The sequence below is a fragment of the Hominisplanchenecus sp. genome, from assembly GCF_046967715.1.
Lineage (GTDB): Bacteria > Bacillota > Clostridia > Lachnospirales > Lachnospiraceae > Hominisplanchenecus > Hominisplanchenecus faecis.
The window spans coordinates 1-57,671 of sequence record NZ_JBKVNQ010000006.1 but is presented as its reverse complement, the minus strand read 5'-3'; the positions used below and the strand labels follow the sequence as shown (position 1 = coordinate 57,671).

Below are 57,671 nucleotides of genomic sequence, written 5' to 3'. Positions count from 1 at the left end.
ATGAGATCACATTTGAAGAATTCGGCAAAATGCAGTTCCAGGTAGGCGAGATCATTTCCTGCGAGGCAGTGAAAAAATCCAAAAAACTGCTCTGTTCTCAGGTTAAGATCGGCAGCCAGGTAAAACAGATCGTATCCGGAATTAAGGCACATTACACACCGGAAGAGATGGTCGGCAAAAAAGTCATGGTACTGGTAAACTTAAAACCTGCAAAACTTGCCGGAGTTCTTTCGGAAGGTATGCTGCTGTGTGCAGAGGATGAGAACGGAGAACTTTCCCTGATGGTACCGGAAAAGAAAATGCCGTCCGGAGCAGAGATCTGCTAAGAGGAAAAGAATGTATGATTTTTGACAGTCACGCTCATTATGATGATGAGGCATTTGACAAAGACAGAGACCGCCTGCTCTCCACGCTGGAAGAGCAGGGTGTCGGCTGTATTGTAAACGTAGGTGCAAGTTTTCGGGGGGCAAAGGACAGTGTGGAGCTTTCTATGCGTTATCCGCATGTCTATGCGGCAGTCGGCGTGCATCCGGATCATGTCGGTGAACTGGATGAGGTGAAGATGCAGCATCTCAAAGAAATGTGCACCATGGAAAAAACAGTCGCAGTCGGCGAGATCGGTCTTGATTATTACTGGGATAAAGAGTCCCACGAGCTTCAGAAGGAATGGTTCAAAAAGCAGATGGAGCTTGCAAAAGAGGTAGATCTTCCGGTCATTGTGCACAGCCGCGAGGCCGCACAGGATACGTTTGATTTGATCAAAAGTGAGCACGCCGGAACGACCGGAGGTGTGATACATTGTTTTTCCGGCTCGAAAGAGATGGCAAAAGAGTATATCAAGATGGGCTATTACATCGGGGTCGGCGGTGTTGTCACGTTTAAAAATGCAAGAGTTTTAAAAGAAGTGGTGGAGAGTATTCCACTTGAGCGGATTCTGACGGAAACAGACTGCCCATATCTGGCACCGGTGCCGTTTCGCGGAAAACGCAACTGTTCTGCCTATATTTCCTATGTGCTCGACATGATCGCAGAGTTAAAGGGCATTTCCAGAGAAGAGGCAGAGCAGGTTACTTACGAAAATGCAAGAAATATGTACCGCATCACAGACTGAAAGGCAGGAAAAAATGGAGAAATTATCAAATCCACAGAAAACCATAGAAGTAATTAAAAAATATGATTTTGCCTTTCAGAAGAAATTCGGGCAGAATTTTCTGATCGATGCCCATGTGCTGAACAAGATCATTGCTTCAGCAGATATCACAAAGGATGACTGTGTACTGGAAATCGGACCTGGTATCGGAACGATGACGCAGTATCTGGCAGAGGCAGCCGGAAAAGTTGTGGCAGTGGAGATCGACCGCAACTTGATTCCGATCCTCTCTGAGACGCTGGCAGATTACGAAAATGTAACCGTGATCAATGAAGATGTCCTGAAACTGGACATTGCGAAACTTGCGGATGAATACAATCAGGGCAGACCAATCAAAGTAGTGGCAAATCTTCCGTATTATATTACGACACCGATCATCATGGGACTTTTCGAGAGCCATGTGCCGGTAAAGAGCATTACTGTTATGGTTCAGAAAGAAGTTGCCCTGCGTATGCAGGCAGGACCGGGCACCAAAGATTACGGGGCACTGTCTCTGGCTGTGCAGTTTTATGCAGAGCCATATATCGTGGCAAATGTACCGCCAAACTGCTTTATGCCGCGTCCGAATGTCGGAAGTGCGGTCATCCGACTGACCCTGCATGAAAATCCGCCTACCACGGTAAAGGATGAAAGTCTGATGTTCCGGATCATCCGAGCTTCTTTTAACCAGAGAAGAAAAACGCTGCTCAACGGCCTGAATAATTCACCGGAGATTGCAGCAACGAAAGAACAGATCCAGACAGCTTTTGAAAAGCTTGGTTTTCCGGCAAATGTACGTGGGGAGACATTGACCTTAAAAGAATTTGCGGCACTTGCAGATGAGTTTGCCGAATTTTAGAATAAGAGAGCGGACGTTTTACGGCGTTCGCTTTTTTACTAAATCAAGCAGTAAAGCAGATTGCGAATATCCGCTTGACGAATGGTAAGAATTACTTTGTAACGGAGTAATTCTCGCGTGCGTTCGACTTGAATCAGACAGAAAGGGGAGAATATATGAGAAAAAAACTTACAGCAGTACTTCTGGCAGCGACAATGCTGCTTACTTCCGGTGTCACGGTCTTTGCAGACCGCGTGGATGCAGTCATCGACAAGCCATATCTTGCACTGGGAGCGGATTTAAGCCCACAGGAACAGATGACAGTTTTATCATTGCTCGGACTTAGTGACATCAACGTGGATGATTATGATATCATCAGCATCACCAATGCGGATGAACATGAATATCTGGATAAGTATCTGGATGCTTCGATCATCGGCACCAGGGCGTTGTCATCGGTTCTGGTCGTTGGAAAAGAAGCCGGAAACGGCATCCATGTAACAACGAAAAATATTTCCTACTGTACCGAAGGTATGTATCGCAATGCACTTTTGACGGCCGGCATCGAAGATGCGGATATCACGGTGGCAGGACCGTTTTCGATTTCCGGAACGGCGGCACTGGTCGGTGCGATCAAGGCGTATGAGACCATGACCGGGGAAGAGATTGACGATGAGAATCTCGATGCGGCAAACGATGAACTGGTGCTGACCGGCAAACTGGTGGAGGATATCGGAGATTCTGAAAAAGCAGAAGATCTGATGGCACTGGTAAAACAGGAAGTGGCAGAGAACAAACTGACCAGTGCAGAGGATATTCAAAATGTGGTGGATCAAGCATGCGATCAGCTGGATATTCAGCTTTCCGAAGAAAATCAGAAGCAGATCGCAGAACTGATGAAAAAGATAGAGGGACTGGATCTGGATGTGGATAAACTGAAGGATCAGGCAAAAGATTTGTATCAGAAACTGGAAGATTTGGATTTCCATGTGGATAAAGAGAGCGTTGGGAATTTCTTTACACGGATCATTGATGCGATCGTAAATTTCTTCCAGGGACTGTTTGGAAAATAAAAGAGGGTAACTGAAAATAAAACAAAAGATGGAGGGACTTTATGAAAGGAAAAAAAGTTTTAAGTGTTCTGCTTGCTTCTGTAATGATGTTCACGGCAGTTCCGGTAGGAAGCATTGGGGCAATGGCTGCACCAGTCCAGAATGCACAGGTGCAGGAGCAGAAAGTGAAGACACAGGCAGAGAGTGGTCTTTCCAATATCGCAGCCGACTGTGAAATCAGCGTTCCAAGCGAGGAAGGAGCCAACGTCAAGGAAAATATGGTGGATGGAAATCCGTCTAGTTTGTGGGTGAACAATGGGGCGAACTGGCCGTGTACAGTAACATTTGCACTGCCAAAGGCAAACACGAAATGTGTGAAAAAAATAGTGCTGAAATTCGAATCCGGCCATACACCGTGGAGCGTGGATGTATCACTGAAGTATGCACTGAACAACGTAACGAGCGATCTGGTCAGTGTACCTGGATCTGCAAAGACTGCAAAATTTGACGATGGCTATACGTTTGAATTTGAAAATGCCCAGGCGATGACTCATCTGTATGTGGAACTTTCCAATCCGAAGAACAACGGTGCAACCGGTGCTTTCTGGCCGGCGATCGCAGAGGCAGAAGTTTATATTGATAACGGTGCGGAAGAAACAGTTGAACTGGAAAACATCGCTGCTACCAGAAAGCAGAGTCTGACACTGAAAAGCGAAGTCAATGCATCCGCAGACAAAGCAAAAATCACCGACAACGATGAGACAACGGCATCTCCTCTTCAGGAGAAAACCTTTGCAGCCGGCAGCAGTGAGACCTTTGCAGAAGTTGGTTTTGGCGTAGAGCAGAAGATGCGTCAGATTATTCTGGCACTGCCAAAGGACAATCAAAATGCATCCTATACCTATAAGCTTTACGGAAAAGCAACAAAAAACGGCTCTTATGAAACACAGCCGTTTGCGACCGGAAACATCAATACCGGTGATGCAAACAAAGTAAAGATCAACGCAGCCGATGTGGATTCTGCTGTCAAAGATCTAGAATACGAATCCGTAAAGGCTGTTTTTGAGGCAGCAAACGATGCCGGAAAAAATAACATCCTGTCTCTGGCAGAGTTCCAGATCTTTGCAAACAAAGCAACGATCGCAGAGGCGGATACTGAAAATATCGTATGGAAAAGCACCGCACTGCACAGCAACTACAGTCAGGACACCCTGAACCGCATTGTTGACGGAAATTTAAGCAATACCTGGAGTGCAGACCAGTATCCGGCATATGTGGATTTTGATCTCGGAGCAGAGTATGATCTGTCAAGGATTGAAGTTTACACCCCGAAAAACGGCTATTCCCAGTATTCTCTGTACTACAGCAACGATGGTCAGAATTACAGCAAACTTGCGGAAAAAACCGGCACCGATGCCTGTCCGGATGGAGGAGAGGTTTATCAGGCAGAAGGAAAGAAAGCAAGCAGTGTGCGTATCCTGCTTTCCTACAATTCTGCAAGTTCCAAAGCCGTGCTGAATGAAGTTCGTATCCTCGGAACAAAGAGCGGGGAAGCAAAAAAAGCCGCATTTCAGGCACCGGTTTCCTATGTAGAATCCGCATACAATACAGAAGTTACCACGCAGGATACGATCGATGAAGTTTATGGTGTTGTCAGCCGTAACCTTGGTAAGCAGTACAAAAACTGGTTTACCTTTGAAGTAAAAGACAAGGCAGAAGGTGCAGCCGATTATTATGAGATCGAAGATGTGAACGGTAAAGTGAAGATCACCGGCAACAGCGGTGTGACGATCGCAAACGGCCTGAACTATTATCTGAAATATTACTGCAAGGTGAGCATCACCCAGGTCGGTGATCAGGTAACGATGCCAAAAAGTATTGTAAAAGTCGGATCAAAAGTACATAAAGAGTGCAAAGTGGCACTGCGTTATGCGTACAACTACTGTACGATGTCCTACTCGATGGCATTCTGGGGCGAGGATGAGTGGAGAAAAGAACTTGACTGGCTGGCACTCAATGGTGTCAACATCGTTCTGGATATCACCGGACAGGAAGAAGTCTGGAGAGAATTTTTAAGTGCACTTGGCTATACGCATGAAGAGATCAAAGATTATATCGCAGGACCTGCCTACTATGCATGGGCATATATGGCAAACCTTTCCGGATACGGCGGACCGGTCCATGACTCCTGGTTTACCAAGAGAACGGAGCTTGCAAGAAAGAACCAGCTGATCATGCGGAAACTCGGCATGCAGCCGATCCTTCAGGGATACAGCGGCATGATTCCGGTTGATGTGCAGAGCAAGGCAAAAGGAGCGTATGCACTGACAGGCAACGATGTGATCCCACAGGGAACCTGGTGCTCCTTCCAGCGTCCGTACATGCTGCGTACCACCACAGCGGCATACGATAAATATGCAAAATTATTTTATGAGTGTCAGAAAAATGTCTATGGAGATGTAACACATTATTATGCGACGGATCCATTCCATGAGGGCGGAGATACCGGTGACATGTCCACAAGTGATGTAAGTTCAGAAGTGTTAAATTCCATGCTGGAGTTTGACAAGGATGCAGTCTGGGTGATCCAGGCATGGCAGGGCAACCCGAGTGCCGGACTGATAAACGGACTGAACGGAAGAAAAGAGCACGCACTTGTGCTGGATCTTTATGCAGAGAAGGACACACACTGGAACGACAGTAGTTACTCCGGCGGAAAAGAGTTTCAGAAGACACCGTGGGTTTACTGTATGCTGAACAACTTCGGCGGACGTATGGGACTGCATGGACATATGGACAATATTGTCAGCGGCGTTGTCGATGCGGCAAACAACAGTGAAATGCTGACCGGTATCGGTATTACACCGGAAGGTTCTCAGAACAACCCGGTCCTTTATGATTTATTATTTGAAACTGTATGGTGTGACGATGCAACAAAAACGCTGACAGAGATCGACACCGACCAGTGGCTCAAAGATTATGTGACAAGACGTTACGGAGCCAAGAGTGAATCTGCGTATGAGGCAATGAAGATCCTCGAAAACACCGTTTACAAGGCATCTCTGAACATGCGTGGTCAGGGTGCACCGGAGTCCTACATCAATGCACGCCCGGCAGAGAGTATCGGTGCGGCATCAACCTGGGGAAATGCAGTGATCGGCTACGATATGGAAGAGCTGGAAAAAGCAGCAGAGCTGCTGCTTGAAGATTACGATACCCTGAAAAAGAGCGACGGTTATCTCTATGATCTGGCAGATGTTCTCAAACAGGTACTGTCAAACTCTTCCCAGAAATATCACAGAGAGATGGTAAGTGCTTATCGGTCCGCTGATATTGCGAAATTTAACGAGGCATCCGATCAGTTTTTAAGCCTGATCGACAAAGTGGAAGAAGTGCTCGGAACCAGAAAAGAATTCCTGTTCGGAACCTGGACAGAACAGGCGAAGAAACTGGCAGAGGGTGACGATGACTTCACAAAAGATATCTACGAACTGAATGCGAAATCGCTGGTAACTACCTGGGCTTCTTATCCGCAGGCAGAGAGTGGTGGACTGAAAGACTACTCCAACCGTCAGTGGGCAGGTCTTACACAGGACTTCTACAAACAGCGTTGGACGATGTGGATCAATCAGAAAAAGGCAGAAATGAAAGGCGAAAGCACACAGAACATCAACTGGTTTGCTTTTGAGTGGGCATTTGCAAGAAGTCACAAAGAATACACGACAGAGGCATCCGGCAAAAACTTAAAAGAACTCGGGGAAGATATCCTGAAAAATTACAGTTCCAAAGATCCGGCAGCAAATGGTGCAAACGATTACACAGGAAAAGTGACTGTAACAGCAGGTTCGGAAGAGACAAGCCAGGAGAACGGTGCAGCAGCCAATGTCCTGGATGGAAGTTCCGATACAATCTGGCATACCAACTACACAAATGCAGCCGACATGGCTTCCTACGAGAAACATTATCTGATTTTTACAATGGAAGAGGCAGTCAAACTTGGCGGACTTCGTTATCAGCCAAGACAGGGCGGAGGTCTTAACGGTATCATCAAAGCTTACGAGATCTACACCAGTATGGACGGCGAGAATTATACAAAAGCGGCAGAAGGAAACTGGACGGCAGACACTTCCTGGAAACTGGCTTCTTTTGACAAACCAGTTACCGCAAAATATGTGAAATTTGTCGTAAAGGATGCAACTTCCGAACAGGCAGGAAAATGTTTCAGCAGTGCGGCACAGATCAGACTGACCGTTCCGGAAAAAACAGGAGAAGACAAGCCGACTGAAACAGAAAAACCGACTGAGACGGAAAAACCGACTGAGACAGAAAAACCGAACCAGACCGAAAAGCCGACTGAAACGGAAAAACCGGACCAGACGGAGAAACCGGATCAGACCGAAAAACCAAAGGACAATAAATCCGACCAGAACACTTCTGGTTCTGCCGGAAAGATCGGAGATGTGATCGCAGATGCAGCCGGAGTGTTCAACTACACGATCACCGGAAATGACACCGTGGAAGTAAAGAGCATGGCAGCAAAGGGCAAAACAAAGAAAGCCGTAAAAATTTCTGCATCGATCAAAGCAAATGGTAAGACTTACAAAGTGACCGGTATTGCGGCAAACGCCTTTAAGGGCAATAAAAAGATGACTTCCGTGCTCATCGGAGGCAATGTGAAAAAGATTGGCAGAAGTGCATTTAAAAACTGCAAAAACTTGACGAAAGTTACCGTGAACGGCAGCAAACTGCAGACCATCAGCAAAAATGCATTCAAAGGCGATAAAAAGTTAAAGAACATCAGCCTGAAGAAAGTAAAATCTCTGAAGAAAGTAGAAAAGGCGGCATTTAAGGGCATTTCGAAAAAAGTAACCGTAAAAGTGCCGAAGAACAAAAAGAAAGCTTACAGCAAGCTGCTGGCAAAAGGAAGCATTGCGGCAGGCAAAGTAAGATCATAAAACATAGCATAGAAGGATTCCGGCAGACATAGGATAGCATGAAAGAAACGGAAAGGGCGAAATTCCGGTGAAAGGATTTTTATACAGAAACTGGAAAAACATGCTTTTTCACATCTATCTGTTTGTACTGTTTGCCGGAATCGGAATCGGCAGTGTGGAATATATCCGCTGGTGTGAAAGATCACTTCCGGCATCAGCGGATATTCCGCCTGAGATTGCCCTGACTTTCGACGACGGACCACATCCGGTCTATACGAAAAAGTTGCTGGACGGTCTGCGAAAACGAGGCGTAAAGGCAACCTTTTTTCTGATCGGGGAAAATATCGAAGGAAATGAAGAATTGGTAAAGCAGATGGCAGAAGATGGACATCTGATCGGAAACCATACCTGGTCCCATGTGGACGTTACAAAAATGTCGGATAAACAGGCATGTGAAGAGATTACAAAAACGAGCGAGCTGGTCAGAAGCATTGTCGGCTATGACACCGAATATATCAGACCTCCTTTTGGGGCATGGAACAAAAACCTGGAGTGCGGTTTTCAGATGTTTCCGGTGCTCTGGACCATCGATCCGCTGGACTGGAAAACAGAAAATGCGGATCAGATCGTAGAAAAAGTGATGTCTGAGGCAAAAGAAAATGCCATTATCCTGCTGCATGACCGCTATGAAGCTTCGGTGGAAGCGGCACTTCGGATCGTGGATCTGTTAAAGGAGCAGGGCTATACATTTGTAACAGCAGATAAGCTTGTACTGGAATGACAGGATGTTATAGAAAGTTACTTTGTGACGGAGTTACTTGTGCGGTATCTTTCAAACGAAAAAGAAACACAGGAGGGGAGGAAGAACTTTGGATTTATTTGATTATATGAGAGAAACGAAAATGGAGAGTGAAGCACCGCTTGCTTCTAGGATACGGCCCAGGACATTGGATGAGATTGTCGGACAACAGCATATTCTGGCAAAAGATAAACTGCTTTACCGGGCGATCAAAGCAGATAAACTCAGTTCCGTTATTTTTTACGGACCGCCGGGAACCGGAAAGACAACGATCGCAAAAGTGATCGCCGGCACAACGAGTGCGGCTTTTACGCAGATCAATGCTACGGTGGCAGGTAAAAAAGATATGGAAGAAGTCGTTGCCGAGGCAAAACAGAGGATGGGCATGTATGGAAAGAGGACGATTCTGTTTGTAGATGAGATCCATCGTTTTAACAAAGGGCAGCAGGACTATTTACTTCCGTTTGTTGAGGACGGGACAGTGGTGCTGATCGGGGCGACAACGGAGAATCCTTATTTTGAAGTCAACGGTGCTTTGCTTTCCAGATCCAAAGTTTTTGAACTGAAACCGCTTGAAAAAGAAGATATCAAAAAACTGATTTTGCGTGCGGTCACGGACAGCGAACGCGGTATGGGGGCATATGATGTCTGCATGGATGAGGAAGCGGCAGATTTTCTGGCAGAAGCGGCAGACGGCGATGCCAGGTCTGCACTCAATGCTGTAGAGCTTGGTGTGCTGACAACGGAGCGTTCTGCAGACGGGAAAATCCACTTTACGATCGACGTGGCATCAGAGTGTATCCAGAAACGTGTGATCCGCTACGATAAGGCGGGAGATAATCACTACGATACGATCTCTGCTTTTATCAAGAGTATGCGGGGATCAGATCCGGATGCGGCAGTTTATTATCTGGCAAGAATGCTCTATGCCGGAGAAAGTGTGACCTTTATCGCCAGAAGGATCATGATCTGTGCATCCGAAGATGTCGGCAATGCAGATCCGCAGGCACTTCAGGTGGCAGTTGCGGCGGCACAGGCTGTCGAGCGTGTCGGTATGCCGGAGTCGCAGCTGATCCTTTCTCAGGCAGCAATCTATGTGGCATGTGCTCCGAAGAGCAATGCAGCAACGAATGCAATCTTTTCGGCAATGGAATCGGTGAAAAATAAAAAAGCTTCCGTGCCGCCGTATCTGCAGGATGCACATTATGGCGGAGCAGGGAAGCTGGGGAGGGGCATTGGTTATGAATATGCCCACGATTTCCCGAAACATTTCTCAAAGCAGCGTTATCTGCCGTATGAACTCGGCGAAGTGAAGTTTTATGAGCCAAGTGACAGCGGATATGAGCAGCAGATCAGGAAGCATCTGGACTGGCTGCATGAAGAATAAAATGCAGGGCAGAATGGTTCTGTACTTCGAACTTCAATTCTGCCAGGTGTTCAGGAGAGCTGTGTCATCAGAAACTGGTAGACCATTTCGCATTTGTTTTTCCAGGACTTGCACATAGCTTCTGCCTGTTTTTTGTCCGGAACCGTAAGAGTCAGGTCGATCAGATCGGACTCTTTTTCTTTTATGACACAGTGTACGGCATATTCTTTTGCCGTGGTACGGTAATAATCCGCCGTGACCGAAACCTCATTTCGCAGCTCAATCTTGTGTTCCTGAAGATACTGATCGGCTTCCTCTTGGATTGCATTCGGGATGCGGTCACAGAAATAGCCAAGTGCCTCGCGTCCGCTCTTTGTCAGCTGAAACTGTGTGGTATTGCGGATGGTCTGTGGCTTAACAAGATTGGCTTCTTCCAGTTCTGAAAAAGCTTGCTGCAGCGTGAAATAGTTTGTGTAGCCGCGGTCAAGCAGAAAACTGGAAATCTGGCTGTTTGTAAGCGGAAAATCCACGCGGTCAAGCATATATAAGATAATTAATTTATAAAGCGTAAATGGTTCAGCCATAAAATGCCTCCTTATGTAAAAAATCTCTGCAAAAGCGTGTCAGGTCTCAACTGTGTCCGCTTTACTTTCATTCGGTAAACAGACGTCCCTGCCAGGTATCACGAACTTTCAGTTCGTGGTGGATATGGTTGAGGACGCTGCGTTTTTTCAGGCTCCAGAGCGGTGCGATCAGCAGATCGCTCGGACCGTCCCCGGTCAGGCGGTGGATCGTGATATCCGGCGAGAGCACTTCCAGACAGCGGATCACAAGATCAACGTATTCATCTTCCGATAAAATGTGAAATCCGGTCTGCCCATAATAAGCTGCCAGATCGGTGTGTTTCAGCACATGGAGCAGCTGCAGCTTGATGCCGTCAATGTGGTGTGCATTTAAGTAACGCATGGTCTCTAGGATATTTTCCGTATTTTCGCCCGGAAGACCAAGAATCGTATGAACGACCGTCTCTAATTTACGTTCCTGCAGTTTTTCAAGTGCATCTTCAAAACAGGAAAGTTTATAGCCTCTGCGGATAAAAGCGGCTGTTCGTTCATGGATCGTCTGAAGCCCAAGCTCTACCGTGACCGGTTTCTTTTTATTCAGCTCCGATAACAGATCCAGCGTCTCGTCCGGCAGGCAGTCCGGTCTTGTGCCGATCGAAAGTCCGACGATGTCTTCGTGTTCAATCGCCTCTGTAAAAATACGCTCCAGATATGAAAGCGGAGCGTAAGTATTGGTGTAAGCCTGAAAATAGGCGATAAAATGCGTTGCCGGAAATTTCGGGGAAAGGCGGGCCTTCTGTTCCTCAATCTGCTGATGGATCGGGTGTGTCCTGTCACCGGCAAAATCACCGCTTCCGCCCTCACTGCAGAAAATACAGCCGCACTTTCCGAGCGTGCCGTCGCGGTTCGGACAGGTCATGCCGCCGTCTAAAGAGACTTTGTAAATCTTTTCACCGTAGCGGTCCCGCAGATGATAATCCAGCGAGCGGTACGGTTTTCCACCAAAATCTGGCGGTTTTACAGTCATAAAGCTACCTCCGTGGTATCTGCCGGCAAAATCCGGCAGCTGTTCTTTAAAACTTATCATAGCATCTGCATTTGTAAAAATCAAGGAGACGAAAAAAGGTTTGCGGCATTTCCTCTGGTATGGTAGAATGATAGAAGAAAATGCTGGGTGTGCATGGCATGCCTTGGGATGTTTTACAGAAAGGAATCCAAAAGATGAGTATACTGATAAAAAACGGCAGAGTGATTGATCCGGACACCAGAAAAGATGGCCGGTATGATATCCTGATCGAGGAGGATAAGATTGTAAAGGTAGACCAGGAGATCAAGGAAGAGGCAGAAGAAGTGATCGATGCAGAAGGCTGCTACGTTATGCCGGGCCTGATCGACCTGCATGTTCACTTGAGGGATCCGGGACAGACGTACAAGGAGACGGTTGAGACAGGAGCAGCTGCAGCGGCACACGGAGGATTTACCACCGTGCTGGCGATGCCGAATACAAAGCCGGTAACAGATGATAGACTTAATATCCGTTATGTACACAACAAGGCAAAAGCGATGGCACCGATTCACGTACTGCAGGCCGGTGCGATCACAAAAGGACAGAAGGGAAAAGAACTTGCCGATATCGAATCCATGGTAGCGGAAGGAGCTCCGGCAATCAGTGAGGACGGTAAATCCGTTATGGATTCCCTGCTCTGCAAAGAAGCAATGAAGATCGCAGCAGAGTGCGGCGTTCCGGTCATGGCACACTGCGAGGACATCGACCTGGTGGACGGCGGTGTGGCAAATGACGATGAATCGATCCGCAAACAGGGACTTCGCGGCATCAGCAATGCAGTCGAGGACATCATCGCCGTGCGTGATGTGATGCTGGCAGGAGAGACAGGAGCACACCTACATCTGTGCCACTGCTCTACTTATGGAAGCGTGGAGATCGTCAAACAGGCAAAAAAACAGGACATCCATGTAACGGCAGAAGTATGCCCGCATCATTTTACGCTGACCTCCAAAGATGTCGATGCCAGCGATGCAAACTATAAAATGAACCCGCCGCTGCGTACCAAAAAGGACGTAGAGGCATTAAAACGAGGTCTGCGAGATGACATTATGGATGTGATCGCAACCGACCATGCACCGCACAGCGAAGAGGAAAAGAGACGTTCCTTTACGGCAGCACCGTTTGGTATTGTCGGACTTGAGACAGCCGTTCCGCTTACCATCAGCGAGCTGGTAGAAAAAGAGTACCTTACACCGATGCAGATGGCAGAAAAGATGAGCTACAATCCGGCAAAAATCCTGGGACTGGACAAAGGTTCCCTTGCAGAAGGCAAGATCGCCGATGTGGTCATCATTGATCCGAACGAAGAGTATGTGATCGATAAAAATACCTTCGCATCCAAAGGACGCAACACACCGTTCCACGGCAGAACCGTACGAGGCAAAGTCAAAGTGACGATCTGCGACGGAAAGGTCGTTTATAAAGATAAATAGAATGATAAATGCCGTTCCACACAGCAAATGTGTGGATCCACAGAAGAAAGGATAAGATTATGATTCAGAAATTGATCCAGAAGATCCAGAAAACACATGCACCGATCGTAGTAGGACTCGATCCGATGCTTTCCTATGTACCGGCTCATATCCAGAAACGTGCATTTGAAGAACACGGTGAGACACTGGAAGGAGCAGCAGAAGCCATCTGGCAGTATAACAAAGAGATCGTAGACCATGTGTATGACCTGATCCCGGCAGTAAAACCACAGATCGCCATGTACGAACAGTTCGGTATTCCTGGTCTTATGGCCTTTAAAAAGACCGTAGATTACTGTAAATCCAAAGATCTTGTTGTGATCGGCGATATCAAACGAGGCGATATCGGATCGACATCCGCAGCTTATGCAGTCGGACATCTTGGAAAAGTCAAAGTCGGAAACAACAGCTTTGCAGGATTTGACGAAGATTTTGTTACCGTAAATCCATATCTTGGAACCGACGGTGTGAAACCGTTTGTAGATGTCTGCAAAGAGGAGAAAAAAGGTCTGTTCATCCTTGTCAAGACTTCCAACCCGTCAAGCGGTGAGTTTCAGGATCGTCTGATCGACGGCCGTCCGCTCTACGAGCTGGTTGGTGAGCAGGTTGCAAAATGGGGCGAGGACTGCATGGGTGATGATTACAGCTATGTGGGAGCCGTTGTCGGAGCAACTTACCCGGAACAGGGCAAAGTGCTGCGTAAGATCATGCCGAAGTCCTTTATCCTGGTACCGGGTTATGGTGCACAGGGCGGAAAAGGTGCAGACCTGGTACACTTCTTCAACGAAGACGGACTTGGTGCGATCGTAAACTCATCCAGAGGAATCATTGCTGCTTACAAACAGGAGCAGTATGCAAAATACGGTGAAGAACATTTTGCGGAGGCATCCAGAGCAGCTGTTGAGGCAATGATCGCAGATATCGGAACTGCTCTTGAGAGGGCAAAATAAGCAGCCGTTTTCAAAATGTGGGGATTGGCATTTGCAGATTTCATACAGCCGCCTGGTTTGACAGGACAAAAAGAAAAGAAATGAGGATTTTAATATGGCTGGCAAATATAAAGAACTTGCAGAAGTTTTAAAGCAGGAGTGCATTGCTCCTGATATTTACAGTATGTGGCTTCAGACAGACAAGATCGCAGAGCAGGCTGTACCGGGACAGTTTATTTCCGTGTACAGCAACGATGGCAGCAGACTTCTGCCGCGTCCGATCAGTCTGTGTGAGATTGATAAGGATAAAAAGGCACTTCGTATCGTTTATCGTGTGGCAGGAAAAGGAACGGCGGAGTTTGCACAGTGTCAGAAAGGTGATAAGCTTGAAATTTTAGGACCGCTCGGAAATGGATTTCCGATGGAACGTGCCGAAGGCAAAAAGGTATTTCTGATCGGCGGAGGCATCGGTATTCCGCCTATGGTTGAGCTTTCCAGGCAGCTTCCGGGTGAAAAGACAGCGATCGCCGGATACCGTGATGACAAACTGTTTTTAAAAGAAGAACTTGAGCGAAATGCAGTATTTTATGCGGCAACAGAGGATGGAAGTGTCGGCACAAAGGGCAATGTCCTTGATGCGATCCGTGAGAATAAACTTACCGCAGATGTGATCTATGCCTGCGGACCGACTCCGATGCTCCGTGCACTGAAAGCTTATGCACAGGAACAGGATATCGAGTGCTGGATTTCCATGGAAGAGCGTATGGCATGCGGCATCGGTGCCTGCCTTGCCTGCGTCTGCCAGTCAAAAGAGGTGGACGATCATTCTCATGTACATAACAAACGTGTCTGCAAAGACGGACCGGTATTTCTGGCAACGGAGGTGGAACTGTGAGTACAAAGATAAGTACAAGCGTAAATATTGCCGGAGTTGAACTGAAAAATCCGGTTATGACAGCATCCGGAACTTTTGGCTCCGGAGCAGAATACAGTGAATTTGTGGACCTGTCAAAGCTTGGTGCAGTGGTCACAAAGGGCGTGGCAAACGTACCGTGGCCGGGCAATCCGACTCCGCGTGTGGCAGAAGTCTACGGCGGCATGTTAAATGCTATCGGACTGCAGAATCCGGGCATTGATGTATTTGTAAAACGTGATATTCCGTTTTTGAAACAGTATGATACCAAGATCGTGGTCAATGTCTGTGGAAGAAGTACGAAGGACTACTGTGAAGTGGTAGAACGTCTGGCAGACGAACCAGTGGATCTTCTGGAGATCAACATTTCCTGCCCGAACGTCAAAGAAGGCGGCATTGCTTTCGGACAGAATCCAAAGTCTGTCGAGGACATCACAAAAGAGATCAAACGTGTGGCAAAACAGCCGGTTATCATGAAGCTCAGCCCAAATGTGACCGATATCACGGAAACAGCAAGGGCAGCAGAAGCAGGCGGTGCAGATGCACTTTCTCTGATCAATACACTGACCGGTATGAAGATTGATATTAATCGCAGGAAATTTGTCCTGGCAAACAAGACCGGCGGTATGTCCGGTCCGGCAGTCAAACCGGTTGCCGTGCGTATGGTATATCAGACCGCACAGGCAGTAAAACTTCCGATCATCGGCATGGGCGGCATCATGAATGCAGAGGATGCCCTGGAGTTCATTTTGGCAGGAGCAACTGCCGTTTCTGTAGGAACCGCAAACTTTATCGATCCGATGACCACCCTCAAAGTAGCAGAAGGGATCGAAGCATATATGAGAGCACAGAATGTATCCGACATCAGAGAACTGGTCGGTGCCGTGCAGTAAGGAGATAAGAAATGGAACAGTATAAACAGGAATTTATTGAATTTATGGTAGATTGTGATGTGCTGAAATTCGGCGAATTCACACTGAAAAGCGGAAGAAAATCTCCGTTCTTTATGAATGCCGGAGCTTATGTGACCGGTTCTCAGTTAAAGAAACTGGGTGAATATTATGCAAAAGCGATCCATGACCGATACGGCGATGATTTTGACGTACTGTTCGGACCGGCTTACAAAGGAATCCCGCTTAGTGTTGTGACTGCAATCGCATACAGTGAACTTTACGGAAAAGAAGTGCGTTACTGCTCCGACCGCAAAGAAGAAAAAGATCACGGTGCAGACAAGGGAAGCTTTCTTGGAAGCAAATTAAAAGACGGTGACCGTGTGATCATGATCGAAGACGTTACTACTTCCGGCAAATCCATGGAAGAAACGGTTCCGAAGGTAAAAGGTGCCGCAGATGTGACGATCGTCGGACTGATGGTTTCTCTTGACCGTATGGAAGTCGGAAAAGGCGGCGTAAAGTGTGCTCTGGATGAAGTGAAAGATCTTTACGGTTTTGAGACCGCAGCAATCGTAAATATGCAGGATGTCGTAGAGCATCTCTATAACAGAGAATGTGACGGAAAAGTTGTGATCGATGATACATTAAAAGCAGCGATCGATGCATATTATGAGAAATACGGGGCAAAATAATTCGGTAAAATGGAGGCTTTTCATGAACGAAAAAATTTTTAAGACAATAAGAGGTACCGGTGCGGCAAGTCTCGCAGTCGGGATCGTGGTTCTGGTGACCGGAATTTCAGCCGGCGTGATGATGATCGTAAACGGTGCAAGACTTCTGAAGTGTAAAAGTCAGGTATTGATTTAGTTTTATGAGGAAGGAAACAAAAAAGAAGGTGCGGATACTAGGAGCGGTGCTGTTTTTTCTTTATCTGCTGGCACTGACGTATTTTCTGTTTTTTGCGGAAGGATACGGAAGATCCGTGGAAGGAAGAATGTATGCCTACAACCTTCAGCCCTTTCGGGAAATCAAAAGATTCTGGGTTCACCGGGAGATGCTGGGGACATTCGCAGTATTCTGCAATCTGGCGGGGAATGTGATCGGCTTCATTCCGTTTGGGATGATCCTGCCGGTCATATGGCCGAAAACGGGGAAAGTTTTACGGATCCTGCTTCTTAGCTTCGAGTTCAGTCTGTGCGTGGAGACGATACAGCTTGTCTGGAAGGTGGGAAGCTTTGATGTGGATGACCTGATCCTCAACACCCTGGGCGGTGTGATCGGGTATCTGCTGTTTTGGATATGTAATAAGATAAGGAGAAAGATATATGGCTAAAAAGCGTATGTATTCTTTTGCAAAAGAGAAACATTCCGGCAAAGGTATTCTTTCAACGATACTTGGTACACTCTCACTTGTCATTTTTGCCGTTCTGGCATGGCTGGCATATTATCTGGACGGACAGGGCGGCGTTTACCTGGGCAGCATCGGGCTACTTGGCATGGTATTTGCCGTCAGCAGTGTCGTGTTCGGACTGATGGGATTTGGCGAAAACAATGTGCGCTACCTGTTTCCGAAGATTGGGTCGATCCTTGGCGGCATCATGGTGGCATTGTGGGTATTTGTAGTTTTAATTGGGATTTAAGGAAATGCCAGGGACGAATTGCGGGAGTACGAAGTACGGAACAACTCGTATGGCATCACTTTACTGTAACCTTTAAAAGATTGGCGGTGGAAAGATGGAGAGAACAGTACTGGAAGAGAGAGACGCTCTCTCAATGGAACGACTTGCATCCATAACAAAAGAGCATACCGCACAGGAGCCGTTTGGGGATTATTTCAGAAAAACGGCTTCTTTTGTTATAAAAATGGATGAAGTTTACCGAAAAATAAAAGATGGAAAAACGGAAAGCTATACGCTTGAGCAGTGGCAGGCATTTAATCAGAGCCTTTATGAGGATATTCTTCCGGAGAACTATGAGCACAGCTATGGAAATCCAAAGTATGCGGTGGAAAAACTCGGAGAAGTGCACGGACGCATCTTAAGTTTTCTGTATGCCGAATTGTATGCCCTGATCGGCTATACCTTTGAGCAGCGGCTGCATGAAAAGGTGATCCTTCAGGAACTTCTGATCGAAGTGTATAACTGCTTTGAAGAGGAAGAGCTTCCGGGATACCGAAGGATCCAGCAGATCATCTACTGGTTTGAGAGTGATTACAGTGAGATCACGGTGGCACACCGCATTCGGGAAGCTGTTGATCCAAAGCTTGATTTTGCAGCGAAGATCGTGATGGAGTCGGATCTGAAAGACCTTCGCTATCTGTATCGCTATGGTGAGTATATCACCGAAAACGAGCGGAAGATGGCAGAATTTATGAACAGCCTGGATGAAGAGACTGTAGAAAAGATGGCATCTACGTTTACCGAAGGATACCGGATCGGATTTGTGCTTGGCGGCAAGGATCTTTCGAAAAAACAGACGGTCAACATCCGCTATATGGTCGGATTTGAGCGGATGGTGCGTCTGGCAATACGAAATTTTGAAAAAATGGGATTAAAGCCGGTCATCTATCGTGCGGCACTGGAGCGTATCAATAAAAAAGGTGTGCACCGCATCGGCTATTACGGGGCAATCCCGAACCGCCAGTTTGACTATGATCACCGGGCAGACCAGGCAATCTATCTGGACAAGGCCTTTATGGAGCGACGCCTGGGTGTTATGCGTTCGGCGTACGAAAATTATAAAACACTGGCAAACGGTCATGCAGGCCCGGCCTGCATTGATACCTTCGGGGAGCCGGAGTTTTATCCGCAGACAAAACCGGAAGCCTATTATTTGTCGGATAAGCAGAAAAAACTGCAGACACAGATGGATAACGAATCCGTACAGATCACAAACCGCTATATCATCGGTAAAGAACGCAGTTTTACGATCATCGCCTTTCCGGTCCCGGAAATCGGGGCATACTTCCCGGAGATTTTTAAAGAGACGATCCGCATCAATACGCTTGACTATCAGCTCTATGCAGATATCCAGCAGAAACTGATCGATGCCCTGGATCAGGGTGAGAGTGTACATGTGCTCGGAAAAGGAGAAAATCACACCGATATGCACATTGTCCTGCACAAACTGAATGATCCAAAGAAGCAGACTAATTTCGAAAATTGTGTGGCAGATGTCAACATTCCGGTCGGAGAAGTCTTTACTTCCCCGATATTGAAGGGAACAAGCGGCATTCTTGAGGCATGTACGGTTTATCTGGAAGGCTTAAAGTATGAAAAACTGCATCTGGAATTTGAAGATGGTATGGTAAAAGCATATACCTGCAAGAATTTTGAGCAGGAAGAGTACAATCAGAACTATGTCCGGGAAAATGTGCTGGCGAATCATGAGACTCTGCCAATCGGCGAATTTGCGATCGGAACAAACACAGCAGCCTATGCTATGGCAATGGAATATCATATTGAAGGAAAACTGCCGATCCTGATCGCTGAGAAGACCGGACCGCATTTTGCCGTAGGAGATACCTGCTACAGCTGGGCAGAAGATACACCGGTATACAATCCGGACAAAAAGGAAATCATCGCAAGAGACAATGAGATTTCCATTCGCAGAAAAGAAGATCCAGGAGAGGCATATTTTGGACATCATCTTGATATCACGATACCATATGACGAGCTTGGCAGCATCGAAGTACAGTGTGCTGACGGCAGAAGAATCCTGATCTTTGCGGACGGAAAGTTCGTACTTCCGGGCACGGAGGAGCTGAATCGCTTCCTCAATTAAGGTTTGCAGGTTGACAATAAAAGAAAGTATTAGTAAAATTAAAAAGATGTTAAACACTTACAATGATGCGAAAAGGAGATTGAACCATGGCAAAGGTTGGAATTGTAATGGGAAGCGACTCAGATATGCCGGTTATGGCAAAAGCTGCAGACGTTTTAGAGAAACTGGGCATTGATTATGAGATGACGATCATCTCGGCACATCGCGAACCGGATGTTTTCTTTGAATATGCAAAGACAGCAGAGAGCAAAGGCTTTAAAGTGATTATTGCCGGAGCAGGTATGGCAGCTCATCTGCCGGGCATGTGTGCAGCAATCTTCCCAATGCCGGTCATCGGCATTCCGATGCATACAACATCTCTTGGCGGCAGAGATTCTCTGTACTCGATCGTACAGATGCCGACAGGTATTCCGGTAGCAACCGTAGCGATCAACGGCGGGGCGAACGCAGGTATTTTAGCTGCGAAGATCCTGGCTACTTCTGATGAAGAACTGCTCTCCAGACTGAAAGCATATTCAGAAGAAATGAAAGAACAGGTTGTGGAAAAAGACGCAAAACTTCAGAAAGTTGGTTACAAAAACTATAAAAAATAAAAGCAAACCCCAAGGGAGGACAAAAGCATGGATTACAAGAAAGCCGGAGTGGATATCGAGGCAGGATACAAATCAGTTGAATTAATGAAAGAGCACATCAAGAAGACCATGAGAAGTGAAGTACTGACCAATATCGGCGGATTTTCCGGTGCATTTTCCATGGAAAAATTCAAAGACATGGAAAAACCGACACTGGTTTCCGGTACGGACGGAGTTGGTACGAAACTGAAACTGGCATTTATTCTTGATAAACATGATACCGTCGGCATCGACTGCGTTGCCATGTGTGTAAATGATATAGCCTGTGCAGGCGGAGAACCGCTGTTTTTCCTGGATTACATTGCCTGCGGCAAGAACTATCCGGAAAAGATCGCTCAGATCGTAAGCGGTGTAGCAGAAGGCTGCGTACAGTCTGATGCGGCACTGATCGGCGGAGAGACTGCTGAGATGCCGGGATTCTATCCGGTAGATGAGTACGACCTGGCTGGTTTTGCAGTTGGTGTAGTAGATGAAAAAGACCTGATTACAGGAAAAGATTTAAAAGAGAAAGACGTTCTGATCGGTATTGCTTCTTCCGGTGTACACAGCAACGGATTTTCACTGGTAAGAAAAGTATTCAGCATGGATGAAAAAACACTGAACACTTACCACGAAGAGCTTGGAAAGACTCTGGGTGAGGCTCTGATCGCACCGACCAAGATTTATGTGAAAGCACTTCGCAGCATCAAAGAAGCAGGCGTTCGTGTGAAAGGATGCAGCCATATCACAGGAGGCGGATTTTATGAGAACGTTCCGCGTATGCTTCCGGAAGGAGTACGTGCCGTGATCCGCAAAGACAGCTATGAGGTTCCGGCAATCTTCAAGATGCTGGCAAGAGAAGGCCAGATCGAAGAGCAGATGATGTACAATACATACAACATGGGTATCGGTATGGTTGTTGCAGTTGATCCGACAGACGTTGACAAGACTATGAAAGCGATCGAAGCAGCAGGAGAAACCGCTTACGTGATCGGTGAGATTGAGAACGGTGAGAAGGGTGTGACCTTATGCTAAAGCTGGTAGTACTGGTGTCCGGAGGCGGAACCAATCTTCAGGCGATCATTGACGGCATTGCGGACGGAAGCATTCCAAATACCGAGATCAAAGCCGTGATCAGCAACAATAAAAATGCCTATGCCCTGCAAAGAGCAAAGGATCATAACATTGCAGCTGCATGTGTCTCACCGAAAGATTTTGCAGACCGGGCAGCATTTAACCAGGCACTTCTGGAGAAAATCCAGTCCTGCGAGCCGGATCTCATTGTTCTGGCAGGATGTCTGGTCGTGATCCCGGAGATCATGGTGGATGCTTATCCAAACAAGATCATCAACATCCATCCATCGCTGATTCCGGCATTTTGCGGAACTGGATATTACGGGCTGAAAGTACACGAAGGCGTGCTTAAGCGCGGTGTAAAAGTGACCGGTGCAACGGTGCATTTTGTGGACAAAGGAACAGATACCGGTCCGATCATCATTCAGAAGGCAGTGGAAGTACAGCAGGACGATACCCCGGAAATTCTGCAGCGGCGTGTCATGGAGCAGGCAGAATGGAAAATCATGCCGCAGGCGATCCGCCTGATCGCAGAAGGAAAAGTCCGTGTGGAAAATGGCAAAACGATAATCACAGAATAGAAACGATGTCAGGATCTAAGAAATGCGAAAAGATCCGGAGACATTGTATATTCAAGTACTTTATATATAGAAAGAAGGACGCAGGATGAAAGTATTGATAGTCGGAAGCGGCGGACGTGAGCATGCGATCGCATGGAAAGTCGCACAGAGTCCAAAAGTAGATAAAATTTACTGTGCACCGGGCAATGCCGGAATTGAAGAGTTTGCAGAATGTGTGCCGATCCAGGCAATGGAGTTTGACAAACTGGTCGCATTTGCAAAAGAACAGGCAATCGATCTTACGGTAGTTGGTATGGATGATCCTCTGGTTGGCGGTATCGTAGATGCATTTGAGGCAGAAGGACTGCGTGTATTCGGACCGAGAAAGAATGCAGCAATCCTGGAAGGCTCCAAGGCATTTTCAAAAGATCTGATGAAAAAATATAATATTCCGACCGCTGCTTACGAAACATTTACCGATGCATCCGCAGCACTTGCATATCTGGAAAAAGCAGATTTCCCGATTGTTCTGAAAGCAGACGGACTGGCACTCGGAAAAGGTGTGCTGATCTGCAATACGCTGGAAGAAGCAAAAGACGGTGTAAAAACCATCATGGAGGACAAGAAATTCGGTACAGCCGGCAATACAATGGTGGTAGAAGAGTTTATGACCGGAAGAGAAGTGTCTGTACTTTCTTATGTGGACGGCAAGACCATCAAGACGATGACTTCCGCACAGGATCACAAACGTGCCGGAGACGGCGATACCGGACTGAACACCGGTGGTATGGGAACTTTCTCACCAAGTCCGTTCTATACGGAAGAAGTGGATGCATTCTGCAAAAAATATATCTATCAGGCAACGGTCGATGCGATGGCAGCAGAAGGAAGAGAGTTCAAAGGCATTATCTTCTTCGGACTGATGCTGACCGAAAAAGGTCCTCGTGTCCTGGAGTACAATGCAAGATTCGGTGATCCGGAAGCACAGGTTGTCCTGCCGCGTATGAAAACCGATATCATTGACGTTTTTGAGGCGTGCATTGACGGAACACTTGACCAGATCGACCTGCAGTTTGAGGACAATGCGGCAGTCTGCGTCGTACTGGCATCCGACGGTTATCCGGTGAAATACGACAAAGGTTTCGTAATCCGTGGTCTTGACAAATTCAAAGATAAAGATGGTTACTATGTATTCCACGCCGGAAGCAAACGCACGGAAGAAGGCATCGTGACAAACGGCGGCCGTGTCCTCGGTGTGACTGCAAAGGGAAAAGACCTCAAAGAGGCCCGTGCAAATGCCTATGCAGCGGTAGAGTGGATTGATTTTGAGAATAAATATTATCGTCATGATATTGGAAAAGCGATTGACGAAGCATAAACGTTTTTGAAGGGAGAAAACATGATGTGGAAAAAGACCTGGAAAATCTGGGCAGTGTGCATGATGCTCCTGCTCTGTATTTCCGGAGTGACTGTGTTTGCAAGTGGTTCCGATGACAATTCCCTTTCGGATCTTGGCATCGAGAATGCGACGAGTATTTCTCCGGATTTTGAGTACAGCACAACGGAGTATGAGGTGGAGGTTCCGGAAGGCACGACTGAACTGCAGCTAAGTCCGGTGACTTCCGACGGTGCAGCGACCTGTGAAGTTTCCGGTCAGACTCTGACGGACGGAAAGACAACGGTTTACATAACGGTAACATCCGAGAGCGGTATGCAGGCAACGTATACCCTGAATGTGCAGGCGGAGCGTCCAAATGCGGCAGAACAGATCGCAGCAGCGAACGAGACGGATGCACAGACGGAGGCAGCAACCGAGAAAGCAAAAGAGGCACAGACAGAAACAGAAACGGAGACAGAAGCCGTTTCTGATGCGGCAAATGCCGTGCTCCAGAAAGTAGACAAGATCAAATCAGATGCGGATTTTTCCATAAAAGTGATCTACGCTCTGGTGGCTCTTTCGGTTCTTCTGATCTTTCTGGTGATCAACCTGATCCTGAAAAACCGTGATCTGAAAGATGATCTTCGCGATACGCAGGAAAGACTGGATATGCAGACCAACGAGTTTGCAAGAAAAGAGTATTATCTGGCAACGGAAAATTATTATGCACCGACGCAGCAGCAGGAGGCAACCGGTATGGTTCAGGAGGAAGAACCGCAGCCAGTACATCCGGAAACAGAAGCTGCTCCGGCAGTGGAAGAAGCATTCGGTGAAAATAAAAAGACCGGGCTGGTAAAAGCAGACCGGAAAAGCCGCAGAGAGAAAAAGCGTCAGCAGAAGCAGGCAAAACAGGAGATGGCAGAAATGCAGGATGATCCATCCAGTGCACAGCCACAGGAGGCACAGGTGAAACATACACCGCAGCCAACAGGCAATGCAGCACAGCCTGCACCGAAGAAAACAAAGAAAAAAGCAGATATCAATATGATCGATCTGTAAGAAGAGATTGAAATTCAATATCGTAAAAGAAAAACGCACCCGAAATGCTTTTCAAGAGCACTACGGGTGCGTTTTTTATACAATTTATGCCATCAGAGCATCAGCCAGAGCTTCCAGCTGAGCAATATCCGCTTCTTTCATTGCAGATTTGATCGTTACGACCGGTTCTGCATTGGTGATGTTTTTCAGCTCGCCCATGATAGCCTGCATCTGTTTTGCAGTGCAAGGAGCCCAGGTTCCGTTCTGGATGTAGCCGACGGTACGTTTCTGGAAGTTCTTTGCCTTGAGTTTACGCAGGAATGTCTCCATGCAAGGGAAGATGCCGCCGTCGTAGGAAGCAGCAGCGACCACCAGTCTGTCATAACGATAAGCATCTGCGATGGCAGACGGCATATCATCTCTGGCAAGGTCATAGAGAACCACATTTTTCTCGCCTTTTGCTTTCAGGATCTCCGCCAGTTTCTTTGCAGCGATCATGGTATTTCCGTGAATGGAAGCACATGCGATCACAACGCCCTTTTCTTCCGGTTCGTAGCTGCTCCAGGTCAGATATTTGCCTATGTAATAGCCAAGGTTTTCTTTCAGGATTGGACCGTGCAGCGGGCAGATCATCTGGATATCCAGAGTGGCAGCCTTTTTCAGAAGATTCTGAACCTGTACGCCGTATTTGCCAACGATGTTGATAAAATAGCGTCTTGCTTCGTCTTCCCATGACTCGTCTGCATCCAGGGCACCGAATTTACCGAAACCGTCAGCGGAGAACAGGATCTTTTCGGACTGCTCATAAGCAACCATAACTTCCGGCCAGTGAACAAGCGGAGCCATAAAGAACTGAAGCGTGTGAGTACCGAGATTTACCGTATCGCCTTCGCCTACAACCACCTTGCGGTCATCGCTTAAATCCACATCAAAGAACTGTGCGATCATCGTGAACGTTTTCGGATTTCCGATCACCTTGATGTCCGGATACAGATCCAGCAGTGTCTTTAAGTTTCCGGCATGGTCCGGTTCTAGGTGTGAAACAACCACATAGTAAGGCTTTTTGTCACCCAGCGTTTCCTTCAGGTTGGCAAGCCATCCTTCCGTACCGCGTCGATCTACGGTGTCCATGATCGTGATCTTGTCATCTAAGATCACATAAGAATTGTAAGAAACACCGTTTGGAACGACATACTGACTTTCAAAAAGATCAATATTCTTATCATCTACGCCAACGTATACGATAGAATCAGATATAAAAACGTCTTTCATTTCAAAGAACCTCCTGTGTATATTAAAGATCGGCATTTACCTAAAAGATTATACCGCACAAAAAATACTTTGACTACAAAAAAATCAAAAAGGTGGTATAATGTCTGTAACGCCAGGGGCAAAAGCCTGAAGCAATCCGCAGGGCGTTACTGAAGTGGAGAAAATCATAATACTGTTATACACAAGGAGGCTTCATGATGAATCAGACATTACAGGATTTAAAGACAAGAAGAAGCTGCCGGAGATATCGTCCGGAGCAGATAAAAGAAAGCGAACTGGAACAGATCCTTGAGGCGGGCGTGTTTGCACCAACCGGCATGGGTATGCAGTCCCCGAAGATTGTGGTTGTTCAGGATAAAGAAACCATTGAAGAGCTGAGCAAAATGAATGCGAAGATCATGGGCGTGACATCTGATCCATTCTACGGAGCACCGACGGTGCTGATCGTGCTGGCAGACAAGAACAGAAACACCTATCTGGAAGACGGTTCACTTGTCATGGGCAATCTGATGAATGCGGCACATGCCGTTGGCGTGGCGTCCTGCTGGATCCACCGTGCAAAAGAAGAGTTTGAAAGTGAAGAAGGAAAAGCTCTTCTGAGAAAATGGGGCATTGAAGGTGATTATGCCGGAATCGGCCACTGTATTTTAGGCTATGCGGCAGAGGGCGGAGAAGCCCCGGCAAAACCGAGAAAAGAAGATTATGTTGTGAGAGTGCAGGGATAAGATATGTTACATGAACAGCTGACGGAAAATGATGTCAAAAAAATCAAAGAAGAGATTGAATATCGAAAACTGACCGTCCGAAAAAATGCGATCGAGGCAGTCAAAGAGGCGAGAGCACATGGGGATTTAAGCGAAAATTTTGAATATCATGCCGCCAAAAAAGATAAAAATATGAACGAGAGCCGTATCCGCTATCTGGAGAGAATGTTGAAAAATGCCGAAATCGTATCGGATCAGTCGAAATCCGACGAAGTCGGGATCAACAATACGGTGACACTCTATATGGAAGATGATGACGAAGAAGAAACCTACAAGATCGTCACATCGATCCGCGGCAATTCCATGAAAGGCCACATCAGCACGGAGTCCCCGATGGGAAAAGCCCTGCTCGGACATAAAGTCGGAGAGAGGGTATATATCAAAGTCAATGAAAATTTCGGCTATTATGCCGTGATCCGCAAAATTGAAAATACCGATGACGGAGGAGATGAAATCCGGAAATTCTGATTTCTAAAATCTGAAAAATTCCTATGAAAGGACTGTTCTGACGACAGTAAGCTTTCCATTGTGAGGTCGCCTTCAACGGTACAGTATTCTGCACAGGAATATCAGATTTTATGAAAACTTAAGTTTTAAAAACAGTCAGGGTACTTGTCTGTTGAAAAAAATGATAGTACAATATGTCGAAATACGGTGAAAGTGGAAGGAATGAAAAATGAGACGTAAAAAAGTTTTATTTATTGTGAATCCAAGATCCGGAAAAGGACAGATCAGAAATGCACTGTTGGATATCGCAGATATTTTTATCAAAGGAGGGTTGGATGTCACGCTCTATGTGACGCAGAAACCACAGGATGCGAGCAGAGTTGTGGAGAAACGGGCTGCAAAGTTTGATCTTGTCGCCTGCAGCGGCGGTGACGGGACACTGGATGAAGTGGTGACCGGTATGATGAACAGCGAGATCAGACGCCCGATCGGCTATATCCCGGCAGGAAGCACAAACGATTTTGCAAACAGCCTGCAGATCCCGAAAAGGATGACGGAAGCGGCACAGTGTATCGTAGAGAACAACGTTTATCCGTGTGATGTCGGCTCTTTTAACAGTGATTATTTTGTATATATCGCTGCGTTTGGAATGTTTACCGAAGTGTCTTATCAGACAAACCAGGATGTCAAAAATGTACTTGGCCATCTTGCTTATGTTTTAGAAGGTGCCAAGTGTATTTTTAATGTTAAATCTTATGAAGTGGAGATTGAACTGAACGGTGAGAAGATCAGAGATGAATTTATTTATGGAATGATCACCAATTCAGAATCCGTAGGTGGTTTCCGCAGCATTACAGGAAAAAACATCCGGCTGGATGATGGTCTGTTTGAAGTGACGATGATCAAAACGCCACGAAACGCCATAGAACTTCAGGAGATTATTACAAGCCTCCTTCGCGGGGAGATGGACAGCAACTATATTATCAGCTATAAGACCAGACAGGTTGTCATTCGTTCCGAGATTGCAATTCCATGGACGCTGGATGGTGAATATGGCGGCGACCATAAAGAAGTTGAAATCTGCTGTCATCAGAAAGCAGTGGATATCATTGTCAATCATCAGTTTGGCGAGAGTGAAATCTAGTACTCAGGAAAAAAACAGGGGATATTTGACTAAAAAAGTATTTTCTTTTTGGTGCAATTAGGTTATAATAAAGCCAACACCAAAAATCACAAAGTGTGGAGGTAAAAAATATGTTAGTTTCAGCAAAAGAAATGTTACAGAAAGCAAAAGCAGGTCATTATGCAGTAGGACAGTTCAACATCAACAACCTTGAGTGGACAAAAGCAATCCTGCTGACAGCACAGGAGAACAACTCACCGGTTATCCTTGGTGTATCTGAAGGTGCCGGCAAATATATGACAGGATACAAAACTGTTGTAGGTATGGTAAATGGTATGATGGAAGAACTGAACATCACAGTTCCGGTTGCTCTGCATCTGGATCACGGCAGCTACGAAGGATGCCTGAAATGTGTAGAAGCCGGATTCTCATCTATCATGTATGATGGTTCTCACAGCCCGATTGACGAAAACGTTGCAAACACAAAGAAACTGGTAGAAATCTGCAAAGAACATGGTATGTCTCTGGAAGCAGAAGTTGGTTCTATCGGCGGTGAAGAAGACGGCGTTATAGGTGCGGGTGAATGTGCAGATCCTCAGGAATGCAAGAGAATTGCAGATCTGGGTATTGACTTCCTGGCAGCTGGTATCGGTAACATCCACGGCAAATATCCGGCAAACTGGAAAGGCTTAAGCTTCGAGACTCTGGACGCTGTTCAGGCTCTGACAGGAGATCTGCCTCTGGTACTGCACGGTGGTACAGGCATCCCGACAGACATGATCAAAAAAGCAATCAGCCTTGGCGTTGCAAAGATCAATGTAAATACAGAGTGCCAGCTGGCATTTGCAGCAGCTACACGTGAATACATCGAAGCTGGTAAAGATCTGGAAGGAAAGGGATTTGACCCGCGTAAACTTCTGGCTCCTGGATTCGAAGCAATCAAAGCTACAGTAAAAGAAAAAATGGAAATTTTCGGCTCTATCGACAAAGCCTGAGAATTATTTCTCTGAAATTTTATAAATTTTGTAGAAAAATTAAATTATACTTGCATTTGCCAAAAATGTGGAGTATGGTAGTAGCAAAATTAAAAATGATGAGCGAGAGAACAAAGACGTTCTGCCCCGAAAGGGGCGGAGCGTCTTTTTTGATTTTCTGTAAAGAAGCAGAAAGGTTACAGAGAAATTCTGTTCCGGCTTATCACAGAAAGGATGAGAAGAAGACATGACTGAAAAGATGAATGTTGCAAAGATTTTTGGTGAAAATGTATTCAACGACAAAGTGATGCAGGAGCGTCTGCCGAAAAAAGTGTATAAAGCACTGAGAAAAACCATTGATGAGGGAAAAGAACTGGATCCGATGGTAGCAGATGTGGTGGCAGAAGCTATGAAAAACTGGGCAGTAGAAAAAGGTGCAACACATTACACACACATTTTCCAGCCTCTTACCGGTGTAACAGCAGAAAAACACGATGCATTTATCACAGCACCGAGACAGGACGGTACCGTACTGATGGAGTTCTCCGGAAAAGAACTGATCAAAGGAGAACCGGATGCTTCTTCCTTCCCGTCAGGAGGTCTTCGAGCTACGTTTGAAGCCAGAGGATATACAGCATGGGATTGTACTTCACCGGCTTATGTACGTGAAGATGCAGCAGGAGCGATCCTCTGTATTCCGACCGCATTCTGCTCTTACACAGGTGAGGCACTGGATCAGAAAACACCGCTGCTGCGTTCCATGGAAGCAATCAATGAGCAGGCACTGAGACTTCTGAAACTGTTTGGAAATACAACCTCCAAAAAAGTAACACCGTCCGTTGGACCGGAACAGGAATACTTCCTGGTTGACAAACAGAAATATCTGCAGAGAGAAGATCTGATCTTTACCGGACGTACCCTGTTCGGAGCAATGCCTCCGAAAGGACAGGAACTGGATGACCATTATTTCGGAACCATCCGTCAGCGTATTGCTTCTTATATGAAAGATGTCAACGAAGAACTCTGGAAACTTGGTATCTCCGCAAAAACACAGCATAACGAAGTAGCACCGGCACAGCACGAGCTGGCACCGATCTATGCAGAAGCAAACATTGCAGTTGATCACAACCAGCTGGTTATGAAAACACTGAAAAAAGTAGCATGCCAGCATGGAATGCAGTGCCTGCTTCATGAGAAACCATTTGACGGTGTGAATGGTTCCGGTAAACATAACAACTGGTCCATCACAACCGATGACGGTATCAATCTGTTAGATCCGGGCAAAACACCGCATGAGAATGTACAGTTCCTTATGGTACTGACCTGTATCTTAAAAGCAGTCGATGAGCATGCAGATCTGCTTCGTGAATCCGCAGCCGATCCTGGAAATGATCACAGACTGGGAGCAAACGAGGCACCGCCGGCTATCATTTCTGTATTCCTTGGAGAACAGCTGGAGGATGTACTGGAACAGCTGATCAGCACAGGAACTGCTACACACAGTAAAGCAGGCGGTGTACTGCATACCGGTGTCAAGAGACTTCCGGATTTTGCAAAAGATGCAACGGATCGTAACCGTACTTCACCGTTTGCATTTACCGGAAATAAATTCGAGTTCCGTATGGTAGGTTCCCGTGATTCCATCGCCGGACCAAACGTGGTACTGAACACGATCGTAGCAGATGCATTCTCACAGGCATGCGATGTACTGGAAAAAGCAGATGACTTTGAACTGGCTGTACATGATCTGATCAAAGAATATGCAACCGATCACCAGAGAATCGTATTTAACGGAAACGGTTATTCCAATGAATGGGTAGCAGAAGCAGAAAGAAGAGGACTGCCGAACATCAAATCCATGGTGGATGCAATCCCGTGCCTGGCAACGGATAAGGCAGTAGAACTGTTCGGCAAATACAAAGTTTTCTCAAAAGCAGAACTTGAGTCCCGTGTAGAGATTAAATATGAGAACTATGCAAAGGCTATTAATATAGAAGCAAAGACGATGATCGACATGGCTTCCAAACAGATCCTGCCGGCAGTCATCGGCTATACCAAATCTCTGGCAGATACTATCCTGGCAGTTAAAGGTGCAGGTGCACCGACAACCGTACAGACAGATCTGCTGAACGATGTAAGCAAACTGCTGGAAGAGGCAAAGGCAGCCCTGGTAACACTGGAAGAAGTGACCGACAAAGCAGCCGAAGCAGGAGATATGGCAGCTGAAGCAAGATACTTCTACGAGAGCGTTGTACCGGCTATGGCAGCCCTTCGTACACCGGTTGACAAACTGGAAGTACTGGTAGATAAGAAAGTATGGCCGATGCCATCCTATTCCGATCTGCTGTTCGAAGTATAAAAAATGTAAAGATACAGTGGTTTCCCCACCCTGTTATTCCATCCCGAAAAGTAATGAAAGGGACAGAAATCAACAAAAGATTTCTGTTCCTTTTTTGGTGTGCAGCGATTCTCTCAGGCAGATGTCAGCAGAGCCTGGCAGGATTGCATAAGTTAGTTGCAAAACAGTGAAAAATAAGGTATGATTTGGAAGGATAGACAAAAGCAAACGAAAAAAGCTTTTTGGATATGAAAAGCAGCAGGTCACGATGGAGGATTGTAAGAAATGGAAGACAAGAACAAAGAAAAGATCAATGTGGTAGAGCTTTTTGGTTCGAATGTATTCAATGACAAGATCATGCAGGAGCGTCTGCCGAAAAAGGTGTACAAAGAACTGCATAAGACCATTGATGAAGGAAAAGAGCTGGATCCGATCACAGCAGAAGTCGTAGCTGGGGCTATGAAAGACTGGGCAGTGGAAAAAGGTGCAACGCATTACACACACTGGTTCCAGCCGCTTACTGGATTCACAGCAGAAAAACATGATGCATTTATTACAGCACCGCATGCAGACGGAACGGTCAGCATGGACTTTTCCGGAAAAGAGCTGATCAAAGGAGAACCAGATGCTTCTTCATTCCCGTCGGGAGGATTAAGAGCAACCTTTGAGGCACGCGGATATACAGCCTGGGACTGCACTTCACCGGCATTTGTACGTGAAGACAGTGCAGGTGCGATTTTGTGTATACCGACAGCATTCTGTTCCTATACAGGAGAAGCACTGGATCAGAAGACACCGCTGCTTCGCTCCATGCAGGCATTGCAGACACAGACACTCAGACTGATCCGTCTGTTCGGCAATACGACATCCAGAAAAGTGACACCTTCCGTTGGCGTAGAGCAGGAATACTTTATCGTGGACCGGCAGAAATATTTAAAGAGAAAAGACCTGATTTTTACCGGACGTACACTCTTTGGTGCCATGCCTCCGAAAGGTCAGGAGCTCGATGACCATTATTTTGGAGTTATCCGTCAGAGAATTGCCGGTTTTATGAAAGAAGTAAACGAAGAACTTTGGAAACTGGGTGTTTCTGCAAAGACACAGCACAACGAAGTCGCACCGGCACAGCATGAGCTGGCACCGATCTATGCAGAGTGCAACGTAGCAGCAGACCACAACCAGATCATTATGGAGACTTTGAAACAGGTGGCAGAGCGTCACGGACTGCAGTGTCTTCTTCATGAAAAACCATTTGCGGGAGTCAATGGTTCTGGTAAGCACAACAACTGGTCCATCACCACAGATGACGGCATCAATCTGCTTGATCCGGGCAAGACACCGCACGAAAATGTTCAGTTCCTGATGATCCTGACCTGTATTTTGCGTGCTGTAGACCGCCATGCAGATCTTCTTCGTGAATCCGCAGCCGATGTCGGAAATGACCACAGACTGGGAGCCAATGAGGCACCGCCTGCTATTATCTCCGTATTCCTGGGTGAACAGCTGGAAGATGTGCTGGAACAGCTGATCAGCACCGGCTCTGCAACACACAGCTTAAAAGGCGGAAAATTACATACCGGCGTTAAGACTCTTCCGGATTTTGCAAAAGATGCAACGGACCGTAACCGTACCTCACCGTTTGCCTTTACCGGAAATAAATTTGAATTCCGTATGGTAGGTTCCAGAGATTCCGTAGCAGAATGTAACGTGGTGATCAACACGATCGTAGCGGAAGCATTCTCCGATGCCTGCGACCGTCTGGAAAAGGCAGAAGATTTTGAGCTTGCCGTGCATGACCTGATCAAAGAATATGCAACAGAACATCAGAGGATCGTATTTAATGGCAACGGTTATTCTGAAGAGTGGGTAGAAGAAGCAAAACGCAGAGGCCTGCCGAACATCAATTCCATGGTGGAAGCGATCCCGGCACTTGTGACCGATAAAGCGATCCAGCTGTTTGGCAAATTCGGCGTATTTACGGAAGCTGAACTCCGTTCCCGTGCAGAGATCCAGTATGAAGGATACTCCAAGGCACTGAATATCGAAGCCCGTGCCATGATCGATATTGCCAGCAAGCATATCATCCCGGCCGTTATGCGTTTTTCCAGAAACCTTGCCGGTACGGTAAATGAGATCAAGACAGCCGGAGCAGATGTGACTGTTCCGATGAACATGCTCAAAGATACAACAGCCCTTCTTTCTCAGACAAAACTGGCACTGGCAAAACTGCAGGAGGCAGCAGATCAGGCGGCAGCCATGGAGAATGGAAGAGAACAGGCAGAGTATTATCATGAAGTTGTGTTTAAAGATATGGAAGAACTGCGAGTTCCGGTGGATAAGCTGGAGATGATCGTAGATAAAGAAGAGTGGCCGATGCCATCCTACGGTGACCTGCTGTTTGAAGTATAAAAGGATGTAGGAGCTACAGAGCTGTACAGTTGCCTGGCAGCTCATGCAGTCGGAGATGAAAATCATAAACGCCAGAGATAAAAGCCAAAATCATAATATACCTGTAAAAGGGTGATTTCAAAGCTGCTTGTCTCTGGCGTTTTTTATCTTAGTCGGAGAAGACTTCCCTGTGTACATAAAAAGCTGAAAATAAAAAAAGCCCTGAAAAGGGAGGATGCCAGACAGAGGGCTGCCTGGCAATTATGAAAAAAGTATATTCAAATAGTATTAAAATACTGAGAAAATGACATATGTATTAGGTGTCAATGAAATATTTCTGCAACATTTTTGACATTTTGAAGTATAAAGGGGAAAAATGAATTTGGCATGATGAGCGAATGAAAGTTTTTTGAATGTATCATGAATAAAATATGAACGTATCGAAAGACAAACGCAGAGCATTTTGCACATTCCGAGATGCTCAAAAATATCTGAAAAAAGTATTTGACAAATGCTGGAAAATGTGTATACTGTCTCTTGTAAGAACAAAGGCGTTCCGTTTATACGGAGTGCCTTTTTGTTCGCCGTTTTCCAATTTCTTACATACATTTTTCAGCAGAAAGCCCCATTTCCCGGGGCTTTTTGTTATGAATGAAAAGAATAGTACAGACTTTTGAAATTTTCGACGAAAAAAGCGAAGAATTTCACAAATATTCCTGCTTAAATTGCATAAGAAACTGATTCGAGATTGACAGTAAAACAGATAAAATGTATAATAAAGGTACTTATTTCGTGAGAAAATTTGCACTTTAACAACAAAAGATTTTCTTCGAAAAATAAGAAAACGATCGACGGGCGGGAGACGGAAGCTGCATACGGATTCCCGGTGTCGAACTTATGAAAAGGAGGATTTAGATGGGAAAGAATGTGAAAAAAGTCATCAGTCTTGTACTGGTTTTTGCCATGATTTTAACAGGCATGACTTTTACCGGATTTGATGCAAAAGCAGCAGATGCTGCAAATGACACTTCTGCGACAGCAGAATATGAAATTTATCCAACCCCGAGAAGTGTTGTTTACCAGGATAGCAGTTTTACCCTGGCAGATAAGACAAACGTTGTCTATGACAGCACGATCGACGAGGCAACACAGAAACGTCTGAACGAAGTACTGGCTATTCAGAATATCACAGGAACCGTGACAGGTGCCGTAGCTTCAAACGGAATGAACGTACTGGTTGGTACAAAAGGTTCCGATGGAGCAGTTGAAAAATGGTTCAACGACCATGTTACTTATGCAGATGATCTGTTTGACAAGAGAGATGCATATGTTCTGGCTATCCAGGACAATGTGATCGCAGTCCTTGGTAAAGACACCGATGCAGCATTTTACGGACTGAGCTCTCTGAAAATGATTTTTAACCAGGTGACAGAAAAAGCCGTACGCAAACTTCAGATCGAAGATTACGCATCCGGTCAGTACCGTGGATTTATCGAAGGCTACTATGGTATTCCGTGGTCTGTGGAAGATCGTATCAGTCTGATGAAGTTCGGCGGCGATTTCAAGATGAATATGTATATCTATGCACCGAAGGACGAGCCATACCACAATTCACAGTGGCGTGAGCTCTATCCGGCAGACAGACTGGAAGAGATCAGACAGATGGTGCAGGCAGGACAGGATTCCAAGTGCCGTTTTGCATGGGCAATTCATCCGTTTATGCACAGTGCTATCACAGCCTCCACTTATGATGCAGACCTGAAGGTTATCATTGCAAAATTTGAACAGCTTTACAACGTTGGCGTACGTCAGTTTGTGCTTTCCGCAGACGACGCAGCCGGCAAAGTAAGCCTACATGCAAGACTTTGCAAAGACCTGGATGCATGGTGCAAATCCAAAGGCGATGTTTACAATCTGTGCTTCGTACCGCAGGTATACTGTGCAGGTGCAGTAAACTGGAGCAGCTGGAGTGAAGGCGAAGCTCAGACCGTTGCAAACTACTTCAAACATTTTGAAAGTCTTCCGGATGTAGAACTGATGTGGACCGGTGAATCTGTATGTTATCCGGCAAGACAGAGTACTTTCAATAATTTAAAAATTCTTATACAAACGGCAGAGAGGCATTTATGTGGCTGAACTGGCCGGTAAATGACGTAAACCACGCACGTTTGGTTATGGGCCCTGGAGACAGTGCAATCCTTGAAAAAGGTCTGACAAACTTCATGGGTATTGTAACGAACCCGCTGGAGCAGGCAGAAGCTTCCAAGACAGCACTGTTTGCGATCGCTGATTTTGCATGGAACACAGCTGACTTTGATGCAGAGAAGAGCTGGGCTGACGGCTTCAAGTACATCGACAGCGGAGCTCCACAGTCCCTGCATGAACTGTGCAAACATATGACTAACCCGAGCCCGGGCGGTATCACAGCGATGGGTGAGTCGGTAGAACTGACTCCGTACATCAATGCATTCAAGACTGCATACAACAGCAATGCAGATCTGACGGAATCCGGAAATGCACTGATTGAACAGCTGCAGAAGATCGTGACAGCTGCAGATGATTTCCAGACAAACGGAACAAACGAAAACCTAAAAGAAGAGATGAAACCTTGGGTAGATTCTCTGAGATATCTTTCCAAAGCAAGCATCGGATTTGTCAAGACTGCAATGGGACTCAAAGCAGGCGATGACGATGCTGTATGTGCAAATTATGTAAGTGCAGAAAACAATTACAAACTGTCACAGAACTGTGCGGCACCTCAGCTGAACGGCACTATCATGGCAGAAGCCGGAGCTATGAAGATCATGCCGTTCGCAGCACAGATGGAAAATTATGTGAAGAAAGCAGCACTGAAAGTGCTGGATAATACTTTCAGTGGCGGAAATACTTCCGGCGGTGGCACAGAGACCGGCGAGAAGAGACTGATGTACAGCGGACTTGGTGGATTCTACCAGGGAAATGCAGGCAATGTTATTGATGGAAATGACAGTACCTTTGCATGGTTTAATGCAAGTGTTACTGCAAATGGATACATTGGGCTGGATCTCGGAGCAGCTTATAAACTTGGCAAAGTCCGCATCCTGCAGGGAAGAACTCAGACAGATGGAGATATTTTCTCGCAGGGTATCCTGGAGTATTCCATGGATAATGAAAACTGGACACAGGTTGATGGTACTTACGGAACAAACGAGATCAACGTGGATCTGACAAACCAGTCCCTGAAAGCTCGCTACATCCGTCTGCGTACACCGGCTGCAACAAGCAAATGGTATGCAATCCGTGAATTCCAGGCAGAGACTTTCCCGGCAGATGAGTATGCATACACCAACACAGAAACTTACAAAGAGACAATTGTAACGATCAATAAAAATGAGGCTGCAATTCCGGAAGTCAAAGATGTTATCCTGAAAAATGGTGAGTACATTGGTATTGATTTCGGAAATGTACGTGAGATCAGCACGATTGCAGCAGATTACACAAACAAAGATAAGGTAACCTTTGAGTACAGCTATAATGGATTCAACTGGTATCCGGTTGATACCGAAAAAGGCATGGATGCAAAATACATCCGCTTCATCAACAAAGGGGAAGCAGATGTAACCTTTGATATCAATTCCGTAAGCCTGACCAACACCGATGCAGACAAGACCATCTTTGCAGAACCGGCAGGCGTGGAAGGATTTGATGCAAAACAGGCAATCGATAATTCTTTAACAACCATGTTCAGGGCAGGCGAAGGTGCAGGAACTCTGACTTACCGTCTGGATGCAGGTGTAAAAGACAGCCTTTACGTCATTCAGGATGGAGAGGAGATTTCCAATGCAAAAGTTTCTATCCATACCAATGCAGGTAAATGGGTAGAAGTCGGTACTCTGTCCAAATCGCTGAATGTCTTCAAGAATCTGGTATTCTACAATGGTATCAACGAAGTGAAGATCACATGGGATGGCACAGGAGCAGCTCCGGCAATCTATGAAATGTATACAAAAGAATCTGATTCTACAGCAGAAAGTGCACTGACAGATGCAATCAGTGCAGCAAAAGAACTGGATGAAGATCAGTATACCGCAGAATCTTATGCAGTTCTGAAAGCAGCGATCAAAGCAGCAGAAGCAGTAGCAGCAAAAGAAAATGCAACCGTTGAAGAAAAAGCAGCAGCAGTCAAAGCACTGGATGATGCCATTGCAGAGCTTGTAAAAAGAGAGAATCAGCCGGCAGATGACGGTTATAAAAAATTGCTTCCGGCAAATATGACAGGTGCCGCAGACAGTGAAGAGTTGACAGGCGAAGGAGCCGGAAACGGTATCATAGCAGCAGCACTTGACGGTGACAGCAACACATACTGGCATACAAACTGGAATGACAACAGCAAACCGAAGGCACAGTATTCCAACGGAACACTGACCGGCAACAACAATTATACGATCACTCTGGATAAGGCATATGCAGTAAAAGCACTGACTTATCTCCCAAGACCGGAAAGAGACAAAAATGGTGTTATCAAAAACGGTGCCGTAACAGAAGCAAACGTTTATGTATCCACTGATAACGGAGAAACTTATACAAAAGTAGCAAATGTAACATGGTCTTATGAAGGAGAAACCATCCCGACTGAGAAGAGCGTTGAGTTCGAGCCGGTTGCAGGCGTAACCAATGTTAAATTTGAAGCAATTCACAGTGAAGGTGCAGAACCGAATATGTTCATCAATGCAGCAGAGCTGAATGTTCTTGCAAAATTTGTGGAGGCACCGAAAGAAGAAAATGTGCTCGAAGCACCGGAAATCACTGTGACTGCACCGGCAGCAGGTGAGACATCCGCAGATGCAGTCGTATCTTCATCAAAAGAAGGCAAACATTTTGAGGCAGTTGCAGACCAGGCTGCAGATCCGGCAACACTGACGCTGAATGATAACGTTCAGGTATCCTACAGTGATGGATGGGGATATTCCGGATACGTAACGGCAGAGAATGATGGAACAAACAACGGAAAATTTGATGTTTCCGGAGAAGACAAAGCAATGTTTATCCGTTTCCGTATGAAATCAGATGAGATCACAGGAAGCGGTACATATCAAATGCTTGGCAAGATGGATGAGCAGTATGGTGTTCAGCTCAAGAGCAGCGGCGTACTTGTTTATGCATGCGACGCAAAAGGTTCCTGGGTTGAGAGCAGCTGTGCGATCGATTCCAGTTTCTGGAATAAATGGCATGATATTCTGGCAGTATTTACCGGTACAAAGATGCAGATCTATGTAGACGGCAAAGCCGGAACACCGACATCCGGAAGAGCAAACGCAAGCGACAATTACGATGTAACCCTGAAATCTTACAACACAAGTACCTTTACAACTGGTTATAACATCAGCAAAGATCTTGGTTCCTCAACAACACCTCCATATACCGGACTGCTTTCTGACATCCGCATCTACAGCGGAAAAGATTACTCTGATAATCTGCAGAAATCTTATGCAGTGACAGCTCATGCACTGGATCAGGCAACACCGTCTGTAAACATTGCACTGACACCGTATACAACCAGCACAACCTGGTATAAGGACGGAAAAGAAGTAGAAGCAGGTGCAGCATTTGAGGCAAATGCAAACTATGAAGTAAAAACAGTCCTGACAGCAGTTGGCGATTATCGTTTCGCAGACAGCAGCAAACCGCAGAGCATCAAACTCTCTGACGGTACAAGTGTGAAACCGGAAGTAAATGTTGCAGCTGATTACAGATCCATGACCGTTTCCTACAGCTTTAAGACAGAGGAAGTACCATGTACCTGTGAGATCACAGATCTTGTATTTGATAACCAGACCATCCAGATGGCAGCAGCAGATACAAGCAAAACACTGAAACTGGCTGCAAAAGCAACCGCAGCAGACTGTGCAGCACATGAAAAGAACATCACTTACACTTATACACTGGTAGATGCCGGCACAACAAAGGCAGCTCTGGAAGGTGATGTACTGACAGTAAGTGCAGCAGGAACAGCAAAAGTAAAAGTAGTTGCAGAACTGAACGGAAAAACAGCAGAAAAAGAGATAACGGTTACCGTAACATCTGACAAAGCAACGGAAGCTTCCAGAACAGAACTTGGCAATACCGTAAACAATGCGAAAGCAATCGACAAAACGCTGTATACCGAGGATTCTGTAAAAGCACTGGAAACAGCGATCACAAATGCAGAAGCCGTACTTGCAAAAGAAAATGCAAGCGAAACAGAAGTAGCAGCAGCAAAGAAAGCAGTACAGGATGCAATCGATGCTCTGCAGAAAAAAGATACGGTTGACAAAGACAAAGAAGAAGCACAGAAAGCTCTGAGTGATGCGGTTACAAAGGCAGATGCTGTTTATGCAGCAGGTCAGGGACAGTACACCAAAGAATCCTGGGATGCATTTGAAAAAGCATACAAGGCAGCAAAAGAAGCAGGTGCTGATCTTACGGCAGCTGCTCTGAAAGATCTGACAGCAGCTCTTGAAAAGGCACAGGCAGCTCTGAAAACAGCAGAGACACCGGATACAGAACCAAATCCGACTCCGACACCGGCAGAGAAGAAACTGGCAGCACCGACGATCAAGTCTGTGAAAGCAAGTGCAGCAAAAGCAGGTGTGGTTGTAAAAGTGATCGTGAATGCAGTGGAAGGTGCAGATCATTATGATATTTACCGCACCGTAAACGGCAAGACGGTTCTGGCAGGAAGCACTGCATCCGGCAAGCTGGTATTTAAAGATAAAAAAGCCGCTTCTTTGAAAGGCATCAAGCGTGCATCTTACCGTGCAGTAGCAGTATCTAAGGATGCAAACGTAAAAGCAAGTGACAACGGTGCAGCTAAGACTGTGAAGTTTACAGCAAATGTAAAAATCAAGAAAGCAGCTGCTTCAGGCAAGAGTGTAAAACTGAGCTGGAAGAGAAATAAAAAAGCAACCGGTTATGTGATCTATCGTTCTACGAAGAAAAACTCCGGTTATAAACGGATCAAGAAGATCAACAACAATAAGACCGTTTCTTATCAGGATAAGAAGATCAGGAAGAAAGGTAATTACTACTACAAGATCGTGACGGTCAAAAAAGGAAATGCAAGTGCAATGTCCACTGCAAAAAAGGTAAAAGTGAAATAAAAAGTCGATAAAATCGAAGGATTTTTACCCGAAAAAGGGCTGCTGCAGCGATGCGGCAGCCTCTTTTTATGCGAAAAATATGCGAAAAGCATAAAAAAACATAATTTTCTCTTTTCTTTTTTGGTGATTTATATTACAATAATAGTCAAGTCAGATTAATAAGCGTAGTTGGTCTGGTATGAAAATGTATGGAAGGGAGAGAAAGACATGATATCAAACCAGATATTACAGTCAACCATAGAAGGATTAAAAGAAATATCGAGGATTGATTTTTGCGTGATCGATCTGGAAGGCAATGTGCTGGCTGCAACGTTTCCGGAGTCAGAAGAATATCGTTCCTCAGTCGTTCCGTTTGTAGATTCACCGGCAGACAGCCAGGTGGTACAGGGACACCAGTTTTTCAAAATATACGATGAGCTTCAGGTAGAATATGTGCTGGTAGCAAAAGGAAGCAGCGATGATGTTTATATGATCGGCAAGATGGCTGCATTCCAGATCCAGAATCTGCTGGTTGCATACAAAGAGCGATTTGACAAAGATAACTTTATCAAGAATCTGCTTCTGGACAACCTGCTTCTGGTAGATATTTATAACCGTGCGAAGAAGCTTCACATTGCAGCAAATGCGAGAAGAGTGGTATTTCTGGTTGATACGGCTCAGGAGAAGGATAATGCTTCCATGGAATGTATCCGTTCACTGCTTGGAACCAAGACAGGTGATTTTATTACAGCAGTTGATGAAAAGAGCATTATCGTTGTCAAAGAGCTGGCTTCCGAAGAAGGTTATCAGGAAATGGAGAAAACGGCAAAGCAGATTTTAAATGTTCTGCCGGCAGAAAAGCAGGAAGTATCGCATATTGCATATGGAACGATCGTAGAAGAGATCAAAGAAGTTTCCAGATCTTATAAAGAAGCACGTATGGCAATGGATGTCGGAAGGATCTTTTTCGAGGAGAAAAATATCATCGCATACAGTTCTCTTGGCATCGGCCGTCTGATTTATCAGCTTCCGATCCCGCTCTGCAAGATGTTTATCAAAGAGATTTTCGAGAACAAATCACCGGATGATTTCGATGAAGAGACGCTGGTTACGATCAACAAATTCTTTGAAAACAGCCTGAACGTTTCAGAGACATCCAGACAGCTGTATATCCACAGGAATACACTGGTATACCGCCTGGATAAGCTGCAGAAGAGTACCGGACTGGATCTGCGTGTATTTGAAGATGCAATCACATTCAAGATCGCACTGATGGTAGTCAAATATATGAAGTACATGGAGACGCTGGATTATTAATACCGCCTCCGTCATAAACCGCAGCATGGACACATAAAATAGCAACAAACAGAAGAAGACCGGAGAAGCCGCGTGCAAAGCCGGTCTTTTCTTGGGTTACAGAAAAGATGCGTTTCTGTACCGGGGAAGATATAAGGAGCAAAGATATGGCAAAGGACAAGAAGTTCGGAAAAGGTTTTTTCTGTGGAATCCTGACTTCGGCTGTGGTCGTTCTGGCCGGAAGCGGGGTGCTTCAGCAGGGCGGCTGGATCACAGGAGCAGATCAGAAAGAAGCAGGGGCAACGCAGGAGAGCACAGACAGTGCAGGCACACAGCTCAGTCTGGATCAGAAAAAGGTAGATACAAAGATCAAGAAGATGGAAGAGATCATCAATCAGCTCTATCTTGACAGTACGGATAACGATACGGTCGAAGCCGGCATTTATAAGGGCATGATCAGCGGACTTGGAGATCCTTATGCTGCATATTATACACAGGATGAACTCGAAAAACTGAATGAATCCACATCCGGAGAGTACAAGGGGATCGGTGCAAAGCTTTCACAGGATACACAGACGGGGGCAATCCAGGTCGTGACCTGTTTTGAGGGGACACCGGCAGAAAAGGCAGGGCTGCTTCCGGGAGACATTCTCTATTCGGTCAATGACATCGAAGTGACCGGGAAAGATCTGACCGATGTGGTCAGCCTGATCAAGACAGCAAAAGGAGACACCGTCCATCTGACAATCGCCAGAGAGGGTGAAAAGGATTATCTGGAGTTCGATGTGGAACGCTCAGATGTTGCCGTCCCGACGGTGGCCTACAAAATGCTGGATGATGAGATCGGTTATATCGCAGTCAGTGAGTTTGACAAGGTGACGGCGGAGCAGTTCAAGAATGCTCTGGCGAAATTAGAAGAACAGGGTATGGAAAAGCTGATCATAGACCTGCGAAACAACCTTGGCGGTGTGCTGGATACCTGCTGCGAGATGTTAAAACAGATGCTTCCGAAAGGACTGATCGTTTATACCGAAGATAAATACGGGCAGAGAACAGAATATACCTGCGACGGAAACAATGAGTTCAAAAAGCCGCTGGCAGTGCTGGTCAACGGGTACAGTGCCAGTGCGGCAGAAATCTTCAGCGGAGCAATCAAGGACTATGGGATTGGTACTTTAGTCGGTACGAAAACGTATGGAAAAGGGATTGTGCAGCGGATTGTCGGAATGGAGGACGGAACGGCAGTCAAACTGACGGTTTCCAAGTATTTCACGCCAAACGGCACGGATATCCACAAAAAAGGCATTGAGCCGGATGTGACCGTTGAGCTTGATGAAAGTCTGAAAAATAAAGTGACGGTCACGGAAGAAGAGGATAATCAGTTGCAGAAAGCCATTTCAATACTTCAGGAGGAAAAAAACGATGCAGAGTAAAATTGTTTTCAGAGAGATGTTAAGTGAGCTGAAGGCACTTGCAGATGTGCAGGGAAATTATCTTACAAAAGAAGACATAAAAAAATTCTTTCCGGGAGATGCCCTGAATGAGGAACAGTTTGGACTGGTCTGCGAATACCTTGTCAGCCAGAAGATCAAAGTGGACGGGTACGAACCGGCCCAAAAGACACCGGAAACCGCACAGAAGACAGTGAAGGAGCATGCAGAGAGAGCGTCTGCTTCGAATCCTGAGACAGAAAAACAGGAAGAAAACAGTGAAACACAGGACGGGGAAGGTCCGGATTTCCTTGGTATGTATCTGGAGGAACTTGCAGAGATCGAAAAACTTTCCGAGACGGAAGAAGAACGTCTATTTTTTGAGGCGGTAAATGGAGATTCCATGGCAAAAAGCACGCTGGCAGGACAGTATCTGGAAACGGTCTACGAGCTTGCCATGACGTATGTCGCTTCCGAGCTGCCGATCGAAGATCTGGTGCAGGAAGGCAATATCGGACTGCTGCTTGCACTTGAAAATCTGGAGGCAAAGCCAAATCTGGAAGAATACCGTAAGCAGGTGTTTGACGGTATCCGGAAAGCAATGGAAGAGGCCGTTGAGATGTCACAGGACAAAAAAGACCTGGATGATGAGATCGTAGGCAGAGTCAATCACCTGAACGAGTCGATCCTCAGCCTGGAAGAGGATCTTGGACACAAAGTTTCCATGAGCGAGCTGTCGGCCTATCTGGAAATGCCGCTTGAGGAGATCAAAGATGTTCTGCGTATGGCCGGTGATGAGATGAAAGATAAATCAGATGTGAGATGATTCCCGCCTCAGCAGGCGGCGAGCAACAAGCCGTGCACCTCGCAGCAAGAATGCCAGAGGCATTCTTGAAAAAATGTTCTGCCGGATGGAAGGCTGTCATATAGTATGAGCAGGGGGGATTGCATGGAAAAAATGCAGAAACGATCAAAACCAGTGACCCTGCTCATTTCACTTCTGGGTTCCTGGATCGTCACAGCAGTGCTTCTTGTGCTGCTGGCAGCTGCGATGATGAAATTTCAGTTAGAAGAAGGAAAGATCTCGGCGGCTGTGACCGTCATTTATCTGGGATCCGCCTTTTTGGGCGGAAGGATCGCAGGCAGAAGGACGGAGAACAAAAAATACCTGTGGGGGCTGCTCGCAGGAATGTGTTATTTTGCAGTGCTTTTTCTTCTGACACTGATCCTGAAACGGAACATAGATCCGTCTTCCATACAGACGATAACGACAGCCTGTCTGTGCATGGGAGGCGGAATGTTAGGCGGAATGCTTGCTTTTTAAAAGCATTTCGTGTAAAAGTTCATATAGATTTTTAAAAACAGTTATGTTAAAATAGGCAGATGTTAGATTCAGAAACAGCCATCAAAGATGGAGGAAATACAGGATAATGATGAAAGAAAAATATGAATCGCTCTCAGCGGTTGAATTAAAGGCGATTGCAAAAGCCAGAGGCCTGAAAAATCTTTCCGGTCTGAAAAAGAGTGAAGTAGTTACAAGAATGCTTGAGGCAGATGAAAAAGAACGTGAGCAGAAAATATCCGAAGAGACGGAAGAACGTGCACAGACACAGACCGTAAAAGCGGAAAGACCAGAGATGACAGAGCATGCAGAGAGATCCGAAAAGCGTCCGGAAGAGAAAACAGGACTGGATTTTTCACAGCTTGACAGCGGTCAGACAGTGACCGGTATTCTGGAAGTAATGCCGGATGGTTTCGGATTTATCCGATCCGATAACTATCTGCCGGGTGACCATGATATTTATGTTTCGCCGTCCCAGATCCGAAGATTCAATCTGAAGACCGGAGATATCATCAGCGGCAATACACGTATCCGCACAAATACCACGCAGCAGGAGAAGTTTGCAGCCTTGCTCTATTTAAAAAGCACAAACGGCATGCATCCGGCAGAAGCTGCCAAAAGATGCAATTTCGAGGATATGACACCGATCTTTCCGAATCAGCGTATGCGTATGGAGCGTGATTCGAGAAATGTAGCCATGCGTATCGTTGACCTGATCTCACCGGTCGGCAAGGGACAGCGAGGAATGATCGTGTCACCGCCGAAAGCCGGAAAGACGACACTGTTAAAAGAGATGGCAAAGTCCATCCTTGGAAATGACCCGGATATGCACCTGATCATTCTGCTGATCGACGAGCGTCCGGAGGAAGTTACCGATATCAAGGAAGCCATTGTCGGAGATAATGTAGAAGTAATCTATTCTACCTTTGATGAGCTGCCGGAGCATCACAAACGAGTTTCCGAGATGGTGATCGAGCGTGCAAAGCGTCTGGTTGAACATAAAAAAGACGTTACGATCCTGCTCGACAGCATCACAAGACTTGCAAGAGCCTACAACCTGACGGTTCCGCCAAGCGGACGTACCTTATCCGGCGGTCTTGACCCGGCGGCACTGCATATGCCGAAACGTTTCTTCGGAGCAGCGAGAAATATGCGTGAGGGCGGAAGCCTGACGATCCTGGCAACGGCACTTGTCGATACCGGAAGCAAGATGGACGATGTCGTATACGAAGAGTTCAAGGGAACCGGAAACATGGAGCTTGTCCTTGACCGCAAGCTTTCCGAAAAGAGAGTTTTCCCGGCACTGGATATCCAGAAATCCGGTACCAGAAGAGAGGATCTTCTGCTCGATCCGGAAGAGCAGGAAGCAGTGTACATCATGCGAAAAGCATTAAACGGTATGAAGTCGGACGAAGCCGTCGAGAACATCCTGAATATGTTTGTACATACGAAAAACAATAAAGAACTGGTACAGATGGTCAAAAAACAGAAATTTATATAAAATCGTTGCTTTTTATAAAGATTTATGGTATAATTCAAACGCTGTTTAACAGACAGTTTAACTGTAGGGACTTACAGGGATAGTCCGGGGTATCTTGCCGTGGAAACATCAGGAGCGGCATTGACCGGAAATCGACCGAGAAAGGTAAGCAGTTCACAAAATAAGAAAAAGAGGTGAAAATCATGAAGGAAGGAATCCATCCAGAGTACTATCAGGCAACTGTAACTTGCAACTGCGGTAACACATTTGTAACAGGCTCCACAAAAAAGGATATCCATGTTGAAATCTGCTCCAAATGCCATTCATTCTACACAGGACAGCAGAAAGCAGCAGCAGCACGCGGACGTATTGATAAATTCAATAAGAAATACGGCATCAAATAATAAGCGTTTTGGGTACAGGAGTATACAGATGTCCTGCGAAAGTAGGATGTATATGCTTAAGATAATGAGAGGGGTTGAGGTTGAAAAATCTCAACCTTTTTTATCACATGGATTTTTTGTGTGGATATTTTGAACGCAGAGAAGCGGATTGTGAATGTCCGCTTTACACAAAAAGTTTCCGGGTGTGAAAGTTGGAGGAAGCAGCAGTATGAAATCATCCAATATAGGCGGTCAGGCGGTCATGGAAGGCGTGATGATGCGAAATGCAGATAAATATGCAGTCGCAGTCCGCAAAACCGACGGCGAGATCGTTGTGAAAACAGAAGAATATAAAGGTATTGTTCAAAATAAAAAAATACGTTCTCTTCCGATCATACGAGGTGTGTTCAGCTTTATAGATTCCATGGTTCTTGGTATGAGTACACTGACTTATTCTGCATCTTTTTTTATGGATGAGGAAGAAGAGGAGAAAGACGAAAAGAAGGAGTCCGTGATGATGGGGCTGACGATTGCATGTTCAGTTGTGATGGCAGTAGCCATTTTTATGATACTTCCTTATTTTTTGTCACAGTTGTTTCGAAAATTTACAGATTCTACTACTTTGATCACACTGCTTGAAGGTGCAGTTCGTCTTGTGATTTTCTTTGGGTATATTCTGCTCATTTCCAGAATGAAAGATATTCAGCGTGTGTTTATGTACCATGGTGCAGAACATAAGTGTATTAACTGTATAGAGCATGGCATGGAGTTAAATGTGGAAAATGTGCTGAAAAGTTCCAGACTGCACAAACGCTGCGGAACCAGTTTTTTGTTTATCGTTATGATCGTCAGCATTATTTTCTTTTTGTTCATCCGGATTGAATCCCCGATCTGGCGAGTGGTATTCCGGCTTTTGCTGATCCCGGTGATCGCAGGCGTTTCGTTTGAGTTTATCCGTCTGGCGGGAAAGAGCGAAAATAAACTGGTAATTCTTTTATCAAAACCGGGTATGATGCTGCAGAAGCTTACAACAAGGGAGCCGGATGCTTCCATGGCAGAAGTAGCGATCGCATCGGTAGAGGCTGTGTTTGACTGGAGAGCATATCTGAAAGAAAATTTTGGGTGGCAGGAGAAAGTATGACGTACGAAGAAGCACGAAAAGAAGCAGAACAGATTCTGAAAGGGGCAGAAGTTCCGGATGCGGCTCTGGATGCCTGGTATCTTCTGGAATATGCGATACGGAAGATTGAAAAAAAGGAGACCGGGCGAACCTGGTATCTGATGAACCGAAAGGAAAGCATTCTGCCGGGGACACTCTTATACTATCAGGAATTGGTCTCCCGAAGAAAACAGCGGATTCCGCTGCAGCATCTGACAGGAGAACAGGAGTTTTACGGTTATCCGTTTTATGTCAATGAACATGTGCTGATCCCAAGGCAGGATACGGAAGTTTTGGTAGAAGAAGCACTGAAGCGAAAAAAAGAGGGCATGAAGGTGCTGGATCTGTGTACCGGTTCCGGCTGTATTCTGCTCAGTATTCTGAAAAATCTGAAGCAGGGAACGGGAGTCGGCATCGACATCTCAGAACAGGCACTTGAGGTTGCAAGACGAAATGCGAAAAGGCTGGGGCTGGAAGCAGCAACAACTTTTATTTTAAGTGACTTGTTTGAGAAGGCACAGGGACCGTACGATATGATCGTCTCCAATCCGCCTTATATTGAAACGGAAGAGATTGCGCAGCTGATGCCGGAAGTGCGGGATCATGAGCCGCGTCTGGCACTTGACGGAATGTCTGATGGGCTTTATTATTACAGAAGTATCGTTTCACAATGCAGGGATTATTTAAAAGAAGACGGTGCACTGCTGTTTGAGATCGGTGCAGGGCAGGGAGCTGCAGTGAGTGAACTGCTCAAAGAAGCCGGTTTTGTGTCCGTCCAGGTAATAAAAGATCTGGCGGGGCTTGACCGGGTAGTTGCAGGAAAAGCAGGTACAAAGAAAGGAAAACAAGAAAAAGATGTTTGATAGACTGGAAGATTTGCTGATTCGATTTGAAGAGATCATGAGCGAACTGAATGAGCCGTTTGTCGTCAACGACCAGACCAGATTTCAGAAGCTTATGAAGGAGCAGAGTGATCTGCAGCCGATCGTGGATGCATATAAAGAATATAAAGAGAGCAAGCAGACGGTAGAGGACAGCCTTTCCATGCTGGAAGAAGAGTCCGATGAAGAGATGCGAGAAATGCTCAAAGAAGAACTGAATGATGCAAAGAAAAATATCGAAGAACTGGAACATAAGCTCAAAATTCTGCTGCTTCCGAAAGATCCGAACGATGAGAAGAACGTTATCGTCGAGATACGTGCCGGAGCAGGCGGGGATGAGGCGGCTTTATTTGCAGCTGAGATTTACCGCATGTATGTGAAATATGCGGATATGCACCGCTGGAAAACAGAGATGATGAGCTTAAATGAAAACGGTATCGGCGGTTTCAAGGAAGTAACATTCATGATCACCGGACAGGGTGCATACTCCAGACTGAAGTACGAAAGCGGTGTACATCGTGTACAGCGTGTACCGGAGACAGAGTCAGGAGGGCGTATCCATACTTCCACGATCACGGTTGCGATCATGCCGGAAGCAGAAGAAGTAGACTTCCAGCTGGATATGAACGACTGTAAATTCGATGTATTCCGTGCATCTGGAAACGGCGGACAGTGTGTCAACACGACAGACTCCGCAGTACGTCTGACACACATCCCGACCGGTATCGTCATCTCCTGTCAGGATGAGAAATCTCAGCTGAAAAACAAAGACAAAGCACTGAAAGTACTGCGTTCCAGACTTTATGAAATGGAACTTGCAAAACAGCACGATGCAGAAGCAGAAGCAAGAAGAAGCCAGATCGGAACCGGTGACCGTTCCGAGAAGATCCGTACTTACAATTTCCCGCAGGGACGTGTGACGGATCATCGTATCAAACTGACACTGCACAGACTGGACGGTATCTTAAACGGCGATCTGGATGAGATCATTGACAGCCTGATCGCAGCAGATCAGGCAGCGAAACTTGCAAACCTGCAGGAAGCTTAAAAGTGATTGTATATAGTATAAGGAAGTGAGGTTTGTATTATGGGTAAATATTTTGGAACCGATGGTTTCCGAGGGGAAGCCAATGTAACTTTGACGGTAGAACATGCATTTAAGGTAGGACGTTTCCTTGGCTGGTATTACGGACAGGAGCATAAGCCAAGGATCGTCATCGGAAAAGACACCAGAAGAAGCAGTTATATGTTTGAATATGCACTGGTAGCAGGCCTGACCGCATCCGGAGCAGATGCGTACCTTCTGCATGTGACAACCACACCGAGTGTTTCCTATGTGGTAAGAACCGATGAATTCGACTGCGGTATCATGATCTCCGCAAGCCACAACCCATTTTATGACAATGGGATTAAAGTGATCAACGGAATGGGATGTAAACTGGAAGCAGAAGTTGAAGCTAAAATTGAGGCATATATTGATGGCGAGAGTGGAGAACTTCCGCTGGCGACAAAAGAAAATATCGGCCGCACGGTGGATTATGTTGCCGGAAGAAACCGTTACATCGGCTATCTGATCTCTCTTGCAACCAGATCCTTCAAAAATTACCGCATTGGGCTGGACTGCTCGAACGGAAGTTCTTCTGCAATCGCAAAGAGTGTTTTTGATGCACTGGGAGCGAAGACTTATGTGATCAACAATGAGCCGAACGGAACCAACATCAATACAAACTGCGGCTCCACACACATCGGTGTACTGCAGCAGTATGTAAAAGAAAAAGGCCTGGATGTCGGATTTGCCTATGACGGTGATGCAGACCGGTGTATAGCAGTCGATGAAAATGGCAATGTTATTGACGGGGATCTGATTCTTTACGTGTGTGGAAAATATTTAAAAGAGCAGGGCAAACTGAAAAATGACACGATCGTAACGACCGTCATGTCCAACCTCGGTTTGTACAAAGCATGCGACAAAGCCGGCATTCACTACGAAAAGACAGCTGTTGGTGATAAGTATGTCTATGAGAATATGACACAGAACGGCCACTGCCTGGGCGGAGAACAGTCCGGACATATCATTTTCAGCAAACATGCGACAACCGGTGACGGTATCCTGACTTCTCTGATGATCATGGAAGTGCTTACCGAGAAAAAACAGACACTTGGAACGCTGGCAGGAGAAGTGAAGATTTATCCGCAGCTGTTGAAAAACGTGCGTGTTGCCGACAAGAAGACAGCAAGAGAGAATCCGGAAGTACAGAAAGCCGTCGATCAGGTGGCAGAAGCACTTGGAGATGAAGGACGTATTCTGGTGCGTGAAAGCGGAACCGAGCCGTTGATCCGTGTTATGGTAGAAGCAGCAGAAGACGCACTCTGCGAAAAATATGTAGATCAGGTCGTAGATGTTATGAAGGCACAAGGACTGGTTGTAGAATAAGAAAAAAGTGTGGGCTGTCCTTTTTCAAACAGGGCAGCCTTTTTTATAAGAACAGGAAACAGAAGGTATGATAAATTTTAGAAAAGTAGAGCTGGAAGATCAGAAAGCGTACAAACCTTATATGGCACAGCAACAGTGCAGAAGCTGTGAGTGTACCTTTGCAAATCTGTACCTCTGGTCCAGGTTTTATGCCGTTACGGCGACGGTGGAGAACGGGATGTTGCTGACAAAAAGTGAGGAAGGCGACTATCTGTCTTATGGATTTCCGATGGGAAAGCCAAAGTATTTAAAAGAGGCGGTGGATGCACTTTATGAGTACAGTAAAGAGAAGAAACGCAAGTTTCAGATGCACAATGTAACACCGGAACAGTTTGCACTTTTAGAAGAAATCTATCCGGGAAGATTTCAGATCGAATACCGCAGAGACTATGCAGATTATGTCTATGAAGCAGAAAAGCTTGCAAAATTATCCGGAAAGAAATATCATGGAAAGAAGAATCATACGAACAAGTTCAAAAAGCTCTATCCGAACTGGCAGTATGAGAGACTGAATGATTCGAACGTGGAAGAATGTTTTCAGATGGCACTGAAATGGAGAAACAAAAACGGTTGCGGAGAAGATCCGGAAAAGAACAGTGAGATGTGTGTAACCCTGAATTCACTGCGGCTGTATAAAGAGCTGGATCTTCGCGGAGGCGTGCTTCGTGCCGAAGGAAACGTGGTTGCGTTTTCTATCGGAGAGCCGGTCTCAGATGACACCTTTGTAGTCCACATTGAAAAAGCATTTGCTGATGTGCCGGGTGCTTATCCGATGATCAATCAGCAGTTTGTGGAACATGAAGTGCAGGGATTTTCCTACGTGAATCGAGAAGAGGATATGGGCGAAACGGGACTTCGCAGTGCCAAAGAATCCTATCACCCGATTTTTATGGTGGAGAAAGGCATTGTGACAGAGAAAGGGGAATAACAGCATGATTTCAGAGAAGATGAGAGGATATGTGGAGAACAGTTCTGCGATCCGTGCAATGTTTGAAGAAGGCAAAAAGATGGCAGATCAGTTCGGAGCAGAAAATGTATACGATTTCAGCCTCGGTAATCCGAATGTGCCGGCACCTGCCGAAGTAAAAAATGCAATCAAAGAAATCCTGAAAAACGAAGATGCACGGATGGTGCATGGCTATATGAACAATGCCGGATACGAAGATGTCAGAGAGGCTGTTGCAGCGTCGTTGAATCAGCGTTTTGGCACAGCATTTCACAAAGAAAATATTTTAATGACAGTCGGTGCGGCAGGCGGCATGAATGTCCTGATGAAAACCCTGTTAAATCCGGGCGATGAAGTGCTGACCTTTGCACCTTATTTCGGAGAATATCGTGCTTATGTGACGAACTACGGCGGTATTTTAAAAGAAGTGGAGCCGAATACCGAAACTTTCCAGCCAAACCTGAAAAAATTTGAACAGATGCTCAGCGAAAAGACAAAAGCAGTCATCGTCAATACACCGAACAATCCGACCGGAGTTGTCTATTCTGAAGCAACCATTCAGAAAATGGCAGCGATTCTGGAGACAAAACAGAAAGAATTCGGTACAAGCATCTATCTGATTTCAGACGAACCTTACCGTGAGCTGGCATATGACGGCGTGGAAGTGCCGTATCTTACCAAATACTACCGCAACACGATCGTTGGTTATTCTTTCAGTAAATCTTTGTCACTTCCGGGAGAGCGTATCGGCTATCTGGTGATGCCGGATGAGCTGGACGGTGCAAAAGATATTATCGCAGCAGCAGCCGTTGCAAACCGTATCCTCGGATATGTCAATGCTCCGTCTCTGTTCCAGCGTGTGATTGCAAAATGTCTGGATGCAAAAGCAGATCTGGAGTACTATAACCGCAACCGTGAGACGCTGTACAACGGACTTCAGAAGGCAGGACTTACCTGCATCAAACCGGAGGGAGCTTTCTATCTGTTTGTAAAATCGCCGATTGCAGATGAAAAAGAATTCTGCCAGAAAGCAAAAGAATACCATCTGCTGATCGTTCCGGGAAGCTCTTTTGCATGCCCGGGCTATGTGAGACTGGCATACTGCGTTTCTTATGAAACCATCGTAAATGCACTGCCAAAATTTGAAGAACTGATGAAAAATTATAAATAAACGCACGGACGAGGAGGAACGAAACATGAAGGCATGGGAAAAAAATGTCAGAACAGTGGTACCGTATGTACCTGGAGAACAGCCAAACCAGATCGGAATGATCAAGTTAAACACCAATGAAAATCCGTATCCGCCGGCTCCCGGAGTGCAGGAAGCAATCAAAAGCCTGGATGATAAAAAGATGCGTCTTTATCCGGATCCGACCGCAGATCTGCTGGTGAGAGAACTGGCTGACTTTTATCATCTGGATAAAGATCAGATTTTTGTCGGCGTTGGATCCGATGATGTGCTGGCCATGTGTTTTCTGACGTTTTTCAATTCCGAACGTCCGATCTTCTTCCCGGATATCACCTATTCTTTTTACGATGTATGGGCAGATGTATTTCGCATTCCGTATGAGTGCCAGCCGCTTGATGAAAATTTTCGCATTGTAAAAGAAGATTATTACCGGGCAAACGGCGGTGTGATCTTCCCGAATCCAAATGCTCCGACCGGAATTGCACAGGATCTTTCTGATATCGAAGATATTCTGCAGCACAACCAGGATGTGATTGTGATCGTAGATGAGGCGTACATTGATTTCGGCGGACATTCTGCACTGGAGCTGATCGACCGCTATGAGAACCTGCTGGTTGTGCAGACGTTCTCAAAATCACGTTCTCTTGCCGGTATGCGGATCGGATATGCTTTCGGAAACAAACAGCTGATCAAGTATCTGAACGATGTGAAATATTCTTTTAATTCTTACACGATGAACTATCCGTCTCTTGTGATCGGAAGAGCGGCACTTGCAGACCGTGCTTATTTTGAAGAGACAAGGAACAAGATCATTGCGACCAGAGAGCGTGTCAAAAAAGAACTGGCAGGACTTGGATTTACCTTTGGAGATTCGATGGCAAACTTCTTGTTCATTACACACGAAAAAGTGGCAGCCAGAGAACTGTTTGAGGCATTGAAGATCAAGAAAATTTATGTGCGTTATTTTAATAAACCAAGGATCGACAACTATCTGCGTGTGACGATCGGAACGGATGAAGAGATGGATGCACTGCTTGCATTCTTCCGTGACTATCTGAAGAAAAAAGCCTGAGAAGGGGAACAGCGAAATGGATGAAAGAAACGAAGATTACGATATCTACGGAAGTTTTGCCTGTGTATATGATAAATTCATGGACAACGTGCCTTACAAAGAGTGGGGCAAATATCTGAAATCGCTCCTGGAAGAACAGGGTATTTCAGACGGGCTGGTGCTGGAGCTTGGATGCGGCACAGGAAGTCTGACGGAGATTTTAGCAGATGCCGGATACGACATGATCGGTGTGGATCTGTCCGCAGACATGCTTGATATTGCTATGGAAAAACGGGAACAGTCCGGCAATAATATTCTCTATCTTTTGCAGGATATGCGGGAATTTGAGCTGTACGGGACAGTTCGGGCAGTGGTCAGCATCTGCGATTCCATGAATTATCTGCCGTGTGAAGAGGATTTTCTTCAAACTTTAAAGCTGGTCAACAATTATCTGGACCCGGAAGGGGTGTTTATTTTTGACCTGAACACACCATACAAATACCGGGAACTGATCGGGGATGCGACGATCGCAGAGAACCGGGAGGATGCCAGTTTTATCTGGGAAAATACCTGGTATGAAAAGGAACAGGTCAATGAATATGACCTGACGATTTTTGCAAGGACAAACGGAGAATATTATCAGAAATTTTTTGAGACACATTACCAGAAAGCCTATGAACTGGAGACGGTCAAAGAGCTGATCCAAAAGTCAGGGATGGAATTTGTGGCTGCTTATGATGCATTTACCAGAGAACCGGTCAGAGCGGACAGCGAACGTATTTATATTATAGCGAGGGAAAAAGGAAAGAAAGGAACCAAGCAGATATGACAGACTATATTGTAAGAGCGACGGCAGCGGACAGTCAGATCCGTGCCTTTGCCGCCACGACAAGAGAAATGACAGAATATGCAAGAAAAGTGCATGAAGAAAGCCCGGTTGCCTGTGCAGCACTGGGAAGACTGATGACGGCAGGAGCCATGATGGGAGCGATGATGAAAGGAGATAAGGATCTTCTGACCCTTCAGATCCGGGCAGACGGTCCACTTCGCGGCATGACCGTGACGGCCGATGCAAAAGGAAATGTCAAAGGGTTTGCCGGAAATCCACAGGTGATGCTGCCTCCGAATGCTCTCGGAAAACTGGATGTCGGCGGTGCAGTCGGTCATGGCATTTTAAATGTGATCAAAGATATGGGTATGAAAGAGCCGTACGTCGGACAGGTTGGGCTGCAGACCGGAGAAATTGCAGAAGACTTAACTTATTATTTTGCAACTTCTGAGCAGGTTGCTTCTTCGGTCGGACTCGGCGTACTGATGAACCACGACAATACGGTTCGTCAGGCAGGCGGATTTATCATCCAGCTGATGCCGTTCACCGATGAGAAAGTGATCGATGCTCTGGAAAAGAAGCTTTCCAGTGTGAAATCGGTGACAAGTATGCTTGATGCCGGTATGACACCGGAAGATATTTTGCAGGAGCTGCTCGGTGAATTCGGTGTGGAGATCACCGAAAAGACGGAGACACGTTTTGCATGTAACTGTTCAAAAGAGCGTATGGAAAAGGCTCTGATCAGCATCGGCAGAAAAGACCTGGAAGAGATGATAAAGGACGGCGAACCGATCGAGATGAACTGCCATTTCTGTAATTCGCATTATCAGTTCAGCGTAGAAGAACTGAAAAAAATTCTGGCACAGGCAAAGAAAAGATAACGTTCAGAAGAAAAGGAGGCGAAAGGCATGAGAGATGGTTTTATCAAAGTTGCGGCAGTCACACCGGATATCCGTGTGGCAGACTGTGAATACAATGCAGAACAGATCTGCAAAAAAATGAAAGAAGCGGCAGCCCTTGGCAGTAAGATCATTGTATTTCCGGAGCTTTGCATCACCGGTTATACCTGTGAGGACCTCTTCTGGCAGGAGGTACTTTTAAATGGAGCAAAAGACGCACTGGATCAGATCAGAAAAGAAAGCCGTGAAATCGATGCACTGGTCTTTGTCGGACTTCCGTGGGAATGGAAAGGAAAGCTTTACAATGTTGCAGCGGCGATCTGCCATGGCAGACTGCTGGGACTGGTGCCGAAAAAGAATCTTCCGAATTATTCTGAGTTTTATGAGATGCGTCATTTTGAGCCGGCAAACGAAGAACTAGATTACATTGAATATCCGGGTGAAGAAGAGCAGGAATGGATTCCGTTTGGCATGCAGCAGATCTTTTACTGTCCGCAGATGGAGGGTCTTACTGTTGCAGCGGAAATCTGTGAAGATCTCTGGGTGCCGCAGCCTCCAAGCATCACACATGCCATTGCAGGAGCCAATGTGATCGTCAACCTTTCTGCAAGTGATGAAATTACCGGAAAGGACAGTTACCGCAGAAATCTGGTTGGCGGACAGTCGGCAAGACTGGTCTGCGGTTATATTTATGCAGATGCCGGAGAAGGAGAATCTTCTACGGATCTTGTCTTTGCCGCACACAATCTGATTGCAGAAAACGGAACAATCCTTGCACAGTCAAAACGTTTTGAAAATGAGATCGTGACAGCAGATCTGGATATCCACAGGATTCGTGCAGAACGCCGCAGAATGACGACTTATCCGACTACGCAGGAAGAATACGAATGGACGGAGTTTGAACTGAAAACGGAAGAGACAAAACTGGAGAGAACGTTTGCACAGACGCCGTTCGTTCCGCAGAATAAAGATGACCGGGAACGTCGCTGCGAGGAAATCCTCTCCATCCAGGCACTCGGTCTGAAGAAACGTCTGGTGCACACAAACTGCAAAAGTCTGGTAGTCGGAATTTCCGGTGGACTGGACTCTACCCTGGCACTTCTGGTGGCAGCCCGTGCCTGTGATATGGCAGGCATCGGAAGAAATCACATTCTGTCTGTGACAATGCCATGTTTCGGAACAACAGACCGCACCTATCAGAATGCCTGTGAGCTGACCAGAAGACTTGGAGCTACCTTAAAAGAAGTGGATATCCGAAAGTCCGTGACATGCCATTTTGAGGATATCGGTCAGGATATCAACTGTCATGATGTCACCTACGAAAACGGCCAGGCGAGAGAGCGTACACAGGTACTGATGGATCTTGCAAACAAGAGCGGCGGTATGGTGATCGGAACTGGTGACATGTCAGAACTTGCACTTGGCTGGGCGACCTACAACGGCGACCACATGTCGATGTATGCCGTGAACGCTTCCGTTCCGAAAACACTGGTACGCCATCTGGTGCGTTAC

At 46.1% G+C, this 57,671-nt stretch carries 48 protein-coding genes (1 of these 48 running past the window's edge); 45 read left to right on the top strand and 3 right to left on the bottom strand.

All coding sequences use genetic code 11. From position 1 onward, the window contains the following. The 7 genes from metG to ACLTL4_RS01780 all read left to right on the top strand — a co-directional run. Positions 1-326 carry part of the coding region annotated (gene metG / locus ACLTL4_RS01810; RefSeq protein ID WP_412320174.1) for a methionine--tRNA ligase subunit beta on the top strand (this coding region is incomplete at its 5' end). Its footprint begins 744 nt before the window's first position, so 326 of the 1,070 annotated nt are shown. Positions 327-340: 14 nt separating this feature from the next. After that, a complete protein-coding gene (locus ACLTL4_RS01805) occupies positions 341-1,111 on the top strand; it encodes a TatD family hydrolase (protein ID WP_412290737.1) in 771 nt (256 codons plus the stop codon). Positions 1,112-1,124: 13 nt separating this feature from the next. After that, positions 1,125-1,988, top strand: coding sequence for a 16S rRNA (adenine(1518)-N(6)/adenine(1519)-N(6))-dimethyltransferase RsmA (rsmA, locus tag ACLTL4_RS01800; RefSeq protein WP_412290739.1), 864 nt, complete (start codon positions 1,125-1,127; stop codon positions 1,986-1,988). A gap of 155 nt (positions 1,989-2,143) precedes the next feature. Beyond that, positions 2,144-3,040 (top strand): DUF1002 domain-containing protein, encoded by an 897-nt coding sequence (locus ACLTL4_RS01795; protein WP_173897143.1) that lies wholly within the window; start codon positions 2,144-2,146, stop codon positions 3,038-3,040. A 41-nt stretch (positions 3,041-3,081) separates the two neighbouring features. Then, a complete protein-coding gene (locus ACLTL4_RS01790) occupies positions 3,082-7,974 on the top strand; it encodes an alpha-N-acetylglucosaminidase TIM-barrel domain-containing protein (RefSeq protein WP_412290742.1) in 4,893 nt (1,630 codons plus the stop codon). Positions 7,975-8,041: 67 nt separating this feature from the next. Continuing rightward, the gene (locus ACLTL4_RS01785; RefSeq protein ID WP_226911861.1) at positions 8,042-8,734 is read left to right on the top strand and encodes a polysaccharide deacetylase family protein; all 693 of its coding nucleotides are present in this window, start codon (positions 8,042-8,044) and stop codon (positions 8,732-8,734) included. Positions 8,735-8,822: 88 nt separating this feature from the next. Further along, entirely contained in the window at positions 8,823-10,139 is a 1,317-nt protein-coding gene (locus ACLTL4_RS01780; RefSeq protein ID WP_412290744.1) for a replication-associated recombination protein A, read from the top strand. Positions 10,140-10,189: 50 nt separating this feature from the next. Here ACLTL4_RS01780 and ACLTL4_RS01775 read toward each other — a convergent pair whose 3' ends face one another. Next, complete coding sequence (locus ACLTL4_RS01775; protein ID WP_022118958.1) at positions 10,190-10,702, bottom strand: DUF4364 family protein; 513 nt, start codon at positions 10,700-10,702, stop codon at positions 10,190-10,192. A gap of 67 nt (positions 10,703-10,769) precedes the next feature. Further along, positions 10,770-11,708: a TIGR01212 family radical SAM protein gene (locus ACLTL4_RS01770; protein ID WP_215658735.1), complete on the bottom strand. Its 939-nt coding sequence runs from the start codon at positions 11,706-11,708 to the stop codon at positions 10,770-10,772. 194 nt (positions 11,709-11,902) lie between these two features. On the opposite strand from ACLTL4_RS01770, the gene ACLTL4_RS01765 reads away from it, so the two are divergent. The 14 genes from ACLTL4_RS01765 to ACLTL4_RS01700 all read left to right on the top strand — a co-directional run bounded on the left by ACLTL4_RS01765 (position 11,903) and on the right by ACLTL4_RS01700 (position 24,419). Further along, a complete protein-coding gene (locus ACLTL4_RS01765; RefSeq protein WP_022118960.1) occupies positions 11,903-13,180 on the top strand; it encodes a dihydroorotase in 1,278 nt (425 codons plus the stop codon). A 59-nt stretch (positions 13,181-13,239) separates the two neighbouring features. Next, positions 13,240-14,169, top strand: coding sequence for an orotidine-5'-phosphate decarboxylase (pyrF, locus tag ACLTL4_RS01760; protein ID WP_022118961.1), 930 nt, complete (start codon positions 13,240-13,242; stop codon positions 14,167-14,169). Positions 14,170-14,263: 94 nt separating this feature from the next. Next, positions 14,264-15,043, top strand: a complete 780-nt coding sequence (locus ACLTL4_RS01755; RefSeq protein ID WP_412290747.1) for a dihydroorotate dehydrogenase electron transfer subunit — start codon at positions 14,264-14,266, stop codon at positions 15,041-15,043. An 8-nt stretch (positions 15,044-15,051) separates the two neighbouring features. Next, entirely contained in the window at positions 15,052-15,954 is a 903-nt protein-coding gene (locus ACLTL4_RS01750; RefSeq protein ID WP_173866332.1) for a dihydroorotate dehydrogenase, read from the top strand. An 11-nt stretch (positions 15,955-15,965) separates the two neighbouring features. Next, a complete protein-coding gene (gene pyrE, locus ACLTL4_RS01745; protein ID WP_147631038.1) occupies positions 15,966-16,646 on the top strand; it encodes an orotate phosphoribosyltransferase in 681 nt (226 codons plus the stop codon). Between the two features lie 22 nt (positions 16,647-16,668). Further along, positions 16,669-16,821, top strand: a complete 153-nt coding sequence (locus ACLTL4_RS01740; protein ID WP_022118965.1) for a hypothetical protein — start codon at positions 16,669-16,671, stop codon at positions 16,819-16,821. Between the two features lie 28 nt (positions 16,822-16,849). Further along, the gene (locus tag ACLTL4_RS01735; protein ID WP_412290749.1) at positions 16,850-17,287 is read left to right on the top strand and encodes a VanZ family protein; all 438 of its coding nucleotides are present in this window, start codon (positions 16,850-16,852) and stop codon (positions 17,285-17,287) included. Beyond that, entirely contained in the window at positions 17,280-17,594 is a 315-nt protein-coding gene (locus tag ACLTL4_RS01730) for a DUF6142 family protein (protein ID WP_022118967.1), read from the top strand. The genes ACLTL4_RS01735 and ACLTL4_RS01730 overlap by 8 nt, the downstream gene beginning before the upstream one ends. 94 nt (positions 17,595-17,688) lie before the next feature. Further along, entirely contained in the window at positions 17,689-19,737 is a 2,049-nt protein-coding gene (locus tag ACLTL4_RS01725; protein WP_173895671.1) for an aminopeptidase, read from the top strand. An 86-nt stretch (positions 19,738-19,823) separates the two neighbouring features. Further along, positions 19,824-20,330: a 5-(carboxyamino)imidazole ribonucleotide mutase gene (gene purE, locus ACLTL4_RS01720; RefSeq protein WP_022118969.1), complete on the top strand. Its 507-nt coding sequence runs from the start codon at positions 19,824-19,826 to the stop codon at positions 20,328-20,330. 27 nt (positions 20,331-20,357) lie between these two features. After that, on the top strand, positions 20,358-21,383 hold the full coding sequence (gene purM, locus ACLTL4_RS01715; RefSeq protein WP_022118970.1) for a phosphoribosylformylglycinamidine cyclo-ligase: 1,026 nt from the start codon (positions 20,358-20,360) through the stop codon (positions 21,381-21,383). Beyond that, entirely contained in the window at positions 21,377-22,003 is a 627-nt protein-coding gene (gene purN, locus ACLTL4_RS01710; protein ID WP_022118971.1) for a phosphoribosylglycinamide formyltransferase, read from the top strand. The genes purM and purN overlap by 7 nt, the downstream gene beginning before the upstream one ends. 85 nt (positions 22,004-22,088) lie before the next feature. Further along, entirely contained in the window at positions 22,089-23,360 is a 1,272-nt protein-coding gene (purD, locus tag ACLTL4_RS01705; RefSeq protein ID WP_173866327.1) for a phosphoribosylamine--glycine ligase, read from the top strand. 21 nt (positions 23,361-23,381) lie between these two features. After that, positions 23,382-24,419 carry a cadherin-like beta sandwich domain-containing protein gene (locus tag ACLTL4_RS01700; RefSeq protein ID WP_412290751.1) on the top strand — a complete coding sequence of 346 codons (1,038 nt, stop codon included), beginning with the start codon at positions 23,382-23,384 and terminating at the stop codon, positions 24,417-24,419. Positions 24,420-24,503: 84 nt separating this feature from the next. On the opposite strand, the gene ACLTL4_RS01695 is transcribed toward ACLTL4_RS01700, so the two are convergent. Further along, positions 24,504-25,670 (bottom strand): FprA family A-type flavoprotein, encoded by a 1,167-nt coding sequence (locus tag ACLTL4_RS01695; RefSeq protein WP_412290753.1) that lies wholly within the window; start codon positions 25,668-25,670, stop codon positions 24,504-24,506. A gap of 197 nt (positions 25,671-25,867) precedes the next feature. Here ACLTL4_RS01695 and ACLTL4_RS01690 point away from each other — a divergent pair, with 197 nt between their 5' ends. The 24 genes from ACLTL4_RS01690 to ACLTL4_RS01575 all read left to right on the top strand — a co-directional run. After that, complete coding sequence (locus ACLTL4_RS01690; RefSeq protein ID WP_412290755.1) at positions 25,868-26,395, top strand: nitroreductase family protein; 528 nt, start codon at positions 25,868-25,870, stop codon at positions 26,393-26,395. Between the two features lie 3 nt (positions 26,396-26,398). Then, the gene (gene greA / locus ACLTL4_RS01685) at positions 26,399-26,902 is read left to right on the top strand and encodes a transcription elongation factor GreA (RefSeq protein WP_022118976.1); all 504 of its coding nucleotides are present in this window, start codon (positions 26,399-26,401) and stop codon (positions 26,900-26,902) included. A 208-nt stretch (positions 26,903-27,110) separates the two neighbouring features. Beyond that, positions 27,111-28,025, top strand: a complete 915-nt coding sequence (locus tag ACLTL4_RS01680) for a diacylglycerol/lipid kinase family protein (RefSeq protein ID WP_022118977.1) — start codon at positions 27,111-27,113, stop codon at positions 28,023-28,025. A gap of 110 nt (positions 28,026-28,135) precedes the next feature. Beyond that, the gene (gene fba, locus ACLTL4_RS01675) at positions 28,136-28,999 is read left to right on the top strand and encodes a class II fructose-1,6-bisphosphate aldolase (protein ID WP_147631044.1); all 864 of its coding nucleotides are present in this window, start codon (positions 28,136-28,138) and stop codon (positions 28,997-28,999) included. Between the two features lie 226 nt (positions 29,000-29,225). Further along, positions 29,226-31,337, top strand: a complete 2,112-nt coding sequence (locus tag ACLTL4_RS01670; RefSeq protein WP_412320173.1) for a glutamine synthetase III — start codon at positions 29,226-29,228, stop codon at positions 31,335-31,337. Positions 31,338-31,601: 264 nt separating this feature from the next. Continuing rightward, positions 31,602-33,725, top strand: a complete 2,124-nt coding sequence (locus ACLTL4_RS01665; RefSeq protein WP_022118980.1) for a glutamine synthetase III — start codon at positions 31,602-31,604, stop codon at positions 33,723-33,725. Between the two features lie 894 nt (positions 33,726-34,619). Beyond that, on the top strand, positions 34,620-35,840 hold the full coding sequence (locus ACLTL4_RS01660; RefSeq protein ID WP_412320172.1) for a beta-N-acetylglucosaminidase domain-containing protein: 1,221 nt from the start codon (positions 34,620-34,622) through the stop codon (positions 35,838-35,840). Beyond that, positions 35,831-40,822 (top strand): discoidin domain-containing protein, encoded by a 4,992-nt coding sequence (locus ACLTL4_RS01655; protein WP_412320171.1) that lies wholly within the window; start codon positions 35,831-35,833, stop codon positions 40,820-40,822. The genes ACLTL4_RS01660 and ACLTL4_RS01655 overlap by 10 nt, the downstream gene beginning before the upstream one ends. Positions 40,823-41,029: 207 nt before the next feature. Further along, positions 41,030-42,118 carry a PucR family transcriptional regulator gene (locus ACLTL4_RS01650; RefSeq protein WP_022118983.1) on the top strand — a complete coding sequence of 363 codons (1,089 nt, stop codon included), beginning with the start codon at positions 41,030-41,032 and terminating at the stop codon, positions 42,116-42,118. 146 nt (positions 42,119-42,264) lie between these two features. After that, entirely contained in the window at positions 42,265-43,530 is a 1,266-nt protein-coding gene (locus tag ACLTL4_RS01645) for a S41 family peptidase (protein WP_173865498.1), read from the top strand. Further along, positions 43,520-44,353, top strand: a complete 834-nt coding sequence (locus ACLTL4_RS01640) for a sigma factor (protein ID WP_248834807.1) — start codon at positions 43,520-43,522, stop codon at positions 44,351-44,353. Before ACLTL4_RS01645 ends, ACLTL4_RS01640 begins: the two co-directional genes overlap by 11 nt. A 123-nt stretch (positions 44,354-44,476) precedes the next feature. Continuing rightward, positions 44,477-44,851: a TIGR04086 family membrane protein gene (locus ACLTL4_RS01635; protein WP_022118986.1), complete on the top strand. Its 375-nt coding sequence runs from the start codon at positions 44,477-44,479 to the stop codon at positions 44,849-44,851. 109 nt (positions 44,852-44,960) lie between these two features. Next, positions 44,961-46,370, top strand: a complete 1,410-nt coding sequence (rho, locus tag ACLTL4_RS01630) for a transcription termination factor Rho (protein ID WP_173895698.1) — start codon at positions 44,961-44,963, stop codon at positions 46,368-46,370. Positions 46,371-46,552: 182 nt separating this feature from the next. Next, on the top strand, positions 46,553-46,753 hold the full coding sequence (gene rpmE, locus ACLTL4_RS01625) for a 50S ribosomal protein L31 (protein WP_022118988.1): 201 nt from the start codon (positions 46,553-46,555) through the stop codon (positions 46,751-46,753). 208 nt (positions 46,754-46,961) lie between these two features. Beyond that, positions 46,962-47,873, top strand: coding sequence for a DUF1385 domain-containing protein (locus ACLTL4_RS01620; protein ID WP_022118989.1), 912 nt, complete (start codon positions 46,962-46,964; stop codon positions 47,871-47,873). After that, positions 47,870-48,754 carry a peptide chain release factor N(5)-glutamine methyltransferase gene (gene prmC / locus ACLTL4_RS01615; protein ID WP_412290763.1) on the top strand — a complete coding sequence of 295 codons (885 nt, stop codon included), beginning with the start codon at positions 47,870-47,872 and terminating at the stop codon, positions 48,752-48,754. The genes ACLTL4_RS01620 and prmC overlap by 4 nt, the downstream gene beginning before the upstream one ends. Beyond that, positions 48,747-49,820, top strand: a complete 1,074-nt coding sequence (gene prfA, locus ACLTL4_RS01610) for a peptide chain release factor 1 (protein ID WP_022118991.1) — start codon at positions 48,747-48,749, stop codon at positions 49,818-49,820. Before prmC ends, prfA begins: the two co-directional genes overlap by 8 nt. Before the next feature lie 39 nt (positions 49,821-49,859). Next, positions 49,860-51,206, top strand: a complete 1,347-nt coding sequence (gene glmM / locus ACLTL4_RS01605) for a phosphoglucosamine mutase (RefSeq protein WP_022118992.1) — start codon at positions 49,860-49,862, stop codon at positions 51,204-51,206. A 67-nt stretch (positions 51,207-51,273) separates the two neighbouring features. Beyond that, the gene (locus ACLTL4_RS01600; RefSeq protein ID WP_173865501.1) at positions 51,274-52,173 is read left to right on the top strand and encodes a DUF2156 domain-containing protein; all 900 of its coding nucleotides are present in this window, start codon (positions 51,274-51,276) and stop codon (positions 52,171-52,173) included. Positions 52,174-52,177: 4 nt separating this feature from the next. Next, positions 52,178-53,362 carry a pyridoxal phosphate-dependent aminotransferase gene (locus ACLTL4_RS01595; RefSeq protein ID WP_412320170.1) on the top strand — a complete coding sequence of 395 codons (1,185 nt, stop codon included), beginning with the start codon at positions 52,178-52,180 and terminating at the stop codon, positions 53,360-53,362. A 25-nt stretch (positions 53,363-53,387) separates the two neighbouring features. Further along, positions 53,388-54,452, top strand: coding sequence for a histidinol-phosphate transaminase (gene hisC, locus ACLTL4_RS01590; RefSeq protein ID WP_412290765.1), 1,065 nt, complete (start codon positions 53,388-53,390; stop codon positions 54,450-54,452). 16 nt (positions 54,453-54,468) lie between these two features. Then, a complete protein-coding gene (locus tag ACLTL4_RS01585) occupies positions 54,469-55,260 on the top strand; it encodes a class I SAM-dependent DNA methyltransferase (protein ID WP_022118996.1) in 792 nt (263 codons plus the stop codon). Continuing rightward, positions 55,257-56,141: an Hsp33 family molecular chaperone HslO gene (hslO, locus tag ACLTL4_RS01580; RefSeq protein WP_022118997.1), complete on the top strand. Its 885-nt coding sequence runs from the start codon at positions 55,257-55,259 to the stop codon at positions 56,139-56,141. The genes ACLTL4_RS01585 and hslO overlap by 4 nt, the downstream gene beginning before the upstream one ends. Positions 56,142-56,168: 27 nt before the next feature. Next, on the top strand, positions 56,169-57,671 hold a 1,503-nt coding region (locus ACLTL4_RS01575; protein WP_412320169.1), incomplete at its 3' end, for an NAD(+) synthase.

What these genes read in the sequence shown, in the direction of transcription:
- purE (WP_022118969.1), top strand. Translation starts at nt 19,824, where the DNA reads ATGGCAAAGGTTGGAATTGTAATGGGAAGCGACTCAGATATGCCGGTT.
- ACLTL4_RS01660 (WP_412320172.1), top strand. Translation starts at nt 34,620, where the DNA reads ATGGGAAAGAATGTGAAAAAAGTCATCAGTCTTGTACTGGTTTTTGCC.
- greA (WP_022118976.1), top strand. Translation starts at nt 26,399, where the DNA reads ATGTTACATGAACAGCTGACGGAAAATGATGTCAAAAAAATCAAAGAA.
- rsmA (WP_412290739.1), top strand. Translation starts at nt 1,125, where the DNA reads ATGGAGAAATTATCAAATCCACAGAAAACCATAGAAGTAATTAAAAAA.
- ACLTL4_RS01635 (WP_022118986.1), top strand. Translation starts at nt 44,477, where the DNA reads ATGGAAAAAATGCAGAAACGATCAAAACCAGTGACCCTGCTCATTTCA.
- purD (WP_173866327.1), top strand. Translation starts at nt 22,089, where the DNA reads ATGAAAGTATTGATAGTCGGAAGCGGCGGACGTGAGCATGCGATCGCA.
- ACLTL4_RS01640 (WP_248834807.1), top strand. Translation starts at nt 43,520, where the DNA reads ATGCAGAGTAAAATTGTTTTCAGAGAGATGTTAAGTGAGCTGAAGGCA.
- rpmE (WP_022118988.1), top strand. Translation starts at nt 46,553, where the DNA reads ATGAAGGAAGGAATCCATCCAGAGTACTATCAGGCAACTGTAACTTGC.
- ACLTL4_RS01795 (WP_173897143.1), top strand. Translation starts at nt 2,144, where the DNA reads ATGAGAAAAAAACTTACAGCAGTACTTCTGGCAGCGACAATGCTGCTT.
- ACLTL4_RS01805 (WP_412290737.1), top strand. Translation starts at nt 341, where the DNA reads ATGATTTTTGACAGTCACGCTCATTATGATGATGAGGCATTTGACAAA.
- rho (WP_173895698.1), top strand. Translation starts at nt 44,961, where the DNA reads ATGAAAGAAAAATATGAATCGCTCTCAGCGGTTGAATTAAAGGCGATT.
- ACLTL4_RS01770 (WP_215658735.1), bottom strand. Translation starts at nt 11,708, where the DNA reads ATGACTGTAAAACCGCCAGATTTTGGTGGAAAACCGTACCGCTCGCTG.
- ACLTL4_RS01730 (WP_022118967.1), top strand. Translation starts at nt 17,280, where the DNA reads ATGGCTAAAAAGCGTATGTATTCTTTTGCAAAAGAGAAACATTCCGGC.
- ACLTL4_RS01695 (WP_412290753.1), bottom strand. Translation starts at nt 25,670, where the DNA reads ATGAAAGACGTTTTTATATCTGATTCTATCGTATACGTTGGCGTAGAT.
- fba (WP_147631044.1), top strand. Translation starts at nt 28,136, where the DNA reads ATGTTAGTTTCAGCAAAAGAAATGTTACAGAAAGCAAAAGCAGGTCAT.
- glmM (WP_022118992.1), top strand. Translation starts at nt 49,860, where the DNA reads ATGGGTAAATATTTTGGAACCGATGGTTTCCGAGGGGAAGCCAATGTA.
- ACLTL4_RS01690 (WP_412290755.1), top strand. Translation starts at nt 25,868, where the DNA reads ATGAATCAGACATTACAGGATTTAAAGACAAGAAGAAGCTGCCGGAGA.
- ACLTL4_RS01585 (WP_022118996.1), top strand. Translation starts at nt 54,469, where the DNA reads ATGGATGAAAGAAACGAAGATTACGATATCTACGGAAGTTTTGCCTGT.
- ACLTL4_RS01755 (WP_412290747.1), top strand. Translation starts at nt 14,264, where the DNA reads ATGGCTGGCAAATATAAAGAACTTGCAGAAGTTTTAAAGCAGGAGTGC.
- purN (WP_022118971.1), top strand. Translation starts at nt 21,377, where the DNA reads ATGCTAAAGCTGGTAGTACTGGTGTCCGGAGGCGGAACCAATCTTCAG.
- ACLTL4_RS01680 (WP_022118977.1), top strand. Translation starts at nt 27,111, where the DNA reads ATGAGACGTAAAAAAGTTTTATTTATTGTGAATCCAAGATCCGGAAAA.
- prmC (WP_412290763.1), top strand. Translation starts at nt 47,870, where the DNA reads ATGACGTACGAAGAAGCACGAAAAGAAGCAGAACAGATTCTGAAAGGG.
- prfA (WP_022118991.1), top strand. Translation starts at nt 48,747, where the DNA reads ATGTTTGATAGACTGGAAGATTTGCTGATTCGATTTGAAGAGATCATG.
- ACLTL4_RS01790 (WP_412290742.1), top strand. Translation starts at nt 3,082, where the DNA reads ATGAAAGGAAAAAAAGTTTTAAGTGTTCTGCTTGCTTCTGTAATGATG.
- ACLTL4_RS01775 (WP_022118958.1), bottom strand. Translation starts at nt 10,702, where the DNA reads ATGGCTGAACCATTTACGCTTTATAAATTAATTATCTTATATATGCTT.
- ACLTL4_RS01740 (WP_022118965.1), top strand. Translation starts at nt 16,669, where the DNA reads ATGAACGAAAAAATTTTTAAGACAATAAGAGGTACCGGTGCGGCAAGT.
- ACLTL4_RS01650 (WP_022118983.1), top strand. Translation starts at nt 41,030, where the DNA reads ATGATATCAAACCAGATATTACAGTCAACCATAGAAGGATTAAAAGAA.
- hslO (WP_022118997.1), top strand. Translation starts at nt 55,257, where the DNA reads ATGACAGACTATATTGTAAGAGCGACGGCAGCGGACAGTCAGATCCGT.
- ACLTL4_RS01600 (WP_173865501.1), top strand. Translation starts at nt 51,274, where the DNA reads ATGATAAATTTTAGAAAAGTAGAGCTGGAAGATCAGAAAGCGTACAAA.
- ACLTL4_RS01665 (WP_022118980.1), top strand. Translation starts at nt 31,602, where the DNA reads ATGGAAGACAAGAACAAAGAAAAGATCAATGTGGTAGAGCTTTTTGGT.
- ACLTL4_RS01765 (WP_022118960.1), top strand. Translation starts at nt 11,903, where the DNA reads ATGAGTATACTGATAAAAAACGGCAGAGTGATTGATCCGGACACCAGA.
- pyrE (WP_147631038.1), top strand. Translation starts at nt 15,966, where the DNA reads ATGGAACAGTATAAACAGGAATTTATTGAATTTATGGTAGATTGTGAT.
- ACLTL4_RS01620 (WP_022118989.1), top strand. Translation starts at nt 46,962, where the DNA reads ATGAAATCATCCAATATAGGCGGTCAGGCGGTCATGGAAGGCGTGATG.
- ACLTL4_RS01670 (WP_412320173.1), top strand. Translation starts at nt 29,226, where the DNA reads ATGACTGAAAAGATGAATGTTGCAAAGATTTTTGGTGAAAATGTATTC.
- ACLTL4_RS01645 (WP_173865498.1), top strand. Translation starts at nt 42,265, where the DNA reads ATGGCAAAGGACAAGAAGTTCGGAAAAGGTTTTTTCTGTGGAATCCTG.
- purM (WP_022118970.1), top strand. Translation starts at nt 20,358, where the DNA reads ATGGATTACAAGAAAGCCGGAGTGGATATCGAGGCAGGATACAAATCA.
- hisC (WP_412290765.1), top strand. Translation starts at nt 53,388, where the DNA reads ATGAAGGCATGGGAAAAAAATGTCAGAACAGTGGTACCGTATGTACCT.
- ACLTL4_RS01725 (WP_173895671.1), top strand. Translation starts at nt 17,689, where the DNA reads ATGGAGAGAACAGTACTGGAAGAGAGAGACGCTCTCTCAATGGAACGA.
- ACLTL4_RS01595 (WP_412320170.1), top strand. Translation starts at nt 52,178, where the DNA reads ATGATTTCAGAGAAGATGAGAGGATATGTGGAGAACAGTTCTGCGATC.
- ACLTL4_RS01700 (WP_412290751.1), top strand. Translation starts at nt 23,382, where the DNA reads ATGATGTGGAAAAAGACCTGGAAAATCTGGGCAGTGTGCATGATGCTC.
- ACLTL4_RS01655 (WP_412320171.1), top strand. Translation starts at nt 35,831, where the DNA reads ATGTGGCTGAACTGGCCGGTAAATGACGTAAACCACGCACGTTTGGTT.
- pyrF (WP_022118961.1), top strand. Translation starts at nt 13,240, where the DNA reads ATGATTCAGAAATTGATCCAGAAGATCCAGAAAACACATGCACCGATC.